The organism is Enterobacter sp. E1, from assembly GCF_016809815.1.
GTDB lineage: Bacteria > Pseudomonadota > Gammaproteobacteria > Enterobacterales > Enterobacteriaceae > Enterobacter > Enterobacter adelaidei.
The window spans coordinates 57,672-114,268 of the sequence record NZ_JAFBJM010000010.1 but is presented as its reverse complement, the minus strand read 5'-3'; the positions used below and the strand labels follow the sequence as shown (position 1 = coordinate 114,268).

General features: G+C 53.6%; 56 protein-coding genes and 1 pseudogene (2 of these 57 cut by a window edge). 28 read left to right on the top strand and 29 right to left on the bottom strand.

Annotated elements, in window-relative coordinates; genetic code table 11:
• Positions 1-514 carry the 5' portion of a YicC/YloC family endoribonuclease gene (locus JGF26_RS19615; protein WP_028017852.1) on the bottom strand. The gene continues 350 nt to the left of window position 1, outside the view, so 514 of the gene's 864 nt are visible here — the first part of the coding sequence; its start codon is at positions 512-514; its stop codon lies off the left edge, out of view.
• 125 nt (positions 515-639) lie between these two features.
• Between JGF26_RS19615 and rph the strand changes: the two genes are divergently transcribed.
• Complete coding sequence (gene rph / locus JGF26_RS19610) at positions 640-1,356, top strand: ribonuclease PH (protein ID WP_028017853.1); 717 nt, start codon at positions 640-642, stop codon at positions 1,354-1,356.
• Positions 1,357-1,423: 67 nt separating this feature from the next.
• A complete protein-coding gene (gene pyrE / locus JGF26_RS19605; RefSeq protein WP_028017854.1) occupies positions 1,424-2,065 on the top strand; it encodes an orotate phosphoribosyltransferase in 642 nt (213 codons plus the stop codon).
• Positions 2,066-2,106: 41 nt separating this feature from the next.
• Here the strand turns inward: pyrE and slmA are convergent, their stop codons facing one another.
• The 3 genes from slmA to coaBC all read right to left on the bottom strand — a co-directional run bounded on the left by slmA (position 2,107) and on the right by coaBC (position 4,471).
• Complete coding sequence (gene slmA, locus JGF26_RS19600) at positions 2,107-2,703, bottom strand: nucleoid occlusion factor SlmA (RefSeq protein WP_028017855.1); 597 nt, start codon at positions 2,701-2,703, stop codon at positions 2,107-2,109.
• A 120-nt stretch (positions 2,704-2,823) separates the two neighbouring features.
• Complete coding sequence (gene dut, locus JGF26_RS19595) at positions 2,824-3,282, bottom strand: dUTP diphosphatase (protein ID WP_015570042.1); 459 nt, start codon at positions 3,280-3,282, stop codon at positions 2,824-2,826.
• Complete coding sequence (gene coaBC / locus JGF26_RS19590) at positions 3,260-4,471, bottom strand: bifunctional phosphopantothenoylcysteine decarboxylase/phosphopantothenate--cysteine ligase CoaBC (RefSeq protein ID WP_028017856.1); 1,212 nt, start codon at positions 4,469-4,471, stop codon at positions 3,260-3,262. The genes dut and coaBC overlap by 23 nt, the downstream gene beginning before the upstream one ends.
• A gap of 170 nt (positions 4,472-4,641) precedes the next feature.
• Between coaBC and radC the strand changes: the two genes are divergently transcribed.
• The 4 genes from radC (at position 4,642) to mutM (ending at position 6,837) form a co-directional block, all read left to right on the top strand.
• The gene (gene radC, locus JGF26_RS19585; protein ID WP_028017857.1) at positions 4,642-5,310 is read left to right on the top strand and encodes a DNA repair protein RadC; all 669 of its coding nucleotides are present in this window, start codon (positions 4,642-4,644) and stop codon (positions 5,308-5,310) included.
• A 218-nt stretch (positions 5,311-5,528) separates the two neighbouring features.
• Complete coding sequence (rpmB, locus tag JGF26_RS19580) at positions 5,529-5,765, top strand: 50S ribosomal protein L28 (protein ID WP_002436699.1); 237 nt, start codon at positions 5,529-5,531, stop codon at positions 5,763-5,765.
• A gap of 22 nt (positions 5,766-5,787) precedes the next feature.
• Positions 5,788-5,955, top strand: coding sequence for a 50S ribosomal protein L33 (rpmG, locus tag JGF26_RS19575; RefSeq protein WP_003024094.1), 168 nt, complete (start codon positions 5,788-5,790; stop codon positions 5,953-5,955).
• Between the two features lie 72 nt (positions 5,956-6,027).
• Positions 6,028-6,837, top strand: a complete 810-nt coding sequence (gene mutM / locus JGF26_RS19570; RefSeq protein ID WP_134708585.1) for a bifunctional DNA-formamidopyrimidine glycosylase/DNA-(apurinic or apyrimidinic site) lyase — start codon at positions 6,028-6,030, stop codon at positions 6,835-6,837.
• Between the two features lie 2 nt (positions 6,838-6,839).
• Here mutM and coaD read toward each other — a convergent pair whose 3' ends face one another.
• From coaD to JGF26_RS19550, 4 genes are all read right to left on the bottom strand, one after another.
• Positions 6,840-7,319 carry a pantetheine-phosphate adenylyltransferase gene (coaD, locus tag JGF26_RS19565; RefSeq protein WP_049006993.1) on the bottom strand — a complete coding sequence of 160 codons (480 nt, stop codon included), beginning with the start codon at positions 7,317-7,319 and terminating at the stop codon, positions 6,840-6,842.
• A gap of 3 nt (positions 7,320-7,322) precedes the next feature.
• Entirely contained in the window at positions 7,323-8,093 is a 771-nt protein-coding gene (locus tag JGF26_RS19560; protein WP_134708584.1) for a glycosyltransferase family 2 protein, read from the bottom strand.
• Positions 8,093-9,367, bottom strand: a complete 1,275-nt coding sequence (waaA, locus tag JGF26_RS19555) for a lipid IV(A) 3-deoxy-D-manno-octulosonic acid transferase (RefSeq protein WP_134708583.1) — start codon at positions 9,365-9,367, stop codon at positions 8,093-8,095. Before waaA ends, JGF26_RS19560 begins: the two co-directional genes overlap by 1 nt.
• Before the next feature lie 66 nt (positions 9,368-9,433).
• Entirely contained in the window at positions 9,434-10,417 is a 984-nt protein-coding gene (locus JGF26_RS19550) for a glycosyltransferase (RefSeq protein WP_134708582.1), read from the bottom strand.
• Between the two features lie 157 nt (positions 10,418-10,574).
• Between JGF26_RS19550 and JGF26_RS19545 the strand changes: the two genes are divergently transcribed.
• Positions 10,575-11,678, top strand: coding sequence for a glycosyltransferase family 4 protein (locus JGF26_RS19545; RefSeq protein ID WP_049006988.1), 1,104 nt, complete (start codon positions 10,575-10,577; stop codon positions 11,676-11,678).
• Here the strand turns inward: JGF26_RS19545 and JGF26_RS19540 are convergent.
• From JGF26_RS19540 to rfaD, 5 genes are read right to left on the bottom strand one after another with little or no spacing between them, the layout of a single operon-like run.
• Positions 11,657-12,766: a glycosyltransferase family 4 protein gene (locus tag JGF26_RS19540; protein WP_134708581.1), complete on the bottom strand. Its 1,110-nt coding sequence runs from the start codon at positions 12,764-12,766 to the stop codon at positions 11,657-11,659. The genes JGF26_RS19545 and JGF26_RS19540 overlap by 22 nt on opposite strands.
• Positions 12,763-13,866, bottom strand: coding sequence for a putative lipopolysaccharide heptosyltransferase III (gene rfaQ, locus JGF26_RS19535; protein WP_134708580.1), 1,104 nt, complete (start codon positions 13,864-13,866; stop codon positions 12,763-12,765). Before rfaQ ends, JGF26_RS19540 begins: the two co-directional genes overlap by 4 nt.
• A complete protein-coding gene (gene rfaC / locus JGF26_RS19530) occupies positions 13,859-14,845 on the bottom strand; it encodes a lipopolysaccharide heptosyltransferase RfaC (protein ID WP_134708579.1) in 987 nt (328 codons plus the stop codon). The genes rfaQ and rfaC overlap by 8 nt, the downstream gene beginning before the upstream one ends.
• A gap of 3 nt (positions 14,846-14,848) precedes the next feature.
• Positions 14,849-15,895 carry an ADP-heptose--LPS heptosyltransferase RfaF gene (gene rfaF / locus JGF26_RS19525; protein ID WP_028017867.1) on the bottom strand — a complete coding sequence of 349 codons (1,047 nt, stop codon included), beginning with the start codon at positions 15,893-15,895 and terminating at the stop codon, positions 14,849-14,851.
• 9 nt (positions 15,896-15,904) lie between these two features.
• Positions 15,905-16,837: an ADP-glyceromanno-heptose 6-epimerase gene (gene rfaD, locus JGF26_RS19520; protein WP_008502707.1), complete on the bottom strand. Its 933-nt coding sequence runs from the start codon at positions 16,835-16,837 to the stop codon at positions 15,905-15,907.
• Positions 16,838-17,051: 214 nt separating this feature from the next.
• Between rfaD and kbl the strand changes: the two genes are divergently transcribed.
• From kbl to JGF26_RS19490, 6 genes are all read left to right on the top strand, one after another.
• On the top strand, positions 17,052-18,248 hold the full coding sequence (kbl, locus tag JGF26_RS19515) for a glycine C-acetyltransferase (protein ID WP_128348858.1): 1,197 nt from the start codon (positions 17,052-17,054) through the stop codon (positions 18,246-18,248).
• 9 nt (positions 18,249-18,257) lie between these two features.
• On the top strand, positions 18,258-19,283 hold the full coding sequence (gene tdh, locus JGF26_RS19510) for an L-threonine 3-dehydrogenase (protein WP_028017870.1): 1,026 nt from the start codon (positions 18,258-18,260) through the stop codon (positions 19,281-19,283).
• A 176-nt stretch (positions 19,284-19,459) separates the two neighbouring features.
• Positions 19,460-21,040: a phosphoethanolamine transferase gene (locus JGF26_RS19505; RefSeq protein WP_134708578.1), complete on the top strand. Its 1,581-nt coding sequence runs from the start codon at positions 19,460-19,462 to the stop codon at positions 21,038-21,040.
• A gap of 61 nt (positions 21,041-21,101) precedes the next feature.
• Entirely contained in the window at positions 21,102-22,364 is a 1,263-nt protein-coding gene (locus JGF26_RS19500; RefSeq protein ID WP_323673950.1) for an O-antigen ligase family protein, read from the top strand.
• 71 nt (positions 22,365-22,435) lie between these two features.
• Complete coding sequence (locus tag JGF26_RS19495; RefSeq protein WP_028017873.1) at positions 22,436-23,293, top strand: glycosyltransferase; 858 nt, start codon at positions 22,436-22,438, stop codon at positions 23,291-23,293.
• A 7-nt stretch (positions 23,294-23,300) separates the two neighbouring features.
• On the top strand, positions 23,301-24,212 hold the full coding sequence (locus JGF26_RS19490) for a capsular polysaccharide synthesis protein (RefSeq protein WP_238934312.1): 912 nt from the start codon (positions 23,301-23,303) through the stop codon (positions 24,210-24,212).
• Positions 24,213-24,248: 36 nt separating this feature from the next.
• On the opposite strand, the gene JGF26_RS19485 is transcribed toward JGF26_RS19490, so the two are convergent.
• The 3 genes from JGF26_RS19485 to gpmM are packed head-to-tail and all read right to left on the bottom strand — an operon-like array spanning position 24,249 to position 28,022.
• Positions 24,249-25,181, bottom strand: a complete 933-nt coding sequence (locus JGF26_RS19485) for a divergent polysaccharide deacetylase family protein (RefSeq protein WP_028017875.1) — start codon at positions 25,179-25,181, stop codon at positions 24,249-24,251.
• A 3-nt stretch (positions 25,182-25,184) separates the two neighbouring features.
• Positions 25,185-26,444 (bottom strand): murein hydrolase activator EnvC, encoded by a 1,260-nt coding sequence (gene envC, locus JGF26_RS19480; protein WP_240739585.1) that lies wholly within the window; start codon positions 26,442-26,444, stop codon positions 25,185-25,187.
• 33 nt (positions 26,445-26,477) lie between these two features.
• Complete coding sequence (gene gpmM, locus JGF26_RS19475) at positions 26,478-28,022, bottom strand: 2,3-bisphosphoglycerate-independent phosphoglycerate mutase (RefSeq protein WP_134708577.1); 1,545 nt, start codon at positions 28,020-28,022, stop codon at positions 26,478-26,480.
• Between the two features lie 248 nt (positions 28,023-28,270).
• On the opposite strand from gpmM, the gene JGF26_RS19470 reads away from it, so the two are divergent.
• The 5 genes from JGF26_RS19470 to cysE all read left to right on the top strand — a co-directional run bounded on the left by JGF26_RS19470 (position 28,271) and on the right by cysE (position 31,382).
• The gene (locus tag JGF26_RS19470) at positions 28,271-28,702 is read left to right on the top strand and encodes a rhodanese-like domain-containing protein (protein ID WP_028017878.1); all 432 of its coding nucleotides are present in this window, start codon (positions 28,271-28,273) and stop codon (positions 28,700-28,702) included.
• Positions 28,703-28,713: 11 nt separating this feature from the next.
• A complete protein-coding gene (gene grxC / locus JGF26_RS19465) occupies positions 28,714-28,965 on the top strand; it encodes a glutaredoxin 3 (RefSeq protein WP_014068373.1) in 252 nt (83 codons plus the stop codon).
• Positions 28,966-28,997: 32 nt separating this feature from the next.
• Entirely contained in the window at positions 28,998-29,465 is a 468-nt protein-coding gene (gene secB / locus JGF26_RS19460) for a protein-export chaperone SecB (RefSeq protein WP_003860835.1), read from the top strand.
• Positions 29,465-30,484 (top strand): NAD(P)H-dependent glycerol-3-phosphate dehydrogenase, encoded by a 1,020-nt coding sequence (gene gpsA / locus JGF26_RS19455; RefSeq protein WP_134708576.1) that lies wholly within the window; start codon positions 29,465-29,467, stop codon positions 30,482-30,484. Before secB ends, gpsA begins: the two co-directional genes overlap by 1 nt.
• A gap of 76 nt (positions 30,485-30,560) precedes the next feature.
• Positions 30,561-31,382 (top strand): serine O-acetyltransferase, encoded by an 822-nt coding sequence (gene cysE / locus JGF26_RS19450; RefSeq protein WP_008502718.1) that lies wholly within the window; start codon positions 30,561-30,563, stop codon positions 31,380-31,382.
• On the opposite strand, the gene trmL is transcribed toward cysE, so the two are convergent.
• From trmL to JGF26_RS19405, 9 genes are all read right to left on the bottom strand, one after another.
• Entirely contained in the window at positions 31,379-31,852 is a 474-nt protein-coding gene (gene trmL / locus JGF26_RS19445; RefSeq protein ID WP_028017880.1) for a tRNA (uridine(34)/cytosine(34)/5-carboxymethylaminomethyluridine(34)-2'-O)-methyltransferase TrmL, read from the bottom strand. The genes cysE and trmL overlap by 4 nt on opposite strands.
• 45 nt (positions 31,853-31,897) lie before the next feature.
• Complete coding sequence (locus JGF26_RS19440; protein WP_134708575.1) at positions 31,898-33,238, bottom strand: aromatic acid/H+ symport family MFS transporter; 1,341 nt, start codon at positions 33,236-33,238, stop codon at positions 31,898-31,900.
• A gap of 180 nt (positions 33,239-33,418) precedes the next feature.
• Positions 33,419-34,606 carry a quinone-dependent L-lactate dehydrogenase gene (gene lldD / locus JGF26_RS19435; RefSeq protein WP_028017882.1) on the bottom strand — a complete coding sequence of 396 codons (1,188 nt, stop codon included), beginning with the start codon at positions 34,604-34,606 and terminating at the stop codon, positions 33,419-33,421.
• Positions 34,603-35,376, bottom strand: coding sequence for a transcriptional regulator LldR (lldR, locus tag JGF26_RS19430; protein ID WP_028017883.1), 774 nt, complete (start codon positions 35,374-35,376; stop codon positions 34,603-34,605). Before lldR ends, lldD begins: the two co-directional genes overlap by 4 nt.
• Positions 35,373-37,028, bottom strand: a complete 1,656-nt coding sequence (gene lldP / locus JGF26_RS19425) for an L-lactate permease (protein WP_134708574.1) — start codon at positions 37,026-37,028, stop codon at positions 35,373-35,375. Before lldP ends, lldR begins: the two co-directional genes overlap by 4 nt.
• A 279-nt stretch (positions 37,029-37,307) precedes the next feature.
• Positions 37,308-37,670 (bottom strand): YibL family ribosome-associated protein, encoded by a 363-nt coding sequence (locus tag JGF26_RS19420; protein ID WP_024906604.1) that lies wholly within the window; start codon positions 37,668-37,670, stop codon positions 37,308-37,310.
• Between the two features lie 58 nt (positions 37,671-37,728).
• Positions 37,729-38,319 (bottom strand): mannitol operon repressor MtlR, encoded by a 591-nt coding sequence (gene mtlR, locus JGF26_RS19415; protein WP_128348976.1) that lies wholly within the window; start codon positions 38,317-38,319, stop codon positions 37,729-37,731.
• Positions 38,316-39,464 (bottom strand): mannitol-1-phosphate 5-dehydrogenase, encoded by a 1,149-nt coding sequence (gene mtlD / locus JGF26_RS19410; protein ID WP_129325170.1) that lies wholly within the window; start codon positions 39,462-39,464, stop codon positions 38,316-38,318. Before mtlD ends, mtlR begins: the two co-directional genes overlap by 4 nt.
• 109 nt (positions 39,465-39,573) lie before the next feature.
• Positions 39,574-41,481 (bottom strand): PTS mannitol transporter subunit IICBA, encoded by a 1,908-nt coding sequence (locus JGF26_RS19405; RefSeq protein WP_028018223.1) that lies wholly within the window; start codon positions 41,479-41,481, stop codon positions 39,574-39,576.
• Positions 41,482-42,138: 657 nt separating this feature from the next.
• On the opposite strand from JGF26_RS19405, the gene JGF26_RS19400 reads away from it, so the two are divergent.
• From JGF26_RS19400 to aldB, 7 genes are all read left to right on the top strand, one after another.
• On the top strand, positions 42,139-42,495 hold the full coding sequence (locus tag JGF26_RS19400; protein WP_028018224.1) for a DUF3302 domain-containing protein: 357 nt from the start codon (positions 42,139-42,141) through the stop codon (positions 42,493-42,495).
• 2 nt (positions 42,496-42,497) lie between these two features.
• Entirely contained in the window at positions 42,498-43,634 is a 1,137-nt protein-coding gene (locus JGF26_RS19395) for an HlyD family secretion protein (RefSeq protein WP_028018225.1), read from the top strand.
• 90 nt (positions 43,635-43,724) lie between these two features.
• Positions 43,725-44,333: a glutathione S-transferase gene (locus tag JGF26_RS19390; protein WP_134708573.1), complete on the top strand. Its 609-nt coding sequence runs from the start codon at positions 43,725-43,727 to the stop codon at positions 44,331-44,333.
• A gap of 103 nt (positions 44,334-44,436) precedes the next feature.
• Positions 44,437-45,822 carry an L-seryl-tRNA(Sec) selenium transferase gene (gene selA, locus JGF26_RS19385; RefSeq protein WP_134708572.1) on the top strand — a complete coding sequence of 462 codons (1,386 nt, stop codon included), beginning with the start codon at positions 44,437-44,439 and terminating at the stop codon, positions 45,820-45,822.
• The gene (gene selB / locus JGF26_RS19380) at positions 45,819-47,663 is read left to right on the top strand and encodes a selenocysteine-specific translation elongation factor (RefSeq protein WP_134708571.1); all 1,845 of its coding nucleotides are present in this window, start codon (positions 45,819-45,821) and stop codon (positions 47,661-47,663) included. Before selA ends, selB begins: the two co-directional genes overlap by 4 nt.
• A 179-nt stretch (positions 47,664-47,842) precedes the next feature.
• On the top strand, positions 47,843-48,994 hold the full coding sequence (yiaY, locus tag JGF26_RS19375; protein ID WP_028018229.1) for an L-threonine dehydrogenase: 1,152 nt from the start codon (positions 47,843-47,845) through the stop codon (positions 48,992-48,994).
• An 85-nt stretch (positions 48,995-49,079) separates the two neighbouring features.
• Positions 49,080-50,618, top strand: a complete 1,539-nt coding sequence (gene aldB / locus JGF26_RS19370; RefSeq protein ID WP_028018230.1) for an aldehyde dehydrogenase AldB — start codon at positions 49,080-49,082, stop codon at positions 50,616-50,618.
• On the opposite strand, the gene JGF26_RS19365 is transcribed toward aldB, so the two are convergent.
• Entirely contained in the window at positions 50,615-51,580 is a 966-nt protein-coding gene (locus JGF26_RS19365; protein ID WP_134708570.1) for a LysR family transcriptional regulator, read from the bottom strand. The genes aldB and JGF26_RS19365 overlap by 4 nt on opposite strands.
• 117 nt (positions 51,581-51,697) lie before the next feature.
• On the opposite strand from JGF26_RS19365, the gene JGF26_RS19360 reads away from it, so the two are divergent.
• The 3 genes from JGF26_RS19360 (at position 51,698) to JGF26_RS19350 (ending at position 53,256) form a co-directional block, all read left to right on the top strand.
• Entirely contained in the window at positions 51,698-52,438 is a 741-nt protein-coding gene (locus tag JGF26_RS19360; protein ID WP_108089339.1) for a MipA/OmpV family protein, read from the top strand.
• 210 nt (positions 52,439-52,648) lie between these two features.
• A complete protein-coding gene (locus tag JGF26_RS19355; protein ID WP_041911637.1) occupies positions 52,649-52,834 on the top strand; it encodes a type II toxin-antitoxin system HicA family toxin in 186 nt (61 codons plus the stop codon).
• A gap of 14 nt (positions 52,835-52,848) precedes the next feature.
• Complete coding sequence (locus JGF26_RS19350; protein WP_108089340.1) at positions 52,849-53,256, top strand: type II toxin-antitoxin system HicB family antitoxin; 408 nt, start codon at positions 52,849-52,851, stop codon at positions 53,254-53,256.
• A gap of 3 nt (positions 53,257-53,259) precedes the next feature.
• Here JGF26_RS19350 and JGF26_RS19345 read toward each other — a convergent pair.
• The 3 genes and pseudogenes from JGF26_RS19345 to JGF26_RS19335 form a co-directional block, all read right to left on the bottom strand.
• Positions 53,260-54,337: pseudogene (locus JGF26_RS19345) on the bottom strand (type I restriction endonuclease).
• Between the two features lie 205 nt (positions 54,338-54,542).
• Positions 54,543-56,492 carry a glycoside hydrolase family 127 protein gene (locus JGF26_RS19340; RefSeq protein WP_134708569.1) on the bottom strand — a complete coding sequence of 650 codons (1,950 nt, stop codon included), beginning with the start codon at positions 56,490-56,492 and terminating at the stop codon, positions 54,543-54,545.
• Positions 56,493-56,502: 10 nt separating this feature from the next.
• Positions 56,503-56,597 carry the 3' end of an MFS transporter gene (locus JGF26_RS19335; protein WP_108089342.1) on the bottom strand. It continues 1,306 nt past the right edge of the window, so the window shows 95 of its 1,401 coding nt (coding positions 1,307-1,401); its start codon lies beyond the right edge, outside the window — the gene reads right to left on this strand; the stop codon is at positions 56,503-56,505.

Below are 56,597 nucleotides of genomic sequence, written 5' to 3'. Positions count from 1 at the left end.
TGCGCACTTTCGCTACTTCAGTGCTAACGCCTTCAAGACGCTGCTCAATCATCGCCTTCAGTGCCTGACCTTCGGTTTCGCGGGCAACGATAAAGTCATCCAGGGTGCTGTCAAGGGCACTGAGAATTTCAGCGGCAATGGCATCCAGGTCCTGCTCACCGGCGGCCATGACGCCTGGCCAGCGCAGAATATCAACCGGGTTGATTTCGCCTTCATCGCTCTGCATTTTGACCCAGTTCGCTGCATTAACGAGCTGTTTTGCCAGTTTTTCGTTGAGGATCAGTTCGCCCTGCGCGCTGGCATCAGGCTCAAAACGCAGGTTACATTCCACTTTACCGCGCGTCAGACGCGTACGGATTCGCTCACGTACGACGGGCTCAAGGCTGCGGAACTGCTCCGGCATACGGAAATAGGTTTCCAGATAGCGCTGGTTTACCGAGCGCATTTCCCAGGTAGCGCTACCCCAGCTACCCTTGATTTCACGCCGGGCGTAGGCGGTCATACTGCGGATCATAGATATTCCCGTTTTTAAAGGAGAGATGGGGGGATTATAGCTTTCGGGGGCTTCTCAGGATAGGAATAAGCGTCCTTTATCCGTATAATGCGCAGCCACATTCGTTTCAAGCCGGAGAATTCATCATGCGTCCAGCAGGTCGTAGCGCCAATCAGGTGCGTCCCGTCACCCTGACCCGTAACTATACAAAACACGCTGAAGGCTCCGTGCTGGTTGAGTTTGGTGACACCAAAGTACTGTGTACTGCATCTATTGAAGAAGGTGTTCCGCGCTTTCTGAAAGGTCAGGGCCAGGGCTGGATCACGGCTGAATACGGCATGCTGCCGCGTGCGACCCATACCCGTAATGCCCGCGAAGCGGCAAAGGGTAAACAGGGTGGACGTACCATGGAGATTCAGCGTCTGATCGCGCGTGCGCTGCGCGCTGCCGTTGACCTGAAAACCCTCGGTGAATACACCATTACCCTTGACTGTGACGTGATTCAGGCAGACGGCGGTACGCGTACGGCGTCGATTACTGGCGCGTGTGTTGCGCTGGCCGATGCCCTGAATAAACTGGTTGCAGCCGGTAAGCTGAAAACCAATCCAATGAAAGGGATGGTTGCAGCCGTTTCCGTGGGTATCGTTAACGGTGAAGCGCTTTGCGATCTGGAATACGTGGAAGATTCCGCTGCCGAGACGGACATGAACGTGGTGATGACCGAAGACGGTCGCATCATTGAGGTGCAGGGCACTGCAGAAGGTGAGCCATTCACCCATGAAGAACTTCTTACCTTGCTGGCTCTGGCCCGAGGGGGAATCGAATCTATCGTAACGACGCAGAAGGCGGCGTTAGAAAATTGATTTTAAAGGCGACCAATGAGTCGCCTTTTTTTTGCCTGTAAGACAGAAAAACCAAAGGAGCAAATCCATGAAATCGTATCAGCGCCAGTTTATTGAGTTTGCGCTTAACAAGCAGGTACTTAAGTTTGGCGAATTTACGCTGAAATCCGGGCGTAAGAGCCCCTATTTCTTCAACGCCGGGCTGTTTAATACCGGGCGCGATCTGGCATTGTTAGGCCGTTTCTATGCCGAAGCGCTGGTGGATTCCGGGATTGATTTTGACCTGCTGTTTGGCCCGGCCTATAAAGGCATTCCGATTGCGACCACCACAGCGGTGGCGCTGGCAGAACATCACGACCGCGACGTGCCATACTGCTTTAACCGTAAAGAGGCCAAAACCCACGGTGAAGGTGGGAATCTGGTCGGCAGCGCGTTGCAGGGTCGCGTCATGCTGGTCGATGATGTGATCACTGCAGGCACAGCAATTCGTGAATCTATGGAAATTATCCAGGCCAATGGCGCGACGCTTGCAGGCGTGCTGATTTCTCTGGATCGTCAGGAACGTGGTCGCGGAGAGATCTCTGCCATTCAGGAGGTGGAGCGCGATTACAACTGTAAAGTGACGTCGATTATCACCCTGAAAGATCTGATTGCGTATCTGGAAGAGAAGCCTGAGATGGCGGACCATCTTGCAGCGGTACGCGCATATCGAGAAGAGTTTGGCGTGTAATGTTATTGCCCGGAAGCGCTACGCTTACCGGGCCTACGGCGTTACTGCAATTGGGCAGCCACTAACGGCCAGCGGGCGTCAAAATCGTCCGTTGGACGGTATTTGAATTCGCTACGCACAAAGCGGGAGAGCATCCCTTCACAAAATGCCAGAATCTGGCTTGCCAGCAGCGTCTCATCCGTGTTGTACCCTTCCCCTTCACGCATTTTCTTCTCACGCAGAACCTGGCGCAGTTGCGCTTCAATACGCTCGAAAAGCTGGTTAATGCGGCCCTGCAGTCTGTCCTGCTCAAACATCAGTGCGTGACCGGTCAGGATACGGGTTAAGCCCGGATTGCGTTCACCAAAGCCCAGGATTAACAGCACAATCAGACGCAGACGCGCGGTGGTGTCTTTTTCGTCTTTCAGAATCAGGTTGATGCGCGTGATCAGGCTGTCTTCGATAAACTCGATCAGGCTGTCGAACATCCGGGTTTTGCTGGGAAAATGACGATACAGCGCCGCCTCAGACACGCCTACAGAAGCGGCCAGTTTCGCGGTGGTGATGCGTTGACTGCCATCGCTGGATTCAAGCATCAGAGCCAGAGATTGAAGTATTTCTTCGCGACGATTCCTTTTCGCGGTTTGTTTTTCTGCCATGTTACAAAATACCCCTGAAAATAAGCACTTGCCAGGCTGGCATCCACACAGCGACCGCAAACTGAGGCTTGCGGTTTGTTATTGCATTATGGCGCTGTGGGACGCGTATTTATTGGGCGATTATTTACGCCCGGAATGGCCGAAGCCGCCTTCGCCACGGTCGGTGGCGTCAAAGTCTGCCACCAGGTTAAATTCTGCCTGTACCACCGGTACGAAGACCATCTGCGCAATACGCTCGCCAGGTTCAATGGTGAAGCTGTCCTGACCACGGTTCCAGACGGAGACCATCAGTTGACCCTGGTAGTCGGAGTCGATCAGGCCAACCAGGTTACCCAGCACAACGCCATGCTTATGGCCCAGGCCAGAACGTGGCAGGATCACTGCGGCGAGTGATGGGTCAGCAATGTGGATCGCCAGACCCGTCGGGATCAGAGTAGTGGCACCCGGAGCCAGTTCTACGGCGTCATCGAGACAGGCTCGCAGGTCAAGTCCGGCAGAGCCGGAGGTGGCATAGGTTGGCAGCGGAAATTGCTCGCCAACACGCGGGTCCAGAATCTTAACGTCGATTTTTTTCATCATAACGGGTAACGATCTCGTCCAGTAATTGTTGGCCCAGGAGTTCCTTGCGCTCAAGCGGTAAGACTTTATCTCCATCCTGCCAGAAAAGGTGCAGTGCGTTGCTGTCGCTGTTAAATCCTTGCGTGGCCAGCGATACGTCGTTCGCGCAAATCAAATCGAGGTTTTTGCGGGTACGTTTTTGCCGGGCATATTCTTCCACATTATTTGTTTCTGCGGCAAACCCAACAACGTAAGGTCGATGGCTTTTTAGTGCGGCGACACCGGCAACTATATCCGGGTTTTTCACCATTTTTATTGTTAATTCATCACCTTGCTTTTTGATTTTAGCCTCGGCGATGGTCTCGGCGCGATAATCTGCGACGGCCGCACAGCCGATAAAAATCTGTTGGTTTTGCGCATGTGCTTGTACTGCGGCTTCCATTTCCAGCGCGGTAGTCACATCAATGCGCTGAACAAACGGCGGTGTAGGTAATGAGACCGGGCCGCTCACCAGCGTAACGTTTGCACCGCGCTTTGCTGCCGCTGCCGCAATCGCAAAGCCCATTTTACCGGAGCTGTGGTTAGTGATGTAACGCACCGGATCCAGCGGTTCACGCGTTGGGCCCGCGGTAATCATGATATTGAGATGTTGCAGATCGTTGACAGGGGAAAAATGGGCTGCAGCCATATCAACGATAGTCAGCGGGTCGAGCATACGTCCTGGGCCGATATCACCACAGGCCTGACTGCCGCTATCCGGTCCCCAAATTAACAGGCCACGAGCGGCCAGCGTCTCCAGATTATGCTGGGTGGCGGCATTGCGATACATCTGCTGGTTCATCGCGGGTACGACGGCGACGGGGGCAGGCGTGGCCAGGCAAATGGTTGAGACCAGGTCATTTGCCATGCCGGCCGCCACACGAGCGATTAAATCTGCCGTGGCAGGGGCAAGAATAACCAGGTCAGCCCATTTCCCAAGCTCAATATGGCCCATCGCAGCTTCGGCTGCCGGATCAAGCAGGCTGTCAGATACCGGGTATCCTGAAACGGCCTGCAGGCTCAATGGAGTGATAAAGGCTTTACCGCCTTCGGTGATCGCGACCCGCACATCGGCTCCACGCTCACGCAGACGACGCACCAGTTCCGGCGCTTTATAAGCAGCAATACCGCCGCTCACACCAAGAACGATTTTTTTACCGGCCAGGCTCATCATGATTCTTTCCTGTTGGGGTTCACCAGAGAGCTGGCATTTTATCACAATCCCTAATATGGGGTGATTTTGTCCTTCGGACACTTTGCGAGGCGTTACGCAAGATTGCAACGTCGCCGTCGAGCGCCTGTCTGGCTTGTGGCAGCATGAGAGGAAAAGGGAGAAAGAGCATGGAAGAAGAGGATGAGCAGTTGCTGCCGCGCGAAAAACTGCTGCGTTATGGAGTAACCCTGTTAAAAGACGATGAGCTCCTGGCGCTCTTTTTACGTACCGGCACACCCGGAAAAACGGTATTTACGCTGGCAAAAGAGCTGATAGGGCATTTTGGTTCACTGTATGGCTTGTTAACTGCCGACCTGGCTCAGTTTAAGCACGTCGAGGGGATCGGCGTGGCGAAATATGCTCAATTGAGGGGCATTGCCGAACTTGCACGGCGTTTTTACAATGTCCGTCTGGAAGAAGAGGATCCAGTTCTGACCCCAGAAGGCGCGCGTGAATTCCTGCAAAGCCAGCTGGCGGATGCGGAGCGCGAGATCTTTATGGTGATCTTTCTCGACAACAGAAACCGGATACTAAAACATAGCCACCTCTTTTCGGGCACATTGAGCCACGTTGAGGTACATCCGCGTGAAATTGTGCGCGAAGCGATAAAAGTGAATGCAGCCGGCGTGATCCTCGCGCATAATCACCCCTCTGGCTGTGCACAACCGAGCAGAGCTGACAAAGAAATTACCGAACGCATTATCAAATGCTGTCAATTCATGGACATTCGTGTGCTGGACCATCTGATAATTGGCCGCGGAGAGTACATTTCTTTTGCAGAACATGGCTGGATTTAGGCTATTTCTCGCGATCCATCGGGATCTTTGTCTGTTCGGGACTTGAGCACACCGCCGAGTCAGCGTATACTACGCCACCTTTGAGAATCTCGGGTTTGGCATTTGGGCCTGGCAATCGAGAGTTCACTTAGAACTATGCGATGACCGGGCTGTAAAGCCTGACGAGGCGCCGATACCCCATACGAAGCTCGAGCTAATTTGATTTTTGGAGAATAGACATGTCCCGAGTCTGCCAAGTTACTGGCAAGCGTCCGGTGACCGGTAACAACCGTTCCCACGCACTGAACGCGACTAAACGCCGTTTCCTGCCGAACCTGCACTCTCACCGTTTCTGGGTTGAGAGCGAGAAGCGTTTTGTCACCCTGCGTGTATCTGCTAAAGGTATGCGTGTAATTGATAAGAAAGGCATCGATACAGTTCTGTCTGAACTGCGTGCCCGTGGCGAAAAGTACTAAGTACTTAAAGAGGAAATAAATCATGGCTAAAGGTATTCGCGAGAAAATCAAGCTGGTTTCTTCTGCTGGTACAGGTCACTTCTACACCACCACGAAGAACAAACGTACTAAGCCGGAAAAACTGGAACTGAAAAAATTCGATCCAGTTGTACGCCAGCACGTACTGTACAAAGAAGCTAAAATCAAATAATTTTAGTCTCCTTGTATTGAAAAACCCCGCAACTGCGGGGTTTTTTGCATTCTGTATCTCAACGGAGGAACCATGCCAGAATTACCAGAGGTAGAGACTAGCCGCCGCGGTATTGAGCCGCATCTGGTCGGTGCGACTATTCTTCATGCGGTTGTCCGTAATGGGCGTCTTCGCTGGCCGGTTTCCGATGAGATCCATGCGTTAAGCGACAAACCGATCCTCAGCGTTCAGCGCCGCGCCAAGTATCTGCTGCTGGAGCTGCCCGACGGCTGGATTATTATCCATCTGGGGATGTCCGGGAGCCTGCGTATCCTCACTGAAGAACTGCCAGCGGAAAAGCACGACCACGTCGATCTGGTCATGAGTAACGGCAAAGTGCTGCGTTACACCGACCCAAGACGCTTTGGTGCATGGTTATGGACTAAAGAGCTTGAAGGTCACAGCGTGCTGGCGCATTTGGGGCCAGAGCCGCTCTCAGAGGCGTTTAATGCGGAATACCTGAAAGAGAAGTGTGCGAAGAAGAAAAGCCCGATTAAGCCCTGGCTGATGGATAACAAGCTGGTGGTCGGCGTGGGGAATATCTATGCCAGTGAATCACTGTTTGCTGCCGGGATCCATCCCGATCGGCTGGCCTCTTCGCTGTCTGCGCAAGAGTGCGAGCTGCTGGTGAGGGTGATTAAAGCGGTGCTGCTGCGTTCCATTGAGCAGGGCGGAACAACGCTGAAGGACTTCCTGCAGAGTGACGGTAAGCCCGGTTATTTTGCTCAGGAGCTACAGGTATATGGCCGTAAAGGTGAGCCATGCCGCGTGTGCGGAACGCCGATTATCGCAACGAAGCATGCCCAGCGCGCCACGTTTTATTGCCGTCAGTGCCAGAAATAGGGCTACTTTAACTTTTCCATCAACGCCTGATGGACGTTAACCGGCAGGAAATGGGTCACATCGCCGTGATGCCGTGCAACTTCTTTCACCAGCGTGGAAGAGATAAATGACCACTCTTTGGAAGGCATCAGAAACACGCTCTCCAGCTCCGGCATCAGGTGGCGGTTCATGTGCGCCAATTGCATCTCGTACTCAAAATCTGCCACTGCGCGTAAGCCGCGGATCAGGATATTAGCCTGCTGGGCGCGGGCGAAATTAGCCATCAGGTCACTGAAGCCCACCACCTCAACGTTCGACAGATGTGAGATCGCATCGCTGGCGAGCTGTACGCGCTCGGGCAGATCGAACATCGGTTTCTTACTGGGGCTGGCGGCTATCGCCAGAATCACCTTGTCAAACATACTCGCCGCACGGGTGATAATATCAAGATGACCGTTAGTGATGGGATCGAAGGTACCCGGATAAATCGCTTTTGTGCTCATGGCTCACGTTTTCTCTGAGTAGCCGCGGCTAAGCGCCCACAGCTCGGTGTATTTGTTGAAAGTATACTGGGCATTCACCACCGCCAGTAACCAGCCCTGTTTACCATCCAGAACGCCGCCACGTAGCAGCAGCGTTTTCAGAAACGCGCCCAGCGTGTGGGTGAAGATACCGGTCAACGTGGCCTTCTTGCCGCGCTGATGACGTTCCTGCGCCCATGCGGTGGCATAGTTGAGCTGTTTACGCTGGAAGCTGGCGAAATCGCGGCAGGTCAGGTGCAGTAAATCACCGTTTAAGGCGACTACCGGGGCGGTATCGCAGGCCAGGGACTCATGCACCAGGTTATCGTTGTACTGATAACGCTCGCGCTCGTACAGGCGCATCACGCGGTCAGGATACCAGCCGCTGTGGCGCATAAACCGGCCGAGAAAGTAGTTACGACGCGCGATGCTGTACACCGCACCTGGCTGCGGCGCAGAGAGCACACTCTGAATCGCCTGCTGGAGTTCTGGCGTGATGCGCTCGTCGGTATCGAGCATCAGGACATAATCACCAGTGGCGTGTCCCTGCGCGCGCTGGCGCTGGATGCCATAGCCTTGCCAGTCTGTGTCGATAAAGACCTTTGCGCCCGCAGCACGGGCAACATCCACCGTGTTGTCCGTGCTGCCGGAATCAAGCACGATAATTTCGTCGGCCCAGGCGACAGAGGCCAGGCAATCGGGAAGCAGGTCGGCGGCGTTTTTGGCGATCATTACGACCGACAGACGCTGAGACATTAGTGGCTCCGCTGAGGCAGATAAGGTTGCAGAAGCTGCAGCAGACGGGTCAGTGCGCCCTGGTTCTGATGCAGCACTTCGACGGCATGGCGACCGTACCACAGACGGTAATCTTCGTCGGTCAGTAAGGTCGAAACCTCTTTGACCATTGAGTCCGCATCGGTCACGGTAATTAAACCATCGGCTTGCTGCAATTTAGCGCAGATATCTTTGAAATTAAATGTATGCGGCCCCATCAGCACCGGAATCGCATGCGCCGCTGGCTCCAGCGGGTTATGACCACCGCGCTCGACCAGGCTGCCGCCGACAAAGGCGAGGTCGGCAATGCCGTACAGCAGCATCAGTTCGCCCATCGTATCGCCAATCACCACCTGGGTGCTGCTGGACGGGATCTCGCCGCTGCTACGCAGGGTGAAACTGAAACCGCCTTTTTGCACCATCTCGCGGGCGTCTTTGAAACGTTCCGGGTGACGAGGCACCAGAATGAGCAATAAATCCGGGAATTTTTCCAGCAGCTTACGGTGTGCTTGCAGGATGATCGCTTCTTCGCCGTCGTGGGTACTGGTCGCAATCCAGACCTGACGACGCGGCGCCCACTGGCGGCGCAGTGTCACCGCTCGGGCAGCGAGTTCAGGTGTGACCGAAATATCGAATTTCAGACTGCCGGTTACCGCGAGCTGATTGCGCTTAAGACCAAGAGAGACAAAGCGTGCGGCATCTTCTTCATTTTGCGCGGCAATCAGCGTGATCTGGCTCAGCAGGCGGCGCATAAATTTGCCCAGCTTGCCGTACCCTTTCGCCGAGCGTTCTGACAGGCGCGCGTTGGCAATCACCAGCGGAATTTTACGGGCGTGCAGGGCGGAAATCATGTTTGGCCACAGCTCGGTTTCCATCACGATCACAAGCTTTGGGCGAACAGTTTCGAGGAAACGGTTCATGGCGCAGGGCAGGTCGTAGGGCAGATAGACGTGATGCACGTCTTTACCAAATGCGGACATCACGCGCTCAGAGCCGGTTGGGGTCATGGTGGTGACGGTGATCGGCAAAGAGGGATAACGATGGCGCAGGGCGCGTACCAGCGGAATAGCCGCCAGCGTTTCGCCAACGGAAACGGAATGCAGCAAAATACCGTCCGGCGCGACTTTATTGCGGCAAAAGCCATAGCGCTCAGCCCAGCGTTTACGATACGCAGGTGCTTTACGGCTACGAAGCAACAGTCTCAGCCACACCAGTGGCTGAATGATGTAGAGCAGGGCGGTATACAACAATTCCAAGCGATTATCCGTTTTTTTAGTTTCGGCGGGCAAATTCTAAGCATTTAAGCCAGGTAAAGCTATCTCTTATGCCAGATACCGCTTTAAACGGAAATAACGGCGACCCAGTCGCCAGTGCTGGCGAAGCCCACGGGCGTTTTTCCAGATAAGCGTCCAGATCCCGCGATCGAACAGTTCCTGAATAATTTCACGCTTTTTGGTGGCATCACCAATGTTGTTAATCGCGTGCAGAATACCCAGACCCTCTTTGGCGATTTGCCACTGGCAGGCGGGCACGCGGCGTACGGCATCCGGGTAGCGCTGGTTGATAACGTCCAGCATCTCAAGGATTTTCATATAGTGACGCGCGTTACGCATCCGCGTGTCATCCGTGCCTGGCGTGTGTGATACCGAGGCGGAATGGATGAGATAGTCGTAGAACGTTTCGTCGGTGTACTGAACGCGTTTTGCGGTAAGCAGCACTTCGGTCGTCCACGGGATATCCTGATGACGTAGTCCATGCTCAAACGTGAACCCCTGCGCTTTAATAAAGGCGTGGCGGTAAATATTCAGCCAGGTCACATGCAGGAATTTACGCGAAGCCAGCGCGCGCTGAAGCCAGGTTGGGCCGTCCAGCACGTCGGTAGATTGCAGTTTGTCGGACGGGAAGATTTTTTTCGACGGTCTGCCGTCATCGTAAATATAGGTGCCGTTACAGGTGGCAACGTCGAGATCGTTTTTCTTCGCCATCTCAAGCAGGCGTGGGTACATGCCCGGGTAGATCACATCGTCGATGTCCGGAAACGCGACATATTCGCCAGTTGCCTCTGCCAGACCGGTGTTACGGGCGGCAGAGACGCCCTGGTTGGCCTGTTCGATAACCTTGTAATACGGAAATTCACTGGCATATTGCGCAATGATGGCCGCAGAGTTATCACTTGACCCATCGTCCACAACGACCAGTTCCAGACTGTCCAGATGTTGAGCTTTGATGCTGTCGAAAAATGCACTCAGGAATTTTTCACCGTTATAGACGGCGACTACAAGGCTCAATAAAGGTGTGTCGGACATGCTTTCTCCGTTGTGTTCAGGGCAGGCCACCCATGTTGGTGGTACCATTCGTGCTGTATTATATCCGGTGGATACTAAAAACATATGCCTGGAGGGACAAAGATCCCCTCAGGCGGCAAATTAGCGTCATGCTGGCGAGATTCTTAACAGGAAATGTATGCATATTGTTCACACTGAAGCAGACGGCGGCAAAGGCGGACAGCCTCTGCGCATTATTAACGAATCGCTCGGGATGATTCAGCGTGGCCATCAGGTGACCCTTCTTTGCCCGGAAACTGCACCGCTGCATACGCTGGCGCGTGATGCTGGGTTGACGGTTGTCACGATGCCGTTGAAACGTAAGAACCTTAAAAACCTGCAGTTGCTGCGCCGCTGGCTGAAGGATAACCGCCAGTCTATTGATGTCATCAATAGCCATAACTCGGCGGATACCTGGCTGGTGGCACTGGCGAATCTGACGCTCTCTAATCCTGTGCCACTGGTCCGTACCCGCCATGCTTCAGGTGTACCGCGTAACAACTGGACGACGCGCTGGCTGTTCCGTAAAGCCTGTGCGCATATCGTCACGACCGGCGAAGCGCTGCGTCATCAGGTGGCGAATATTGGTGTCCCGATGTCCCAGAGTACGTCGGTGCCGAGCGGTGTGGATACGCAGCGTTTCCGCCCGGGAGATAAGCACGAAGCCCGTGCGCATTGTGGTTTGTCGCAGGAGGATTTCTGGCTGGGTGTGGTGTCGCATCTGCGTCCGAACAAAGGCCATAGCGTACTGCTGCGCGCCCTGGCGAAAATCGACAATCCGCAGATTAAGCTGGCGATCGTCGGTGAAGGTCCGCATAAAGCGACGCTGGAACAGGAAATTGTCGCGTTGGGATTACAGCAGCGTGTAGTGATGGCGGGGCATCAAAGCGATCCGGAGAGCTGGTTCCCGGCGTTTGATATTGCGCTGAGCCCTTCGCACGATATGGAAGGTGTACCCCAGGGCGTCCTGCAATCGCTGGCCTCTCGCATTGCCACTATCGCGACCGATGCCGGCGGGACGGGTGATGCGGTGATTGATGGCCAGACGGGGATTCTGGTCGCGCAGCGTGATGAAAATGCGCTGCACGATGCCATCGTTAAGCTGTATGACGACGCATCCCTTCGCGAGAAGCTGGCGCAGCAGGGTTATGATTACCTGAGCACCCACTTTACTCGCGAATGTATGCTGGACGCGATGGAGAAAGTCTTCTCTGAAGCGGCTCAGCGCAGCAGATCGCGATAAAGCGCCTGTAGCTCTTTTGCCATTCTGTCCAGGGTGTAGGGTTCAGCTGTTGCGCGCGCTGCCGCTGAATAATCAACGCCCTGGTCACGGCCTTTCAGCCACTGGGCGATAGCCTGCTGGTAGCCTTCACTGTCCAGCGCATCACGCACCCAGCCGTTCTGTCCTTCAGTTATCCACTCTGCCGCGCCGCAGCCGTGGCTGGTGAGCAGCGGCAGACCGCAGGCCAGCGCTTCCACGCAGACATTCGGGAACGGATCGTAGAGCGTCGGCAGAATAAGTGCGTCCGCCGTACCGTAAACTTCCCGCACATCCGCAACCGGCCCCAGGAAACGCACGCGTGATGCCACGCCGAGCGTCTGCGCCAGCTTTTCAAATTTGCGTGCGTGTTTATCGCGACCGGCAACCAGCAGCCAGACGTCAGAATGCGGGACAATGGCCCGTAGCGCGGTGGCCACGCCTTTACGGCTAAAGCCAGACCCGACATACGCCAGCACTGGCGCATCCTCTGGGATGCCGAGCGCAGTACGCTGCGATAACGAGCGGACATTCGGGCTGAAATGCGCCGTATCCACGCCGTTGTAGATAACGGTCAGTTTGTCATCCGTCAGCGCGAAGCGGCGGGCGATGTCATCGCGTACCATCTTTGAGTTACAGATCACCTTGCGCAGTTGCGGATGGGTAAACATCTGCGCTTCAGCCTGCAAAATATAGCGGTGGTAACGGCTGAATGACTGCGCCCAGCGCGCCAGCGGCGACAGAATGCGGCCATACTGCTCAAGCCAGGTGGCGTGTACGCCGTCGCCTGCGCGGAAAATAGTTGCCCCGGGAATACGCTCATGGCTTTGCACAATATCGAACTGAGCAAAATGCGAGGCCGCTTCCACCGCAAACCCGGATTCACGGGCGATACGGTTACGAAACGGCGGATTTACCGTCAGCGTTTTCCAGCCTGACGCATCTTCCCACTGGCGGGCAATCAACGTGACATCCAGGGTGGTGTCCTGGGCCAGCACGTTTAAGGCGCGGGAAACGAAACGCTCCGCACCGCCGTTGGGGTTGTAGGTCTGTCGGACGATCGCCAGCTTCATGCAGGATATTCCAGCAGCAGGGTATCAATGGCGCTCAGCACCTGTTGCGGGGTAATAGCGGTGATGCAGTCGGAAACGCCACCGTCACCGCAACCCGCTTTGCCGCAAGGCTGACAGGTAAATCCGGCGGTGATCACACGATAATTCACCCCCCACGGTGCCCACTTGATTGCCCCGGTTGGGCCAAAGATAGCCACAGTAGGGGTTCCCACGGCACTGGCGAGGTGCATTGGCATGGAGTCAACGCCGAAATAAATACGCGCGTGTTTCATCAGGGCGCCCAGCTCTTTCAGGTTCAGCTGACCGCTTAAATCAAACACCGGCTGGGTAAGCGCAGCGCGCAGCTCATCCATATACGCGGTTTCTTCTTTCGACGGCGCGGCTGAGAGGATAATCGGCAGGCCGCGAGCCGCCAGGTTATCGATGGTTGCCGCCAGCTTTTTGATATCCCAGGCTTTAAACATCCAGCGCGACGTCGGGTGCACCAGAATGTAGGATTTGCTCTCCAGGCCAAACCCGGCCAGTTTCTCAGCGACGGAGGTTTCCGCCGCATCGCCTGGTACAAACAGGGTATGTTTGTCTTCAGCAGACTGCGGGTGGATCCCGATCCGGCGCAGGGCGTCCAGGTTTACTTCCACCATATGACGGCTGTTGTCCTGAATTGCCGGGTAGAGCGTGGTGAAGGATTTCACCCAACGACGACGTGCCAGCCCACCGCGTTTATCCGGCTTAAAGCCGACGGAGACGCGTGGCTTCAGTCGACGCGCCAGACGCGCGCCGTGCCAGTGTTCGGTCAGGTTAATCAGCACATCGTACTGACGCCCTTTCAGCGTATTGATCAGGGCGCGATACAGACGGAATTGCTCGAACCAGCCCTTTTTGCGCCAGTTGCGACCAATGGTATGTACCTGATCGATATGCGGATGGCTGGTCAACATCGCCTGCGTGTCGTCGTAGACCAGCGCGTCGACTTCAACGTTTGGCCAGTTCTTTTTCAGTACGGTAAAGACCGGTGAGGTAAGCAGCACGTCACCGTGGTGACGCAGCTTAATGATCAGCACGCGCTTCGGTGGGCGCTCCGCTGAGAAAAAATCAGACATAGGCTCTCTCTGCTGCCAGCAAAGGCTCTAATTGTGCAAATACCGCAGCGGCACTAAGGTCGCTCAGCTGCGATGAATGTTCCGGGCGGCAGATATGTTGATTTTTTCCGTAGCCGCCGATAAGACCCGGGTCCGTTGGGCCGTAAAGCGTAATATTAGGTCTATCCAGCGCGGCCGTCAGGTGGCTCAGGCCAGTATCAACCGATACCACTGCCGTAGCACCCGCCAGCTCTTGTGCCACGCCGTCGAGCTTCATGCGTGGCAAGACGTCCACATAATCAAATCCTTCCGCCAGGCGTCTGGCGCGCGCTTCTTCATGCGGTGCCCCCCACGGCAGTTTGATGCGCAAACCTGCTGTGCCCAGTAAACCAATCAGCTCACGCCAGTGGGTTTCCGGCCAGTGTTTGTCATCCCAGGTAGTGGCATGGAGGAAAATGAGATAAGGGGAGCTATTTTGCCGTGAATTGTGAAGAAAATGCTGTGAAATGGCGTAATCACCCTGCACTTCAGGTTTTGTATAGCCCAGGCTTTTGGCAAACAGTTCACGGGTGCGTTCCACCGCGTGCTGCTGCTTAGCGATAGCGTGGCGACGGTTATAGAACAGGCTCGCCAGCGGTTCACGGGCGCTGTGCCAGTCCATGCCGTGCTTTACGCCGTGTGCCAGTCGTGTTACCAGCGCAGCGCTTTTGACCAGCCCTTGCGCGTCGATAATGGCATCGTACTGCTGAGCCTGCACCGCATCACGAAACGCTTTGCGTTCGGCTTTAATCGGTGCCGAGAACCACGCCTTACGCCAGCGGCGGATAGCCACCGGGATCACACGGTCGACCGCTTCATGCCAGGTGGGGATCTGCGCGAAGCCTTCTTCCACCACCCAGTCAAAACGAATGCCGGGAATGGCCTGCATGGCATCCGTCAGCGACGGCAGCGTATGCAGAACATCGCCCATCGAAGAGGTTTTAACGATCAATACCCGCATCCGTTATCCTTCTTCGCTCAACAGCAGTTCGTTGAGCTCTTCCAGCACGCGCTCTGGCGTAATGTCGATCAGGCTCTGGTGATAGCCTTCCGCCGCATCGCCTTTACGCACTTTGTGGTAGCCGGTGATCAGGCGAATAACACGCGCTTTGTGGGACAGCGGCGGGGTAAAGTCCGGGCTGCTTGGGCCATACAGCGCAACCAATGGGCGGTTTAGCGCCGCGGCGACGTGCATCAGACCGGAATCATTAGTGACCACGGCTTTACAGGCGGCAATCAGAATAACCGCTTGCTCCAGCTGGGTTTCCCCGGCCAGGTTGCGGCACCAGGCCTGCTGTTCTGTGCTCAGCGTGGCAAGGATTTCGTTACCGGCGTCGTGATCTTTTGCCGAACCGAACAGGACAATCTGATAGCCTTCGTCAATCAGCTGTTTTGCCAGCTCCGCATAGTGATAGTGCGGCCAGCGTTTTGCCGGGCCGAACTCTGCGCCAGGGCAGAAGCCGATCATCGGACGTTCGGCCGAAATGCCAAATGCGTTGCAGGTCTGGGATTTTTCGCCATCGTTAACCTGCAACTGCGGCCACAGCAGCGGCTGCGGCAGATCTTTCGCGCTGCGCATCACGCCTTTGTCGTAGGCCAGCGCGACATAGCGCTCTACCATCAGCGGCCAGGCCTCTTTATCCAGCACGCGGGCGTCGTTCAGCAGACCGTAACGCATTTCACCGCGCCAGCCTGTACGATGAGGCACGCCTGCAAAGAAAGGCACCAGGGCAGATTTGAAGGAGTTGGGCAGCACGTAAGCGCGATCGTAACGCTTCTCGCGCAGGCTGTGGCCGAGCTTGCGGCGTTCGCCGATTTCCAGCGCCCCGTGGCCGAGCGGCATTGGGATCGCCTCGTTAACTTCCGGCATACGCGATAACAACGGACGGCACCATGCAGGTGCCATCACGTCGATTATCGCCTGGGGATAGCGCGCCTTGAGCGTGCGATAGAGACTTTGCGACATCATCATGTCGCCCACCCATGACGGGCCGATCACCAGTATCTTCATGCTTGTTTCTTACGCGTCGCGGTTCAGCCAGGCCATATATTCCGTTACGCCTTCCGCAACGGTCTTGAACGGCTTGTCATAACCTGCTGCGCGCAGGTTGGTCAGATCAGCCTGAGTGAACGCCTGATAGCGGCCTTTCAGTTTATCCGGGAACGGAATGTACTCAATGCTGCCTTTTTTGTGGTACGCCAGGGTCGCGTCTGCAACAGCCTGGAAGGATTCCGCGCGGCCCGTACCCAGGTTAAAGATGCCAGACACGCCGTTTTCCCAGAACCACAGATTCACTGCGGCAACGTCGCCTACGTAGACGAAGTCACGCTTAAAGCCGTCGCTGCCTTCGAACAATTTCGGACTTTCACCATTATTCAGTTGGGTGTTCAGATGAAACGCGACGCTTGCCATGCTGCCTTTGTGCCCTTCGCGCGGCCCGTACACGTTGAAATAGCGGAAGCCCACAATCTGGGAATTCGCTTCAGGCAGAACCTGACGGACGTATTCGTCGAACAGGAACTTAGAGTAACCGTAGACGTTCAGCGGCTGCTCATATTCGCGGGATTCGATGAAGTCTGACGTACGACCGCCATAGGTTGCTGCTGAAGAGGCATACAGGAACGGAATTTCACGCTCCAGGCAGTAGTGAAGGATCTCTTTAGAGTACTGATAGTTGTTGTCCATCATGTACTTGCCGTCCCACTCGGTGGTGGAAGAGCATGCACCTTCGTGGAAGATTGCTTCGATTTCGCCGAACTCTTCACCTGCCATAATCTGGATAAGGAAGTCTTCTTTATCCATATAGTCAGCGATGTTCAGATCCACCAGGTTGACGAACTTGGTGCCATCTTTCAGGTTGTCAACCACCAGGATGTCGGTGATGCCTTTGTCGTTGAGAGCCTTAACAATATTGCTGCCGATAAAGCCTGCGCCGCCGGTAACGATGATCATAACTGTACCTTTGAAGTGTGGGGGCCGGGGACAATCCCGGACGCTTATGTGCTTATCATATCATTAGTATGGCTGCCCTTCAGCCATTCACCGACATAGCACAAGGGTACACGTGGTTTATGCTGCAAAAACGAGAAGAGATAATGTGTCATCTCGTCATGAACTATAGGTTTGGGTAATATGTCCCGAAATTTGCCGAGTCTGGAGAATTGCAATGCGTGGTGATTTTTACAAACAGTTAAATAGCGACCTCGAAACTGCACGTGCAGAAGGGTTGTTCAAGGAAGAGCGTATTATCACGTCTGCTCAGCAGGCGGACATCACCGTTGCCGATGGCAGCCATGTGATCAACTTTTGTGCGAACAACTACTTAGGTCTTGCGAATCACCCTGAGCTGATTGCCGCTGCGAAAAACGGCATGGACACCCACGGTTTCGGCATGGCTTCCGTCCGCTTTATCTGCGGTACCCAGGACAGCCATAAGCAGCTTGAGAAAAAGCTGGCGAGTTTCCTCGGAATGGAAGACGCCATTCTGTACTCCTCATGCTTCGACGCCAACGGCGGTCTGTTCGAGACCCTGCTCGGCGCAGAAGATGCGATTATCTCCGACGCACTGAACCATGCTTCCATTATTGACGGCGTTCGTCTGTGCAAAGCGAAGCGTTTCCGTTACGCCAACAACGACATGGTTGAGCTGGAAGCGCGCCTGAAAGAAGCGCGTGAAGCGGGCGCTCGCCACGTGCTGATCGCCACCGACGGCGTGTTCTCCATGGACGGCGTGATTGCCAACCTGAAAGGCGTGTGCGATCTGGCGGATAAATATGATGCGCTGGTGATGGTTGATGACTCTCACGCGGTCGGTTTTGTCGGCGAGAATGGTCGTGGTTCCCACGAATACTGTGACGTGATGGGGCGTGTGGACATCATCACCGGTACGCTCGGTAAAGCACTGGGCGGTGCGTCTGGTGGCTATACCGCTGCGCGTAAAGAGGTGGTTGAGTGGCTGCGTCAACGCTCCCGTCCGTATCTGTTCTCCAACTCCCTGGCACCAGCCATTGTTTCTGCCTCTATCAAGGTACTGGAGATGGTGGAGTCTGGGGCGGCGCTGCGTGACCGTCTGTGGTCCAACGCCCGTCTGTTCCGTGAAAAAATGAGTGCCGCAGGCTTTACCCTAGCCGGTGCTGACCACGCCATCATCCCGGTCATGCTGGGTGATGCGGTAGTCGCACAAAACTTTGCCCGCGAACTGCAAAAAGAAGGGATTTACGTCACCGGGTTCTTCTTCCCGGTGGTGCCAAAAGGTCAGGCGCGTATCCGCACCCAGATGTCTGCGGCGCATACGCCTGAACAAATTGAACGTGCGGTGGAAGCCTTTACCCGCATCGGAAAACAGCTGGGCGTAATTGCCTGAGGACGTGTGATGAAAGCGTTATCCAAACTGAAAGCGGAAGAAGGGATTTGGATGACCGACGTGCCGGAGCCGGAAGTCGGTCATAACGATCTGCTGATCAAAATTCGTAAAACGGCTATCTGCGGTACTGACGTTCACATCTACAACTGGGACCAGTGGTCGCAGAAAACCATTCCGGTACCGATGGTGGTGGGTCACGAATATGTCGGCGAAGTGGTGGGTATCGGCCAGGAAGTAAAAGGCTTCAAAATTGGCGACCGCGTCTCCGGTGAAGGCCATATTACCTGCGGTCACTGCCGTAACTGCCGCGGTGGGCGTACGCACCTGTGTCGTAATACCATTGGCGTGGGCGTAAACCGTCCGGGCTGCTTCGCGGAATACCTGGTGATCCCGGCGTTTAACGCGTTCAAAATCCCGGATAATATCTCTGACGATCTGGCCTCCATCTTCGACCCGTTCGGCAACGCGGTGCACACGGCGCTCTCCTTCGACCTGGTCGGTGAAGATGTGCTGGTTTCCGGCGCAGGCCCAATCGGGATTATGGCGGCAGCGGTGGCGAAGCACGTTGGTGCGCGAAATGTCGTGATTACCGACGTGAATGAATACCGTCTGTCACTGGCACGCAAAATGGGCGTGACCCGCGCGGTAGATGTCTCTAAAGAGAGCCTGAGCGACGTAATGGAAGAGCTGGGCATGACCGAAGGCTTCGACGTAGGCCTGGAGATGTCCGGCGCGCCACCGGCGTTTCGCACCATGCTGGATACCATGAACCACGGTGGTCGTATTGCCATGCTGGGTATTCCACCGTCAGACATGTCTATCGACTGGAACAAGGTTATCTTCAAAGGACTGTTCATCAAAGGCATCTATGGCCGTGAGATGTTTGAGACCTGGTACAAGATGGCTGCACTGATCCAGTCTGGCCTGGATCTGTCGCCAATTATCACTCATCGTTTCTCCATTGATGAATTCCAGCAGGGCTTTGACGCAATGCGTTCAGGCCAGTCCGGGAAAGTTATCCTGAGCTGGGATTAACCTGCTCTCAGGCACCCGTTTTTACGGGTGCCCTTACACTTTTTAGCGGTTTGACTTTCCAGGGGTTACTTGTTAACTTCTGGCGAATTTTTCTCCACAGAGTCTTCTCCGCGCGTTCATTCTTGCAGTCATAATGATTACGTCAGGAAAGATTTTGCCAGGCTAATCAGGCTATTATGTCCACATTGTTTTCGCAGAAGTTGGTTAACACCCCTCCACGGCTTGCCGCTTTTTTAACGGTGGTAATTTCGCTGCTAATAGTCATTGGCGTTAATATTATCCATGCCAAATATAATGCGGTGATTAACCGTACGCTGGTTTTTGCACTGATATTGCTGACACTGAAATGTATAAACAATAAATTAATCAGAAATGTACTGGCGATAATTTTATTAATTCCGGTTGCGGCAGATATTACTTTACAGTTATACGCATGGAATAATTTCAATTCAGCGTTTAGCTATGGGTTTGCGCTGAGCGTACTCAACACGACACCAGGTGAAGCAAGTTCGATGCTCGGCTTGTACTGGCGCGATTGTCTGACCTTTATTGCCCTGTCTGCATTATTTATTTATGCCGCCAATACCGGCATGTGGCCTGTCGCACCGCGTTTTCGTCGCTGGCCAGCCATCGTGCTTGTCGTCACGCTGCTGTCTTTTTATGGTCAGGCGTTACAGCACCAGCTCCGGAAAAGCAGTGTTGAAAGTCTGGCGCAGCGTGTGGTTCAGGCGACGCCTGTTAGCACGGCAAAAGTTTTCATGCAGGCGATTGAAGATAATGCAGTAGTCGCCAACATCGGTAACAACATCCCTGATTATAAGATCGCGCTAACCGAAACCGGCATCGAAAATTATGTGCTGATCATCGGCGAGTCCGAGCGTACGGCAAATATGGGTATCTATGGTTATCAACGAGATACTACACCGGAGCTGCAGAAGCAAAAATCGCAGCTTTTACTGTTCCGTAATGCTGTGACGCCAGCACCGGTTACAATTATGGCCGTGCCACTGGCGTTGACCGCTGATGCCGTGAATGCGCGCGATCCGAAAAAATATGGCGATAACGTCATCAATATCGCGAATAAGGCGGGATATGATACTTACTGGTTTAGTCGTCAGGGCAAGGGTGGGGCGCATAACAACGTCATCACCGGAATTGCCATGAACACCAGACAGCATGAATGGATTGACGGCGGCTACGATGAAGACCTCCTGCCTCTGTTGCAGAATGCGCTTAAAACACCGGGCAAAAAACTGGTCGTCCTGCATTTATATGGGAGCCACGAGCCTTCCTGTCGACGTTTCCCGGCCAGTGAGGCGGTGTTACACGGTGATAATGAAGCCGATGATTGTTATGACAACTCGGTGCGCTATACGGATAAGTTGATGGGCAAGGTGTTTAGCTTGCTGGAAAACTCGCGCTCTTCGGTCATGTATTTCTCCGATCATGGCCTGATACGCGATCCGAAGCGCGCTGTGGCTTACTCTCACGGCAACGTTAATCCTCCGCGAGAAGCTCTGCATATCCCGGCGTTTATCTGGTATGGACAACAGGTTGATTCGGATAAAAAGTATACCGGAGATTACAATACTGTTTGGTCTGCTGATGACGTTAATACGCTTGCTGAAATGTGGCTTGGGATCCACCGTCAGGGAGAGCCTGTTCAGACGGTACAGTCCTGGCTTGCGGGTTACAATAAGGATGTTACCGTGCTGGACACAACCGGGAAGTCCTATGACTGGCGTAATATTCGTTAACACTGGTGCGATAAACTTGTTTTTAGCGGTGTGCTAGCCTGCTTTACTTTTAGTAAATGGAATGATGATGATTAATGTAGAACGAGATAAGGTCCAGTTTGCATTGTTGCAATTACTCTTCGGACTGTGCGCGCTTGCTTTTGGTTGCGTCGTGGTTTCACCTAATTTATCCGCGAAAATTTTGGGGCTGGCGGGTATAACCGCATTAGTGATTTTCTTGTTGGATATTAAAAACTTCAGAAAGAATGATGCATTCTGGCTTTGTCTGGTTCTGCTGATCATCGGGGTTTGCGATCTGATCTGGTACCGGATGTATAAGGTTGATAGCGAAGCGATCAACTCGTATCGCGCTTACCTGGAAGTCGGGAAAATCTGCCTGTTTGGGGCTTTCTCCATTTTTGTGTTTGTAAACCGTAATCAGCTCAAAGTAGGCTGCAATAAGATCCATATGTTACTGGTCATCGCATTGCAATTGATGATCGTTGCCTACGCCGGGTACCAACATCTGTTTCTTGAAAACCAAAGGGTAACGCTCTCCCTTGCTGGTGGTGCGGATGCGACAGGGGCTGCTTATACCATTGCATTTATCTCGTTCTACACGATTCTGGTGCTACAACACAGTTCAAGCAGATGGAAAGAGCTGTTTATCCTTGGGCACTTTTTTATTACCTTCCTGGTACTGGTGGCGACAGAAACGCGTGCCGCCATTCTGACCTATCCGATTATTTTCTTCGGTTTGCTGGTGGTGAAGCTGTACAAGGAAAAGCATATCCCGTGGAAAGGGGTTTCTGTTTTCCTGATTGCATTGTTGGCTGGCGCATTTATGATGAAGGACAGCCTGATTCAGCGTTATCATGACTTTAATAGCGACATCGTTTCCTATGATAAAGCGAACAGTGCCACGTCTGTTGGTGCACGTTTCGCTATGTGGAAGGTGGGATTAGCGGCGTCTAAAAATAATTATTTATGGCAGTCTACTGATGAGCGAAACGTAAAGATTGTCGAAGAAGTTAATAAAGATCCAAGCCTGTCAGGCGCGCTGGATCACATCCGTGGTCATCTTCATAATGAAATCGTTGAAACACTCTCTGTAAAAGGCCCTTCTGGCGTTATTCTTTATATCCTGTTTGTAATATCGCTTGGCTGGTATGCACTGTGTAAACGTAAAAGTATTATTCTTTTCGCTTTCCTCGTTTCGATAGTTATGTTTGGAGTGGGCGGCGTAATGTTCTATTCTAAAACAACACCTGTAGCCTGGATGCTGACACTTATAATGTCGATCGTTTTCCTGGAACAAAACAAACATCGAACGGTCATTAAGTAATCATTTTGATTCTCCATCGGGAAAAAGGTATTCTCCCGATGGAGAAATATCTTTTACCAGACGAGCCCGCCATGAACGAACTGATTTCAGTAATCATCACTACTTACAACAGAGAGGAGTTGCTGGAACGCGCAATTCGTTCAGTTATTGCTCAGACATATCCTGCGGTAGAACTGGTTATTGTTGATGACTGTTCTAATGAAAAAACCGCGCAACTTATTGAGCGTATGCGCGCGGAGTGTGAGGCGCGCTTCGTGCATTTCACCTACGAACGTAATGAGAAGAACAGCGGTTCCAATTTCAGCCGCAACCGGGGTTACGCACTCTCGCACGGCGTGTTTGTCACCGGTCTGGATGACGACGACTATTTCCTCCCTGAGCGTTTATCAAAGCTGGTTTCGCGCTACGATGAAAACTATGCCTTTGTCACGGATACGCCTGCCCGACTGGACAAAACTCACCGCACCTATCCAGATACCAACGATAAAAGAATAATTGGTTTACAGGATATCCTCTGTGAAAACGTGGTGGGTAATCAGGTACTAACAACAAAAGAGAAACTGTCTGGTGTGGGTGGTTTTTCCCCTGAGATTAAACAACAGCAGGATCGCGATGTCTGGATTAAATTAATCCTGAAATATGGTCCTGGTATTAAATACAGTTTTAGCACTGCCATGGTGGATGCTGAGCACGGCAGTAACCGAATTACCTCGCAAATTAAAAAATATAATGCTTACCGGAAGCTCTATTTTAAATATCGTGAGCATATGTCCGATGAAACCAAAAGCAACAACCTGTTCCAGCTGATGTCTTTCCGTGGCTTTAAATCTTCTCGCATGAACTGTTTATTACGCGGGCGTAAAAAAGATGCCAAGCTGAGAATGAAACTGCTGCGCCGGACATTAAAAGAGATGTTCAGGGGCGCATAAGGGCGGAATGATGAATCTCAATCTAATCAATAAACTCATCAAAAAAACACGGCGCTGGCAGAAGAAAACCGGTTTATCTCTTTTCCAGCGTGCGGCTGAGCACTTTGAGCAGAAGAAGAAAGAAACGCTGTTTGACGTTATTGATGCGCTAAAAATTCAGCCGGAATCCGCGAGTAACACTGAACCTGAACAGTCGCGCATCATCTGGGTCTGCTGGTTTCAGGGGCTGGAAAGCGCGCCAGATCTGGTTAAACGTTGCATCGAATCCGTGCAACGTAATACGCCAGATGCTCAGGTTGTCATCCTGACGGATGACAATATTCCTGACTACCTCTCATTACCGGATCACATTAAAGTCAAATATCAGGCCGGGCTAATCAGCAAAGCGCAGTATTCCGATATTGTTCGCTGCTCTTTACTGTATCAGTATGGTGGGATCTGGATGGATGCCACCGTCTTTATGACGAAAGCCGTGCCTGAGTCTTTCTATGAAAATAGCTTCTCATCGCTGCGTTTTGACTCGGGTGAAAATGCGACAAGCCAGGGATTCTGGACGGCTTATTTTCTTGCCTCACAAAAGGGCAATACCCTGGTGAAACTGGTCAGGGATATCCTTTATCACTACTGGCAACATCACGATATCCTGCTCGAATATTTCTTAATTGATTACAGCTTCTTGTATGCACGCGAACGTTATCCTCAGTTTCGCGAGCTCATGAACGCACAGCCGGTGACGGGAAATAATCGCTTTTTGATTCGCCAGTTTATCTCTGCCGCACCTGATGCTGCGGCAGTAGAGATACTGAATCTCGATTCTGTGGGTATCTATAAACTCTCCCACAAGGAACAGTATCGTACTGCGGATAACGGTAAGCCGACGCTGTACAGCCAGATCCTCGACGATACCTTCCGTCTGTAATGACAAAAAGCCACCCTTACAGGTGGCTTTTTGTTATCAGGATTTCTTACCCCATCCCTGCCATTGCTGCTGAACGTATTTCACCAGCGTGCTTTCTCCAATGCTTTCGCCAATCACCGAGAAGAAGCGGGTCGCGTAGACCGGCGCTGGCGGCTGTTTTGGTTTGCAACTCTTCACGCCACGGAACGGATTACGTGGAGCTGTCGGAGCGGGCTGGGCCGAATTCGGTGTAGAGGTGTCCACCTGCGGTTCATTCAGCAGGTCGCTCGGGCGTACCAGCGTGATGTCAGACGGTAATGTCGGCAGCATCTGTTGCAGAACACGGACGGTAGACGGATGCGGGTGACCAATAGCAATAGCTGAACCATTGCGTCTGGCCAACTGTACGGCACGATTGAACTGCACGCGAATGTCCGCTTCGTTTTGCGTATCATCCAGGAATACCTTGCGCTTAATCACCTTCACACCCGTTCCCTGAGCGGCGCGCATCGCCTGGCTGTTACCAATCGTCATGCTATCGAGGAAGTAGAGGTTGTAGCGCTCCAGCGCCTGCATCACCTTGAGCATCCCATACAGGCTCGATGTCATCGCGCTGCCCATGTGGTTGTTCAGCCCTACGGCATACGGCACTTTGTTGTATGCGTCGCGGATGATGCGCTCGATCTCATCGCTGCTCATATCCGGGCGCAGGGTATCTTTTTCCAGTGGCTGCTTGCTGAGCGGTGCCATCGGCAGATGGATGAGAACCTGATGTCCACTGTTATGGGCTTTGGTCGCCATTTCGCGCGCGTGCGGCGCATTGGGCAGGACGGCAACAGAGATGGCTGACGGCATGGCCAGCACCTGGTTTTCAGTTTGCGGACGATAACCGAAGTCATCAATCACAATGGCGAGTTTACCGGCGTATACCGGTGCAGCCAGCGCCAGTACGCTGGCGACGGAGAAAACAATTCGACGAAATTGAAGCAAAACTTATCTTCCCAACCACGGCTGTGGATTGACCGCCTGACCCTGGCGACGAATTTCGAAATAGAGTGACGGGCGGCCCTGACCGCCACTGCTGCCCACAAGGGCGATGGGTTGGCCGGCGCGCACCTGCGTGCCGACGCTGACCAGTGCGCTCTGGTTGTAGCCGTAAAGACTCATATCACCTTTACCGTGTTCGACCACCACCACCAGCCCGTAACCCTGCAGCCAGTCGGCCAGAATCACGCGGCCATCGGCAATAGCTTTCACTTCGCTACCTTCAGACGCACCGATAACTATCCCTTTCCAACGTAGCTCACCCTGCAGCTGTTCGCCATAACGATGCAGAATTGAACCACGTACGGGCCAGTACGCCTGGCCGCGAGGAGAGCCCAAACCACCGGTTCGCGACATCAGGGAACGTTCGCTTTCGCTTGGTTTGTAGGTTGTCCCTTTGCGGGATGCTTCCTGCTGTTTGTCGCGAACGGCCTGCGCCTCGCGGGCCTCTTTGTCGGCGCGTGCTTTCGCTGCGGCTTCCGCACGGGCGATGCTGTTGCGCAGTTTTGATTCGTTGGCACGCATTTCGCTCAACTGGCTCTGCCCTTCCTGAATGGAGGACTCAAGGCCAGAAAGCGTTTTCTTACGCTCGTTACGTGCCTGCTCGAGTTTTGCCTGCTGGGCCTGCTGATCGTAGAGCAGCGTCTGCTGCTGGCTCTGCTTTTCTTCCAGCTCGGCTTTTTGCGTGGTGACCTCTTCGCGCGTCTGTTTCAGCTGCGCGATAGTCTCCTGACGCGCCTGGTTCAGGTAGCCAAAGTAAGCCTGCAGGCGCTGACCGCGCTGGCTCTCTTCGCCGCTGAGGATCAGCTGAAGGCCGGTGTGCTCACCCTGGCGGAATGCGGCATCAAGCTGCGCTGCAAGGTTGCGTTCCTGCGCATCACGCTGACGTTCCAGTTTGGCAATCGACGCGTTCATCTCGTCGATCTGTTTATTCAACTGGGCGAGGGTGTTTTGTGTTTCACGGAGTTTACGCGTGGCGGCGGAGATAGCCTCTTCCTGCTGTTTAAGCTGGGCGAGCAGTGCGGAGCGTTGCTGTTGTTGCTGACGTACCGCACGCTCTTTGGCGGCGATATCGGCCTGAATAGATTTGAGCTGGTCGCGGTCATCCGCGTGGGCGGATGCGGCGCACAGCAATACGCCAGCGCTGAGTGCGCTGGCGTAAAACAGAGGTCTGACTGATAACCTAAGCGGCTTCACGACCCATGTGATTGAAAAAATCGCCTTTCCCCTCATGGGGAGCGATTATTCCACGATGAACAGCGGCTTACCAGTCATCTCTTCAGGGATCGGCATACCCATCAGCGACAACATGGTTGGCGCGATGTCAGAAAGCTTGCCGCCTTCCACTGCTTTCAGGGCTTTATCACCGACATAAATCAGTGGAACAGGCAGGTTGGTATGGGCGGTGTGTGCCTGGCCGGTTGCCGGGTCACGCATCTGTTCAGCGTTACCGTGGTCAGCGGTGATCAGGAGCTGACCGCCAACAGATTCAACGGCTTTCGCGACCTGATCAACACAGTGATCCAGCGCTTCAACTGCTTTTACCGCCGCTTCCATGACCCCGGTATGGCCAACCATATCGCCATTTGGGTAGTTACAGATGATGGTGTCGTACTTGCCGCTTTCGATGGCCGCAACCAGTTTTTCGGTCAGTTCCGCAGAGCTCATTTCTGGCTGCAGATCGTAGGTGGCCACTTTCGGCGAGTTGATCAGAATACGGTCTTCGCCTTTGAACGGTTCTTCCACACCGCCGTTGAAGAAGAAGGTCACGTGTGCGTATTTTTCAGTTTCGGAAATACGCAGCTGCGTTTTATCGTTCTTCGCCATCCACTCACCAAAAGTATTGGCCAGCGAGGCTGGTGGATATGCACATGGGGCTTTGATGTCTGCCGCGTATTCAGTCAGCTGGATGAAATCGAGGTTGACCACTTTCTTACGGGCAAAACCGTCGAAATCGCTGTTAACGAACGCACGGGTGATTTCACGCGCGCGGTCAGCACGGAAGTTCATGAAGATCAGCGCGTCGCCATCTTCCATGGCGGCATCAGCCTGGCCTTCAGCACGAATGACGGTCGCTTTCACGAATTCGTCGTTTTCATCACGTGCATAAGCCGCTTCCAGGGCTTCAACGGCGGTGGCGAACTGGAATTCACCTTTTGCCAGGGTCATCAGGTCATAGGCCTGTTCAACGCGATCCCAGCGATTGTCGCGGTCCATCGCGTAGTAACGACCAATAATGGACGCCACACGGCCTTTGCCTAATGCGGCAAATTTGTCTTCGAAGGCTTTCAGCGAACCTTCAGCGCTGCGTGGTGGCGTATCGCGACCGTCCAGGAAGGCGTGCAGATAGATTTTTTCCGCACCGCGCTCAGCGGCCAGTTCAACCATCGCCATGATGTGATCTTCGTGGCTGTGAACGCCGCCAGCAGAGAGCAGGCCCATGACGTGAACGGCTTTGCCTGCAGCCACGGCTTTATCTACCGCGCCAGACAGAACAGGGTTGGAGAAGAAGGTACGTTCTTTGATTTCAACGTCCAGGCGGGTCAGATCCTGATACACGATACGGCCCGCGCCCAGGTTCACGTGACCCACTTCGGAGTTACCCATCTGGCGATCCGGCAGACCGACTTCCAGGCCGGATGCGTCAATCAGGGTATGGGGACGTTTTGCCCACAGTGCATCCATGACCGGGGTTTTGGCGTTGAAAATGGCGTTATCCTGTTGATCTTCACGGTAGCCATAGCCATCCAGAATCACCAGTACCATAGGTTTTTTAGAAACCGACATTGCGACAACCTCATGCTCAAGAGACGAAAAATTTGCGTAATTTTACTACAGCTGAATCGATCAAATAGCCGCAGAAGATCAAAGAATGCGTAGGGGTAAGGCGCTTCTCTGGTCATTTTGAGGCTTTTTTTTCGTGGCATGCCGCAGAAAATGGATTAGCTTAATGTCGCTGGCTGTATTTGCCACAACGCACAGGTATACTCCTGTCCTGGTTTTTTTAATCACTTAGTCGGGAGTTGTTACCCCCCATGCAAGAAATTATGCAATTTGTTAGCCGCCACCCGGTTCTGAGCATCGCGTGGATTGGCCTGCTGGCCGCTGTGCTGTTCACTACCTTTAAAGGGCTGACGTCTAAAATTAAGGTGATCACCCGTGGTGAAGCCACGCGCCTGATCAACAAAGAAGACGCTGTGGTTGTCGATCTCCGTCAGCGTGATGATTTCCGCAAAGGCCACATCGCAGGTTCTATCAACCTGCTGCCTGCTGAAATCAAAGCGAACAACGTTGGTGAGCTGGAAAAGCATAAAGCCCAGCCAATTATCGTCGTGGATGGTACTGGCATGCAGGCGCAGGAATCGGCTAACGCACTGCACAAAGCAGGTTTCGAAAACGTAACGGTACTGAAAGAAGGTATTTCCGGCTGGAGCGGGGAAAATCTTCCTTTGGTTCGCGGTAAATAAGGAGTTCAGTGATGGCCAATATTGAGATCTACACCAAAGCAACCTGTCCGTTCTGCCATCGTGCGAAAGCACTGCTTAACAGCAAAGGCGTCACGTTCCAGGAATTGCCAATCGATGGTGACGCGACAAAACGCGAAGAGATGATTCAACGTAGTGGTCGCACGACGGTTCCGCAGATTTTTATTGATGCGCAGCACATTGGCGGCTGTGATGACTTGTATGCGCTCGACGCACGTGGTGGACTCGATCCCCTGCTGCGCTAAGAGACTTTAGGACAATTAAAAAGGGTTTTTCCATGTCAGAACAAAACAACACCGAAATGACTTTCCAGATCCAGCGCATCTACACCAAGGATGTCTCTTTCGAAGCGCCAAATGCGCCACACGTTTTCCAGAAAGATTGGCAGCCAGAGGTTAAACTTGATCTGGATACTGCATCCACCCAACTGGCGGATGATGTGTATGAAGTCGTACTGCGTGTGACTGTTACCGCTTCTCTGGGCGAAGAAACGGCTTTCCTGTGTGAAGTACAGCAGGGCGGCATCTTCTCCATCGGCGGCATTGAAGGCAACCAGATGGCGCATTGCCTGGGTGCATACTGCCCGAACATCCTGTTCCCGTATGCGCGTGAATGCATCACCAGCCTGGTTTCTCGCGGTACATTCCCGCAACTGAACCTTGCGCCAGTAAACTTTGATGCGCTGTTCATGAACTATCTGCAGCAGCAAGCTGGCGAAGGTGCTGAACAACATCAGGATGCCTGATGAGCACTGTTAATGCGTCAATGACTGTGATCGGTGCCGGCTCATACGGCACCGCTCTTGCCATCACACTGGCAAGAAATGGTCACGATGTGGTCCTGTGGGGCCACGATCCAAAACATATCGCGACGTTGCAACATGACCGCTGCAACGTGGCGTTTCTCCCTGACGTTCCGTTCCCAGACACCCTGCACCTGGAAAGCGATCTTGCGACTGCACTGGCAGCCAGCCGCAACATTCTGATTGTGGTGCCAAGCCATGTCTTTGGCGAAGTGCTGCGCCAGATCAAGCCGCTGATGCGTCCGGATGCACGTATTGTATGGGCGACGAAAGGACTGGAAGCCGAAACCGGGCGTCTGCTGCAGGACGTTGCCCGCGAAGCGCTGGGTGATACTATCCCGCTGGCCGTCATCTCCGGGCCGACGTTTGCTAAAGAGCTGGCTGCTGGCCTGCCAACAGCGATTTCGCTGGCTTCAACCGATCAGGCCTTCTCCGACGATCTTCAACAGCTGCTGCACTGCGGCAAGAGCTTCCGCGTCTACAGCAACCCCGATTTTATCGGCGTGCAGCTGGGCGGTGCGGTGAAGAACGTGATTGCGATTGGTGCCGGGATGTCAGACGGCATTGGTTTTGGTGCCAACGCACGTACGGCGTTGATCACCCGTGGTTTGACAGAAATGTCCCGTCTGGGAGCGGCACTGGGTGCCGATCCGGAGACCTTTATGGGGATGGCAGGTCTGGGCGACCTGGTGCTGACCTGTACCGACAACCAGTCTCGTAACCGCCGCTTTGGCATGATGCTCGGACAGGGCAGCGATGTAAAAGGCGCGCAGGAGAAGATTGGTCAGGTGGTTGAAGGTTACCGCAATACCAAAGAAGTTCGCGAACTTGCCCATCGGTTTGGCGTTGAAATGCCAATAACCGAGGAAATTTATCAGGTATTGTATTGCGGAAAAAATGCGCGCGAGGCAGCATTGACCTTATTAGGTCGTGCGCGCAAGGACGAGCGCAGCAGCAACTAGTCGCAGGGAACCGTTGTCACCCAACGATACGGCCAGCAGAGACTGGCCGATCGTACTATTACGTCTGGAGTAAGCAATGCCGTGTGAAGAACTGGATATCGTCTGGAACAATATTAAAGCCGAAGCCCGGGCGTTGGCCGACTGCGAGCCTATGCTGGCCAGTTTCTACCACGCGACGCTACTCAAGCACGAAAACCTCGGCAGCGCCCTGAGCTATATGCTTGCCAACAAACTGGCCTCCTCAATTATGCCTGCCATCGCCATTCGCGAAGTGGTAGAAGAGGCCTACGCCGCAGATCCGGAAATGATCGCCTCTGCCGCCTGTGATATCCAGGCTGTGCGCACGCGTGACCCGGCTGTCGATAAATACTCTACACCGCTGCTGTACCTGAAAGGCTTCCATGCGCTTCAGGCCTACCGCATTGGTCACTGGCTGTGGAACGAAGGCCGCCGCGCGCTGGCCATCTTCCTGCAAAACCAGGTGTCTGTAACCTTTCAGGTTGATATCCACCCGGCGGCGAAAATTGGCCGTGGGATTATGCTCGACCATGCCACCGGCATTGTTGTCGGTGAAACGGCGGTAATTGAAGATGACGTCTCTATTCTGCAATCGGTCACGCTGGGCGGTACGGGCAAAACCAGCGGCGATCGTCACCCGAAGATCCGTGAAGGGGTGATGATTGGCGCAGGTGCCAAGATCCTCGGGAATATCGAAGTAGGGCGCGGGGCGAAGATTGGTGCGGGTTCAGTCGTGCTTCAGCCAGTTCCGCCGCACACCACCGCCGCTGGCGTACCGGCACGTATTGTCGGCAAGCCAGACAGCGATAAACCGTCGATGGATATGGATCAGCACTTCAACGGTATCCACCATACTTTCGAGTATGGGGACGGTATTTAACTTCTGAGAATGGCGCCCGGGTATCCCAACTGGCGCCATGCTTCATACACAACCACTGACACTGCATTTGACAGGTTCATGCTGCGACTGTCCGGCATCATTGGAATACGGATTTTTTGCTCTGCGGGCAGGGCGTCCAGGATGATTGCGGGCAGGCCACGGGTTTCCGGGCCAAACATCAGATAATCCCCTTCCTGATAGCTCACCGCGCTGTGTGCAGGCGTCCCTTTCGTGGTCAGGGCGAACATACGCTGTGGCTTTTCGCTTTCCAGAAACGCGGCGTAATCATGATGACGCACCACGGCAGTAAATTCATGATAATCCAGCCCCGCGCGCCGCAGACGTTTGTCGTCCCACGTAAAACCCATTGGTTCAATGATATGCAGGCGAAAACCGGTGTTCGCACACAAGCGGATGATGTTGCCGGTATTCGGCGGGATTTCTGGTTCGAATAAAACGATGTTAAGCATGCTGCCCCCTTAATTGCGGGGGCAGAATAGCAGAAAAGAGAGGAACTACGCGACGCCGGGTTCCTGCGAGCGGCTATACAGCATTTTGTAGACGGTTGCCGCAGCGGCCACCAGGGCGGGTACGCTGAGGATCATTAAAATACTGTCTGCCTGCCACTGCATGGAAAGAAGCTGGGCGCTGGTCATGGTTCCCGCCACGCCGCCAAAGCGGCCGATGCCCTGCATCCAGGCGATACCTGTCGCGCGGCACTCGGTAGGGTAAAAGGTAGCGGCCAGGGTCTGCATGCCCGATTGCGCACCGTTCATTGCGATCCCCATCAGGAAAATCAGTCCGCCAAACAGGGCGATATGGTTTTGCTCAAGGCCGAGTAACAGGATCAGTACCATTGTCAGGACAAATCCCCCTGCGACCACCTTGTGCGCTTCCCAGCGGTCCATCATCCAGCCCGCGAGCAGAATGCCTGCGGTACCGCCGAAGGTGAACAGCGAGGTGAGCCAGGCGGATTCCGCCAGAGCATAACCCATCCCCTGCATCAGCGTCGGCATCCAGCTCAGCAGGACGTAGTAAATGACCAGCCCCATAAAATAGGTCACCCACAGCATCAGGGTACCGGGCAGCCAGGGCATAGAAAACAACTGCGCCACGCTCCCTTTTTTAGACACGACTTTCTCCTCCGCCAGGAAAAAGCCCGTGGCACTCTCCAGCGTGCTGCGGGCGAACCGGCTGGCGATACGGCGGATCTGCATGACGTCTTTCCCGCGCTGTACCAGAAACTTCACTGACTCCGGTAAAAGCAGCGCCAGCAGCAGCGTTAAAATCAGCGGAGCAATCGCGCCGGTCAGTAGCACGCTTCGCCAGCCGTGGTGGGGGATAAGCCAGGAAGAGATCGCGCCGCCGCCTGCCGCACCCAGAGGGAAGCCGCAGTACATGGTGTTAATCGCCATGGCGCGGCAGCGCTGGGGGGCAAACTCGGAGATCAGCGTGATGGCGTTGGGCATTGCAGCGCCGAGGCCCAGACCCGTCAGAAAGCGCCACAGCGTGAGCGTATTCAGACTTTGCGCCCAGGCCGTTCCCAGGCTCGCGAGGCCGAAGAACAGACACGAAAAGACCAGTACGCGCTTGCGTCCCATCCGGTCCGATACCGGACCGGCGATAAGTGCCCCCAACGACAGCCCCAGCAGCGCTGCGCTCAGCACCGGCCCTAGATCCTGTTTGTGTATCCCCCATTCTGCCGACAGCGTAGGCGCGATGTAACCCATCGCCGCCGTATCAAAACCATCGATCGCCAGAACCAGAAAGCCCAGCACGATAAGAAGCCAGTGAAACCCTGAAAAGGGACTCTCATCGATCACCTGCTGAATATCCACCTTACCTGAATATGTCATACGCTCCCCTCTGATGTGATGTTGTTTTTGTGTTCTTGTATTTGCTTGTCTATACAATTGCGCGCGGCAGGTTGATGTCAAATTTTCTTATCCAATATGTTATCTGGATGTTATTTTTGGCATAAAAAAGCGCCCGAGGGGGAATCGGGCGCGTGAAAAAGAGGTGTTAATGGGGAAGACTCAGGCTGCGTTTCCCTGAGCAAGCGGAGCCAGCGCCGCCGGTAATTTGCTTAACTCCTGCACCAGGGAATCCTTGCTGATCTCACTAATCGTTTTCGCGCCAGTTAACGTCATCGCCACCTTCATCTCTTTTTCGATCAGGTTCAGCAGGTTTGCCACACCCGCCTGGCCCGCCGTCGCCAGCGCATACAGATACGCACGCCCCAGCAGTACGCTGTCAGCGCCCAGCGCGATCATACGCACCACGTCGAGCCCGCTGCGGATGCCGCTGTCGGCCAGGATAGCGATGTCGCCTTTCACTGCATCGGCAATGGCAGGCAGGGCTCGTGCGGAAGAGAGCACACCGTCAAGCTGGCGTCCGCCGTGGTTAGAAACCACAATCCCGTCAGCGCCAAAGCGTACTGCGTCGCGGGCGTCTTCCGGGTCGAGGATCCCTTTGATCACCATCGGGCCGTCCCAGAAATCGCGGATCCACTCCAGGTCTTTCCAGGAGATGGACGGGTCGAAGTTATTTGCCAGCCAGCCGATGTAATCTTCCAGTCCGGTAGGTTTACCAAGGTAAGCCGAGATGTTGCCCAGATCGTGTGGACGGCCGTTCAGACCGACATCCCAGGCCCATTGCGGATGCGTCACCGCCTGCCAGTAACGGCGCAGGGCGGCATTCGGGCCGCTCATGCCTGAGTGAGCATCACGGTAGCGTGCGCCGGGGGTTGGCATATCGACGGTAAAGACCAGCGTTGAGCAGCCCGCCGCTTTGGCACGCTCCAGCGCATTACGCATAAACCCGCGATCGCGCAGAACGTACAGCTGGAACCACATCGGGCGCTTGATGGTTGGAGCGACTTCTTCAATCGGGCAGACGGAAACGGTGGAGAGGGTAAACGGAATGCCTTTGGCATCTGCAGCCGCGGCCGCCTGTACTTCGCCACGACGGGCGTACATGCCGCACAGGCCTACGGGGGCGAGGGCGACCGGCATGGAGAGCGTTTCATTGAACAATTTCGTCTCAAGGCTCAGGTCAGACATATTCTTCAGCACGCGCTGGCGCAGAGCCACTTCCGACAGGTCTTCCACGTTGCGACGCAGGGTGTGCTCGGCATAGGCCCCGCCGTCGATATAGTGAAACAGGAAAGGTGGCAAAATGCGCTGCGCCGCGGCGCGATAGTCACTGGCTGCTGAAATAATCATGCTTTGTTCTCCCTGGAAATATCACTGTCGCCAGGCAGACGGGTAATACGCGCCTGTCGGGCCTGATCTTCATCGAATCGTTTAATGGTGGTGTGTACGAAGCCCAGATGCGCCATCATCGCTTTGCGCGCGGCCTCGGCATCACCGGCCAGAATGGCGTTGAGCACCGCCTCGTGTTGTTCGGTCAGCTGGGCAAACACCGGCGGAACCAGATACATACGCTGGCGGCTCTGCTTCACGGAGGATTGCAGCAAGTCGAAGAAACCGCGCATGGTCTGCAGCAGAACCACGTTGTGTGATGCCTCGGCAATCGCCAGGTGAAAGCGCACGTCCGCCTGGGAGGCGATATCCGGGTCACTGCTTTGCGTGGCCTCAAAACAGGCTCTTAGCTTCTCTTTATCGGCCTCGGTTGCCCGCATGGCTGCATGCCAGGCGGTACTGGTTTCGATGGCGTGACGCGCTTCAAGGATGTCGAAGCTGTAGTCCGGGTCGTTCTCCATCAGCGTTTTCAGTGGCTGAACGATGTTTTGCTCAGACCAGTCATCATGCTGCCAGCGGACAAACGTGCCACCACCGCGGCGGCTTACCAGTACCCCTTCGCTGACCAGTGTTGCCAGTGCCTCACGCAGCGAATTACGTGATACACCAAGCTGGGCGGCGAGCTGGCGTTCGGCGGGCAATTTCATGCCCGCTTCCAGCTGTTGTTCTTCAATCAGCGCCCGCACGCGAGAGGCTATCTCGTCGGACAGGCGTCTGGGCATCACTATCATGGAATCATCCAGGTTAAGACATAGGCCTGCAGGGTGGTGATCACCCCGACCATGCAGGTGAATATCAGGCTGTGTTTCACGGTAAAGCGGAACAGGTCCGACTCTCTACCCACCAGTCCCACCGCAGCACAGGCAATGGCGATAGATTGCGGGGAGATCATTTTCCCGGTCACGCCGCCAGTGGTGTTAGCTGCCACCAGAAGGACATCTGACACACCAATCTGTTGGGCCGCCGTTGCCTGCAGAGCAGCAAACAGGGCGTTAGACGAGGTATCTGAACCGGTCAGGAACACCCCCAGCCAGCCGAGGAACGGCGAGAAGAAGGTGAAGGCGTGGCTGGTATGGGCCAGCGCCAGCGCCAGCGTCGATGACAGGCCGGAGTAGTTCGAGATAAACGCGAACGCCAGCACCATGCCGATGGAGTAAATCGGCAGCATCAGCTCTTTAATGGTCGCCGCAAAGGTCTGTACTGCAGCGACAGGCTTCATGCGCAGCCAGACAACAGAAAGGATAGCGGCGAACAGAATCGCCGTACCGGTCGCGGAGAACCAGTCGAATTTGTATACCGCGGCATACGGCGTTGCGGTGTGGACCACTGGCGGCATACGGGCGACCATCTTGTCGAGGAACGGCACGGAGATGTTAATCACCATGTCGTACAGTGCGCCACCCGGTGCGAAGAGGGCTTTAAACGGTGGGATGCTCCACAGCGTCACCGTTGCGGTCAGGAACAGGAACGGCGACCAGGCACGGATCACCTGTCCTGCCGTATAGCCTGTACGCGCCAGGGTTTGATCGACCTGAGAGGCGCCCATATCGGCAAAACGGAAAATACGTACCGGCTGCCAGCGCTTCAGGAACAGCGTCAGACAAACCAGCGAAACCAGCGAAGAGATAATGTCCGGCAGTTCAGGGCCGAGGAAGTTGGAGCTGAGATACTGGGCGATGGCGAACGAACCACCTGCCACCATCACCGCAGGCCAGGTCTCCTTCACGCCGCGCCAGCCGTCCATAATCGCCATGATCCAGAACAGCACGATAATGGTCAGGAACGGCAGTTGGCGGCCCACCATCTGGCCAATCTCGAAGCTGTCCAGCCCGGTGACCTGTCCGGCCACCAGAATTGGAATGCCCATCGCACCAAACGCGACGGGGGCGGTGTTCACAATCAGGCACAGACCCGCGGCATACAGCGGGTTAAAGCCCAGACCGACCAGCAGCGCGGCGGTGATCGCCACCGGTGCGCCAAAACCTGCTGCCCCTTCCAGGAACGCCCCAAAGGAGAAGCCGACAATCAGCATCTGCAGGCGCTGGTCCGGCGTGATGGAGAGGATTGACGAGCGAATGATGTCGAACTGCCCGGTTTTCACCGAGATTTTATAGACAAAGACCGCGGCGATGATGATCCACGCAATCGGCCACAAGCCGTAGAAGAAACCGTAGACGACAGAGGCCAGTGCGCGATCGACCGGCATTTTATAGAAGAACAGCGCCACCATCAGCGCGATAGCAACGGTATACGTCGCGGCGAGGTAGCCCTTCAGCTTGAGCTTAATCAGCGCAAAGAAGAAGAACAGGATCGGAAGCGATGCGATCAGGCTCGACAGCCAGATATTTCCGGCCGGGTCGTAGTTTTGTTGCCAGAGGCTCATGCAGGTCTCCTGGGGACCAGACAGCCTGCGCTGCGGGTGAGTCTCCGCTCAACTCTGCGTCACAGGTTGTGTAAAAGTGGTCCTGCCAATGTTGTGTTGTAGGGTTAATGACAATGAATGGTTAACCAGATGTTATGAGCTGGCAATGGTTTTGTGAGCAGAAATGATGGATTTGTGAAGCGGGGAAGAAAGAAACAGGGGATTGGTTGGGCCAATTTGAAGCGGGGTGGAGCCTGATGCCCTCACCCCGAAGCTCTCCCACAGGGAGAGGGGGAATGATCAGAACGCGGTCTTACAAAAACCCGTCATCTCTTTCAGGCCCATTTCACGGCCCAGCTCGGTCATCGGGTGCACCACCACCAGACCACGAACGCTTTTCTTCAGCTTGCCCATGTCGGCCTGCTCTTTTTTGGTGATCGCACGGCGGTGCGGCATGTTCATCAGCTTCTGCGCTTCTTTGCTCAGCTTCTGACCTTTGACTTCGCGCAGGCGCTCGATTTCGGTTTCCAGCGTGGCGACCTCTTTTTCCAGCTCAGCGTACTTCTCGGCGGAATCGACCAGTGACAGGCCAGCCATCTGGTGGCGGATCAGATCCAGACGGTCGCTCAGGCGTTTAATTTCGTTCTTTTCGACTTCTTTCATGACAAATAACTCTGAAAACGGGGAATTTACAGGGAAGGATACACCAATGTGAGCAGGCTTACTTCTGAAACGCTTTTTTTAAGCTGATTCGGGAAATCAGCTCAGTCAGGGAGAGGACCATTGTGGAGCGAACAACCTGTTGATAACGCAGCTTTTGCATCGCGTATAGCTCAGGATCGCTGTTATCAAACTGAGGTGCCGGGGGAAGGGCGGTGACGCAATGCAACTCGCCGAAAGGTCCAAGGATCTCATCATCGGTAAAGGTGTACTCATTACCGTCATGATTTAACTCTTCGCGCAGCGCCATCAACAGCTCAGCGTCTTCATACTCTGGCCTGCTCAGCACACCAAGGCCATAAATCAGCTTCAGACGCACTGAGAGATCGCCCAGCGGGCCGTCTCCGTCCAGTAACGGTTCTACAGCATATTTTACCGCGTAGTCGTCTTTGCGAAACACCTGAAGCACCAGGATATTCACCGCCTCGGTTAGCAACTCGACGGCGGCAATCAGGAAACTTCGTACGGTTTTGCCAGCATTCAGACGCTCAAGCACACGATTTTCAAAGGCCTGGGTTTGTTCCATTATTGCCTGCATATCTGACAATCTGTAATCAGGGCGCAGGATTACCTGCGCCACACTCTGCATCATTTGGTTGCGTTATATGCGTTAACCGCCTCCACAACCACGTCGCTGTTGGCGTCCAGACCTGAAATCTGCGCCAGCGCAGCCTGCGCGCCTTTATCATTAATCAATTGAGCCAGTTCCTGCGCCTGAGGATCCTGCTCGCTGCGGTAGTGCATTGCGGCGGCAATCCCTTTCACCAGGTTGGCGTGCGGCAGACCGTATTCCAGCGTGCCCAGCAGCGGTTTAATCAGGCGATCGCCCGCGCTCAGCTTGCGCAGGGGCTGACGGCCAACGCGCTCAACGTCATCTTTCAGATACGGGTTTTCAAAACGACCGAGGATTTTCTGGATGTATGCTGCGTGTTTATCAGCATCAAAACCGTAGCGTTTGATCAGCACCGCGCCGCTCTCTTCCATTGCCCCTTTTACCACAGCGCGAATGTTCTCATCGAGAATCGCGTCACGGATGGTCTGATGACCGGCCAATTTTCCGAGGTACGCGGTTATAGCATGCCCGGTGTTCAGCGTGAAGAGTTTGCGTTCGACAAATGCCATCAGGTTATCAGTTAATTCCATCCCCGGGATGGTTGGCAGCGCGCCTTTAAACTGCGTTTTATCGACGATCCACTCGCTGAAGGTTTCAACGGTCACTTCCAGCGGGTCGTGGGTGGCGGATTCAGACGGTGGGACGATACGGTCAACGGCAGAATCAACAAACCCCACGTGCGCTTCAACCCAGGCTTTATCTTCGTCGGCAACAGCGGCGAGCACATGGCCTTTCAACTGCGTGGTGCCACGCACCATGTTTTCACAGGCGATGATGTTCAGCGGGGTATCAATGTTCTGCGCTTTACGTTTTGCGAGGCCTTTCGCCACTGCAGGAGCGATACGCTCAAGCACGACCGGACCCACGGCGGTGGTCACCAGGTCAACGCTGGCAATAAGGTCGATAACGTCGTCGCCAATGCTGCTTACGGCATTCACACCTGAAACCGTTTCAACCTGCTCGTTTTCTCCAACCACGTGTACCTGGTAGCTATGACGGGCATTCAGGGCGTCTAGCACCACCTGGTTCACATCGGCGAATGTCAGTGTAATGCCCGCGTCTGCCAGCAGTTTGCCGATAAAGCCACGACCGATATTACCTGCGCCAAAATGTAATGCTTTCATAGTGTTAACCTTCATCAATGTTTTTTACCCGAGAGGGCTGGGGTGAGGAACCGCATAACTTTCCCCTCACCCTAGCCCTCTCCCCAGTGGGGAGAGGGCGGAAATGGGCTTACTTGTTCAGCAGCGCCAGTACTTCTTCCACGCTGGTGGTGCTGGCCAGACGCTCAATGACAGACTCATCATCCAGGGCGTTAGTCAGGCTGGTAATCACCTGAATGTGCTCGTTATTGCGAGCGGCGATACCAATCACCAGACGGGCGATGTCGTCTTCTTCTTCACCGAAGCGCACACCCTGCGGATACTGACAGAATACGACGCCGGTTTTCAGCACGCGATCTTTCGCTTCAACCGTACCGTGCGGAACCGCGATAGATTCACCCAAGTATGTTGGCGTCAGTTTTTCACGTTCCAGCATCGCATCAACGTATTCAGGTTGAACGTAGCCACCTTTCACCAGTTGCTCACCGGCAAAGCGAATCGCCTCTTCTTTGGTAGCAGCAGTACGACCGAGGAAGATGTTCTCCGCACCCAGTTTGAACAGGTGGGCGTTGCTCTCGTCGAAACTGTCCTGCAGGCTGGAGCGCACTTTCACTTCGTTGTCTTCGTGACGCTGCGCGGCAACCAGACGCTCGGTCAGGCTGGTGTACAGGCCGCTGTCGAGGAAGTTGGTCAGCGAAATATGCTGTGCCTGCGGAACCTGACGCATGGCGCGTTCGGTCAGATCGCGGTGCGTGATAACCAGGTCCACATCCGGTGGCAGACTGTTGATGGCGCTGTTGGTCACAGAGATGTTAGTCAGACCCGCATCCTGCACTTTTTTACGCAGCACACCTGCACCCATTGCGCTGGAACCCATACCGGCGTCACAGGCAACGATGATTTTACGCACGTGGCTCAGGTCGTTAGAGACATCACCAGCCGCCAGCGGTGTAGCACCTTTGGATTCCGCTTTCATGTCGTGCATACGACGGGTAGCCGCTTCGATATCATCATCTTCTTTCACTTTGCTGGTTTTCAGCAGGATAGAAGAGACCACGAAGGAGACCGCCATTGCTGCACAGATAGCCGCGATGTTTGCGAAGTAAGCCCCTTTTGGCGTCATCGCCAGTACCGCCAGGATAGAACCCGGAGACGCCGGAGAAACCAGACCACCGCCCAGCACGCTCAGTGTGAACACACCGGTCATACCGCCGAGGATAACGGCCAGGATCAGACGCGGATTCATCAGCACGTACGGGAAGTAAATTTCGTGGATACCACCCAGGAAGTGAATGATAGCCGCACCGCCCGCAGACTGCTTCGCGCTACCGCGACCAAAGAACATGTACGCCAGCAGAACACCCATACCCGGGCCCGGGTTCGCTTCAATCAGGAAGAAGATGGATTTGCCAAGCTCATGAGACTGCTGAATACCCAGCGGTGAGAAGATACCGTGGTTGATGGCGTTGTTAAGGAACAGGATTTTCGCCGGCTCAACAAAGATAGACGCCAGCGGCAGCATGTCGTGAGCAACCATGAAGTTAACGCCTGCTGCCAGAATTTTGGACAGTACTTCAACCGCAGGGCCAATGCCGAGGAACGCCAGAATCGCCAGGATCATACCAATGATGCCTGCGGAGAAGTTGTTCACCAGCATTTCGAAGCCAGAGCGAATCTTACCGTCTACCCAGGAGTCAAAGTGTTTGATTGCCCAGCCGCCCAGAGGACCCGCAATCATTGCGCCCAGGAACATTGGCATATCCGCACCGACAATCACACCCATTGTGGTGATTGCACCCACTACACCGCCACGGTCACCGCCCACCAGACGACCACCGGTGAAACCGATGAGCAGCGGCAGCAGATAAGTAATCATTGGGCCAACAAGTTTCGCCAGCGTTTCGTTAGGCAACCACCCTGTCGGAATGAACAATGCGGTGATGATACCCCACGCGATAAACGCGCCGATATTTGGCATCACCATGTTGCTGAGGAAACGACCAAAGCTTTGTACTTTGATCTTGAAATCGGATGACATAAAACACCCCTTCTTCTGTTTACGCTTAGGCTTGCGGCCCGAGGTTTATTGTTAATGTGAGGCGGCAGAGGTAGCCGGGCCCTGTTCATGCTGTGAAATCTGGCACTGAATCGTTCAACTGTCCAGATGACGAAAATTTGTGTGATTTATGTCACGTAAATGTAGGGGGTGTGGATATCAATGTGGTGATCTGAATCACAAATTAAGTGGGCAAAAAAAATACGATGACGAAAAATAGAGCAGAAATGACCCTTTTTTGTGATTTTTGTCACATTTGATCCTGGCGGATTTGTCTCTGTATTGTGACTTATTTCACAAAATATTTTTATGCAGAATTCTCCGGCTGTGATCCTTAACAAATTCTGTCTTGCGATTTAGCGTCAGGATGGCATGGGGCGACACAGAAAGCTAAAAAACCACTTTTCAGATGTGGTATGGCGAAAAGTGTAAACGTGGATTACGCTCATATTGTAAGGTTAAGTCTATTATTATTCAGGTTATATTTTGACACGTTTATAAACTTGCATGGAGATATTATAAAAATCCATACTCCCCGGCTGCTGAAATAGCAAGTGATTACTGTTCCTATAAAAAATTAATTAGGTTGCGTACCGTTTTATTAATTTAATGAGTTGACGTTGTTTAAGTGAGGAGAATATGTTTCTCAACTATTTTGCGCTGGGCGTATTGATTTTCGTATTCCTGGTCCTTTTTTACGGCGTCATAGCCATTCATGACATCCCGTATAATATGGCCAAAAAACGTAACCATCCCCATGCCGATGCGATTCATACGGCAGGATGGATTAGCCTGTTTACGCTCCATGCTATATGGCCGTTCCTGTGGATCTGGGCCACGCTTTACCGTGAAGATCGCGGCTGGGGGATGCAGAACCACATCTCGAAGCCTGATGAGGTACCGGGCATGGATGCACTGACCAAACGCGTGGCGGAGCTTGAACAAAAGCTGGCAGCGGCACAACCCACAGCTGATAAGAACACGCTGGAGCGCTAATCATGGATCTGTTGATTGTTCTGACCTATGTGGCATTTGCCTGGGCCATCTTTAAAATATTCCGTATTCCCGTTAACCAGTGGACGCTCGCCACCGCGACATTAGGCGGGATATTTATTGTTGCCGGACTTATCCTGTTAATGAACTATAACCACCCGTATACCTTTACGGCTCAAAAGGCGGTTATTTCTATTCCGATTACGCCGCAGGTCACCGGGGTGGTCAGTGAAGTGACTGATAAAAATAATCAGCTCATTAAAAAAGGTGAAGTGTTATTTAAACTTGATCCAGGCCGTTACCAGGCGCGTGTAGACAGACTCCAGGCTGACCTGGTCACTGCGACGCACAACATCGACAACCTCAAGGCACAACTGTCAGAAGCGGTAGCCAACACCACGCGGGTGTCTGCGGAACGCGATCGTCTGTATAAAGATTATCAGCGCTACCTGAAAGGCAGTCAGGCAAAGGTTAACCCGTTCTCTGAAAGCGATATCGACAATGCGCGCCAGAACTATCTGGCACAAGACGCGCTGGTTAAAGGCTCTGTAGCCGAACAGACGCAAATTCAGACTCAGTTAGACAGCATGGTTAACGGTGAGCAATCTCAGGTTGCCTCTTTGCGCGCCCAGCTTGCCGAAGCCAAATACAACCTGGAACAGACCGTAGTGCGTGCGCCAAGCAATGGCTATATCACCCAGGTACTGATTCGTCCGGGGACGTATGCCGCCGCGCTGCCTCTGCGCCCGGTGATGGTCTTTATCCCGGAACAGAAACGTCAGATTGTGGCGCAGTTCCGTCAGAACTCGCTGCTGCGTCTGAAACCGGGCGATGAAGCTGAAGTGGTGTTCAACGCGCTGCCGGGTCAGGTCTTCTCCGGTAAGCTCACCAGCATTCTGCCGGTGGTGCCGGGTGGATCATATCAGGCTCAGGGTGCGCTGCAGTCTCTGACGGTGGTTCCGGGTACGGATGGCGTGCTGGGTACTATCGAGCTTGACCCGAATGCCGATGTCGATGCACTGCCAGACGGTATTTATGCTCAGGTGGCGGTTTATTCGGACCATTTCGCCCATGTTTCGGTGATGCGTAAGGTACTGCTGCGTATGACCAGCTGGATGCACTACCTCTACCTCGATCACTAATCCTTTCAGGGCAGGAATGCGACATGCAGACCTGCCCTTTTTTCGTCGCTTGATCCATACTGATTTTTTTCCGGCATCAAGGATCAGGCAATGAAACTCATCGGTAGCTACACCAGTCCCTTCGTGCGAAAAATCTCTATTCTCCTGCTGGAGAAAGGGATTGAATTTGAATTCGTCAATGAACAGCCTTACAACGCCGAAAACGGCGTCGCGCAGTACAACCCGCTAGGTAAAGTCCCGGCACTGGTGACGAACGAGGGTGAATACTGGTTTGATTCCCCGATTATTGCGGAGTACATCGAGCTGCTGGGCGTCGCCCCGGCAATGCTACCGGCTGACCCAAAAGCCGCGCTGGTTGTGAAGCAAATTGAAGCCCTGGCCGATGGCATTATGGATGCGGCGTTAACTTCCGTACGCGAGCAGGCAAGACCCGCCGCCCAACAGTCGGAAACAGAACTGCTACGCCAGCGTGAAAAAATCAGCCGCAGCCTGGATATGTGTGAGCAGCTCATCCAGGAGGGAAAAATCCAGCCTGACAGAGTGGATCTGGCGACAATAGCGATCGCCTGCGCCATCGGTTATCTCAACTTCCGTCATGTTTCCCCTGGCTGGTGTGTCGATCGCCCGTTGCTGGTAAAACTTGCCGAAACGCTGTTTAGCCGCGAGAGTTTTGCCCGCACCGAACCGCCAAAGGCTTGATGCGGGTTATAACACTTCGCTGCCGGAGGCGGTACAATCCCTCCACATGTTAACTCCCTCTCCCGTCGGGAGGGGGGATGATATTTACTCGCCAGGCGCTTTCATGACTACTCATCATTCGCTGTACAGCCAAATTCCCGCTACCGACCGTCTTCTTCGCGAGCCTCGCATTCATGCTGCTGTTGAGCGTTTCGGCCATACCGCGACGGTTGAGATGTTACGGTTGCTTCAGGATGAAGCCCGACACCACATTCAGGCAGAAAACACACTACCCGACTGGTGCACGGCGTGGGAGCAGGAAGTTGAAAAGCGGCTGGACGAGAAAACGCAAAGTGCACTTCGTCCGGTGATTAACCTGACGGGTACGGTACTGCACACCAACCTGGGGCGCGCGCAACAGGCGGAAGAGGCGGTTGCTGCGGTCGTGCAGGCCATGCGAATGCCTGTGACGCTGGAGTACGATCTGGACGGTGCAGGGCGCGGACATCGTGACCGGGCACTGGCGGACCTTCTCTGCCAGCTGACCGGCGCGGAAGATGCCTGCGTTGTGAATAACAACGCCGCCGCGGTGCTGCTGATGCTGGCGGCCACCGCTAGCGGCAGAGAGGTGGTGGTTTCCCGCGGTGAGCTGGTTGAGATTGGCGGCGCGTTTCGCATTCCGGACGTGATGCGTCAGGCGGGCTGTTCGCTGCATGAAGTGGGCACCACTAACCGCACTCATGCGAAAGATTATCGCGCGGCGGTGAATGAAAATACCGCCCTGCTGATGAAGGTTCATACCAGCAATTACCATATTGAAGGTTTCACCAAAACCGTTGAAGAAGCTGAGCTGGCAGCGATTGGGCGCGAGCTGAATATACCGGTGATTGCCGATCTCGGTAGTGGTTCCCTGGTCGATCTCAGCCAGTACGGTTTGCCAAAAGAGCCGATGCCACAAGAGATGATTGCGGCGGGTGTTAGCCTGGTGAGCTTTTCCGGCGACAAACTGCTGGGGGGGCCGCAGGCGGGGATAATAGTGGGTAAGCGTGAGCTGATTGCGCAGTTGCAGCAGCATCCGCTCAAGCGAGCCCTGCGCGCGGATAAAATGACGCTCGCGGCACTGGAAGCGACATTGCGGCTCTATCTGCATCCGGAGAAACTGGCTGACCGCCTGCCCACGCTGCGTTTGCTAACCCGGGATGCCGCTTCAATTCGTGCACAGGGTGAATTGCTGCTACCCCGAGTTGCCCCTCATTACCCTGATTTTGACGTTCGCATTGAACCCTGCCAGTCGCAGATTGGCAGCGGTTCACTGCCAGTGGACAGACTGCCGAGTGAAGCGCTCACGTTCACGCCGCGTGACGGGCGCGGTAGCCACCTTGAAACCCTGTCGTCGCGCTGGCGCGCGTTGCCGACGCCGGTTATCGGGCGGATTTACGACGGCAGAATGTGGCTGGATCTACGCTGCCTTGAAGATGAAGAGCGATTTCTGGAGATGTTGTTGAAATGATTATTGCCACCGCCGGTCATGTCGACCACGGAAAAACCACGTTATTGCAGGCGATTACGGGCGTAAATGCCGATCGTCTTCCGGAAGAGAAAAAGCGCGGCATGACCATCGATCTGGGCTATGCCTACTGGCCACAGCCTGATGGTCGCGTGCTGGGCTTTATTGATGTTCCGGGGCATGAAAAGTTTCTGTCCAACATGCTGGCGGGCGTGGGGGGGATCGATCATGCCCTGCTGGTGGTGGCCTGCGATGACGGCGTGATGGCGCAAACGCGCGAGCATCTGGCGATCCTGCAGCTGACGGGCAACCCGCAGCTAACCGTTGCGCTGACCAAAGCCGATCGCGTGGATGAGGCGCGCATCAGTGAGGTGCGCGAAACGGTACAGGCGACCTTACGTGAATATGGTTTTGCCGATGCGCCGCTTTTTGTCACCGTAGCGACTGAAGGTCGCGGTATCGACGCAATTCGCCACCACTTACAGCATCTCTCTTCGCGCGAGCACGCCAGCCATCATCGTTTCCGTCTGGCGATTGATCGGGCGTTTACCGTTAAAGGTGCGGGTCTGGTCGTCACGGGTACGGCGCTAAGCGGCGAAGTGAGAGTGGGTGACAGTTTATGGCTGACGGGCGTTAACAAACCGATGCGCGTGCGCGGTTTACATGCGCAAAACCAGCCCGTAGAGCATGCTCATGCCGGGCAGCGAATCGCACTCAATATTGCCGGTGATGCGGAAAAAGACCAGCTTAACCGTGGTGACTGGCTGTTGGCTGATACCCCTCCAGAACCGTCTGAGCGCGTGATCGTCTCCCTGCAGACGCACATGCCGCTGACTCAATGGCAACCGCTGCATATTCATCACGCGGCCAGCCATATTACCGGACGCATCTCGCTGCTGGAAAACGACCTTGCCGAGCTGGTTTTTGATTCACCACTCTGGCTTGCGGATAATGACCGTCTTGTTCTGCGCGATATTTCAGCGCGGGAAACGCTGGCCGGGGCGCGAGTGGTGACACTTCACTCACCGCGACGTGGCAAGCGTAAACCTGAGTATCTGCAATGGCTGTCTGCTCTGGCGCAGGCGACGGATGATAAAACAGCGCTGCTGGTTCATCTCGAGCGCGGTGCGGTGAATCTTGCTGACTTTGCATGGGCTCGCCAGTTGAGTGAGGAAGGTTTACGTCAGCTGACCCAGGAGCCGGGCTTTATTCAGGCTGGCAACAGCCTGCTGAATGCCCCGGTGGCGGCGCACTGGCAGCGTAAAATATTGAACACGCTTGCGACTTACCATGAACAGCATCAGGATGAACCGGGCCCCGGCCGCGAGCGTCTGCGCCGCATGGCGCTGCCGATGGAAGACGATGCTCTGGTGCTGCTGTTGATTGAAAATATGCGCGAAACGGGGGCGATTAAAAGTCACCACGGTTGGCTGCATCTGCCGGATCACAAAGCCGGGTTTACCGCTGAGCAAGAGGCAGTATGGCAAAAAGTGGCATCACTGTTTGGCGATGAGCCATGGTGGGTTCGCGATCTGGCCCGCCAAACGAATACTGACGAGCAAGTGATGCGCCAGGTATTGCGCCATGCGGCGCAGCAGGGGCTTATCGTCGCGATCGTGAAAGATCGTTATTACCGTAACGATCGCATTGTTGCGTTTGCCAACCTGATCCGTGAGCTGGATCAGGAACGAGGCTCTACCTGTGCAGCCGATTTCCGCGACCGTTTGAATGTTGGCCGCAAGCTGGCGATCCAGATCCTGGAATATTTCAACCGTATCGGGTTTACCCGCCGTCGCGGAAATGATCATTTATTACGCGATTCACTATTATTTCCGCAAACATAAAACAGGAATTAATACAAAAATAGAATAGATAGAAAGAGATTTAAATATTAATTCACACCTTCGCAGGGTTAAATTTATTCAACCTGCGAAGGTCTTCGCAAAATCATATTTTTGATCATGTTTTTTGAGTAATCTTTACCTTATGCTGCAGACAATTTTTATCTCTTTGAGGAAATATCATGGCTGCATCTGTATTTTATATTCCTTCCGTGAATATTATTGGTTCTGATTCATTAAACACCGCAATGGATACCATGCGCGACTACGGCTGGCGCCGCGCGCTGATTGTCACCGATACCATGCTGAGCAAGCTGGGTATGGTCTCCAGTATTCAACATGCTCTGAAAGAACGTGATATTTCCAGCGTTGTGTATGACGGCACGCACCCTAATCCGACGACAGCAAATGTGGCGGCAGGTCTGGAAATATTAAAAGCAAATCAGTGTGACTGTATTATTTCACTGGGTGGTGGTTCACCTCACGATTGTGCAAAAGGTATTGCGCTGGTGGCAGTGAACGGCGGTGATATTCGTGATTATGAAGGTGTCGATCGCTCTGCAAAGCCCCAATTGCCGATGATTGCGATTAATACTACCGCGGGTACGGCTTCGGAAATGACGCGTTTCTGTATTATTACTGATGAGACGCGTCATATTAAAATGGCGATAGTGGATAAGCACGTTACGCCAGTACTGTCCGTTAACGATTCCTCGCTCATGTCAGGAATGCCACCCTCACTGACAGCGGCAACCGGTATGGATGCCCTGACGCATGCGATTGAAGCGTATGTGTCTGTGGCGGCCACACCTATTACCGATGCCTGCGCGCTGAAAGCGGTGACGATGATTAGTGAAAACCTGGTACATGCCGTTGAAGATGGCAGTAACGCTCAGGCGCGTGAAGCGATGGCCTATGCACAATTCCTCGCTGGAATGGCGTTTAACAATGCTTCACTAGGCTATGTACACGCGATGGCGCATCAGTTGGGTGGCTTCTACGATCTGCCGCATGGCGTCTGTAATGCTGTACTGCTTCCACACGTTCAGGTGTTTAACAGCAAGGCTGCGGCGGGGCGTCTGCGCGACTGTGCAAAAGCCATGGGCGTGAATGTGAGTGAGATGACCGACATGCAGGGAGCCCAGGCCTGCATCGTTGAGATCCGTGCGCTGGCCCGCAAGGTCAATATCCCGGCGGGCCTTCGCGAACTGAACGTCAAAGAGGAAGATATTCCGGTCCTGGCAACCAATGCGCTGAAGGATGCCTGTGGGTTCACCAACCCGGTTCAGGCGACCCATGAAGAGATAATGGAAATTTACCGCGCCGCGATGTGACCCTTGTCGTAAACCCGTCACCGGCTGGCGAGAAAATCGTCAGTCGGGACTACCCTTGTTGTACACCAACAGCAAGGAGACGGTCATGACAAACAATCCTCCCTCATCGCGTATCCAGCCTGGCGAGTATGGTTTTCCCCTCAAGCTGAAACCCCGTTATGACAACTTTATTGGCGGTGCCTGGGTGGCTCCCGTCGACGGCGAATACTATTCCAACCTGACCCCCGTCACCGGTCAGCCGCTTTGTGAGATAGCCAGCTCCGGCAAGCGTGATATCGATCTGGCGCTGGATGCGGCGCATAAAGCGAAAGATAAATGGGGCCATACTTCCGTCCAGGACCGTGCGGCCATATTGTTCAAGATTGCCGACCGGATGGAGCAAAATCTGGAGCTGCTGGCGACGGCGGAAACCTGGGATAACGGCAAGCCTATCCGGGAAACAATGGCGGCAGATGTGCCGCTGGCCATTGACCACTTCCGCTATTTTGCTTCCTGTATTCGTGCTCAGGAAGGCGGAATCAGTGAGGTCGACAGCGATACCGTGGCGTATCACTTCCACGAACCTTTGGGCGTGGTGGGGCAAATCATTCCGTGGAACTTCCCGCTGCTGATGGCGAGCTGGAAAATGGCACCTGCGCTGGCAGCAGGGAACTGTATTGTCCTCAAACCGGCGCGCCTGACCCCGCTGTCGGTCCTGTTGTTGATGGAAGTGATTGGCGATCTGCTGCCACCGGGGGTGGTCAACGTGGTGAACGGTGCCGGAGGTGAAATTGGTGAATATCTGGCGACCTCAAAACGTATCGCCAAGGTGGCATTTACCGGGTCGACGGAAGTGGGTCAGCAGATCATGCAGTACGCGACGCAGAACATCATTCCGGTAACGCTGGAACTGGGCGGTAAGTCTCCGAATATTTTCTTTGCCGATGTGATGGATGAAGAAGATGCCTTCTTCGATAAAGCCCTGGAAGGGTTTGCTCTGTTTGCCTTCAATCAGGGGGAAGTGTGCACTTGCCCGAGCCGGGCGCTGGTTCAGGAGTCAATTTACGAGCGCTTTATGGAGCGCGCGATCCGTCGTGTGGAGTCTATCCGCAGCGGTAACCCGCTTGATAGTGTCACCCAGATGGGGGCGCAGGTTTCTCATGGACAACTGGAAACGATCCTCAACTATATTGATATCGGCAAGAAAGAAGGGGCAGATATCCTGACCGGTGGCCGCCGTAAAGTGCTCGGTGGGGATCTGCAGGAAGGGTATTATCTTGAGCCGACGATCCTGTTCGGTAAGAACAATATGCGAGTCTTCCAGGAGGAAATTTTCGGACCGGTGCTGGCAGTGACGACCTTCAAAACGATGGAGGAGGCACTGGAAATTGCGAATGACACACCGTATGGCCTGGGGGCGGGTGTCTGGAGCCGCAACGGTAATCTGGCTTATAAGATGGGAAGAGGCATTCAGGCCGGTCGTGTATGGACTAACTGTTACCATGCCTATCCGGCGCATGCGGCATTTGGTGGTTATAAGCAATCGGGCATCGGGCGTGAAACGCACAAGATGATGCTGGAGCATTACCAGCAGACAAAATGTCTACTGGTCAGTTATTCCGATAAACCTCTGGGACTGTTCTAATCACTCCGCTCAGGCCGTCCATTGACGGCCTGAGCAATTTGCTGGCGCAGGCAGTTTAGTACGCCATCCAGGACGTATTGCACACGCCAGGGTTGATATTCGCGCTTGCGGAATATGGTCGTCAGGTCGAGCCACCACTCCTCCTGATGCGGGAAGCAAGGGACCAACATTCCCTGAGTTAATTCTTTTTTCAGGCTCTCTTTGGGAGCAAAAACAATTCCAAGGTTATTTCTTGCCAGTTCCAGGGCCGTCTGCGTATTGTCGCAAATATAGTTCCCGGTCACTCTATAATCATGGATCTCATCGCTGCCATGCACGCGGAAACGCCAGATGTTTGCATCATCAACCAGCATGGAGTCTATAAGAATACAGGAGTGGTTAATTAAATCTTCAGGTCCCGTTAAGGGGTGTTTATTTAAATACTCTTTGGTTGCAAATGCTGTGACCGAATATTTTGTTAAAACACTCGCAACCAGACTTTCGTCTTTCGGTTGCGCATAGGTGATTAAAATATCGCAGTCATCAGGAAAGGAAACACCTTCTGAATATTCATTCCGATCCAGGTTGTACGTTTTCAGGGAGATGCGGATATCACCGATGTCCTCTATCTTGTGGATCACGTGTCGCGCGAGGTAGGTCACAATGCCCGTAGGGGCATAGATTGTCACTTTTCCACGTTTTTCGTGCTTATAATCAGCAATGAAATTAACAAGTTGGCTGTTTTTGTCCAGCGAGGCGTTAATGTAAGGGAGTAATGCTTCACCGAACTGGGTCAGGGCCAGCTGGCGCGTGGTGCGCTCAAAAACCTTAAGTCCAACCCGTGTTTCAAAATCAGAGAGATATTTACTGACGTTGGCCTGCGCCATGCTCAGCAGGGCGGCGGCATCGCCAATACTGTGGGTTGCTGCGATGACGGATATAATTTTTAATTCGCGTGGCTTTAGTTGTAATTTACTCATCATGCACACCAATCTATATGATTTTATATATAATATTATATAAAGCGCAGCGTTGCATTGACAAATTTGTAACCATTATTATTCGCCTCGCTTGTTTGGCGTTTAAATGGATTACATGTAATGACTATTAAATACAATTTACTCATCGCTGCCACGTTATTTGCAACATCATCTGCAATGGCCGGTGACTTTTCACTTGGAGCGGGGGCTGTATTTAATGAGTCTCCTTACAAAGGATATAATGAAAATACAACGGCAGTACCGTTAATTAGCTACGAAGGCGATCGTTTCTATGTGCGCCAGACCACAGGAGGGTGGATCCTGTGGAAAGATGCCAAAAATGAATTCAGCCTGACCGCATCCTGGATGCCGCTCCATTTTGATCCTGATGACAACGACGACCATCAGATGAAAAAGCTTGATGAGCGAAAAGCCTCTGCCTTCCTCGGTGGCGCATACTACCGCCATGAAAACTGGGGTTCGCTGAAAGTGGCGGTCTCTGGTGATGCCACGGATGAAAGCGGCGGTGTGATCGGTGAGGTATCCTACTTCCATCCAATCCGTATGGAACGCCTGACTCTGACGCCATCTGTCGGTATTTTCTATAGCGATGAGAGCTATAACGACTACTACTACGGTGTATCCGGCAGTGAGTCTCGTCGCTCAGGCCTGGACGAATACACCGCAGGTGACAGCTGGACGCCATACGTTGGTCTGGCGGCTAAATATCAGTTAACCCAGAAACTGTTCCTTAACGCCAGTGCGGTTTATACCGTGTTACCTGATGACGTGAAGAACAGCCCGATGATCGACCGTGACGACAGCTTCGCGCTGATGACCGGCCTGACCTGGCGTTTCTGATGCGGTAAAGCCGGGTGGCGGCTTCGCCTTACCCGGCTTACGATAGCCCCTGCATTTTTATCTGCAATCGACTGTAATCCCCTTTTCTTTTCCCGATACTTCTTCCCGTTCCGACAAAAGCGGCTGCACTGGTGTTTCTCAATACGCTAATGTGATTCGACCCGGTAGTGATGGTGTGTGTCATGTGTATAATCATGGAAGGATTGGGATGTGAAAAGTGCGGATGTGATTACTGTTCTGATCGGTCATGGCTGGAAATGTGTCAGAACGAAAGGAAGCCATCATCAGTTTCGCCATCCCGAACAGAAAGGGCTTGTTACTGTCCCACATCCTAAGAAGGATATTAAACCGGGCACTCTCGCGCAGATCTGGCGGCAGGCGGGGATTAAACACTGATATCAGGAGTAGTTATGTTTTATCCGGCTTACATTCATTCTGACTCAGACGGAAGTGCCAGCGGTTTTTTCCCTGACGTTCCAGGTTGTTTTTTTGCAGGTGTTTCCCTGGATGAGGCTTTTCAGGATGCTCGTGATGCTCTCACTGCACACTTCGAAGCGCTGTTTGAAGTAGAGGAAACATTGCCTCTTCCGGGTAATGTTGAAACACATCTGGAAAGTCGTCCTGATGACTTCATTGGTGGGCAATGGCTGCTGGTGGACATTGATATGAAACAGTTTGATGGCAGGGCAGAGCGTATCAACATCACCATGCCCCGTCGTTTACTGGTAAAGATTGATTCCTTTGTCAGTGAGCATCCTCAGTTTAGCAACCGAAGCGCATTTCTGGCTGAGGCAGCACGTCGCGTGCTGCCCCGGTAAAAATTAATTATACAGAGCTGCTGTTGCTTTCAGGATATCTGCAAAGGAATAGATATCATCGACTGTCGTTATTGGGTGACGCGTTTCGTTTTTTTCTATGTCGAAAAGTCCGATGTATTTTTGCGTGCGATTAAAATGCAATCGGCAAAGGGGTTTGCGGTTGTTATCATCCACAAGGATACCAAAGTAGCTTTTGGTATCTCTGTGAGTGATACGAGGTGCCTCCAGTACCGCTCTGGTGATTGCTTTAACAATATGATATCCCTCGAGCTCCTCTAGCGTTGTTACCACATCGCTTTCGTCTTTATGTTCGTCTTCCTCAATATGCGATGACTCATTTGGAGTTTCGATGATCGCTGGGGTTATGCCTGTAATGGCTGACTTGAGGCGCTCATTTACCTGATCATTTATGTACTGGCTTGCAGCTTTTTTAGTCAAATTTAAAAAAGACTCTCTGACTTTTTGGGTGAGAATCCCATCATAAACTCGGGATGCAAAAAATTTCACAAAGTCATCTTCAGGGTTATTTAGCTGAGAATGCAGGATTTTTTTGATTTGGCTGACATATTTTAATTCACCAGCAGCATTGATAATTGATTCCAAATCAAACGAAGATTTAGTTAATTTTTTTTAACTCAGGTATTATATTTTCGTCAATATCAAGAAGATCTACCTCCAAAAAAGGTTTTTCATCCATTTTATTAGGAGCATCCAGATCGGTAAAGAATTTATAATTTTGTCCATTGGTGAGGATTGAGATTCTGGCATTTGTTACATGAAAATACCTGAATAACTGCGAGGTATGATTTATATTCAATGGTTCGCCAATTTTTTTACATTCAATAAGTATCTGTACATCATTGTTTTTCATTATAGCATAATCGATTTTCTCACCTTTTTTTGTACCGATGTCACAGACAAACTCAGGTGTCACCTCTGAAGGATCAAAAACATCATAGCCCAGGACATTATGAATGAACGGCATTACAAATGCAGTTTTTGTTGCTTCTTCAGTATTAATTACATCAAGTTGTTGTTTTATTTTATTTGATAAGGCATTTAACCTTTCAGTGAATTCCATGGGATATCCTTATTTTGAGCTGTGTGTCTTTATGGAATAACACTAAAATGCATGTCAGACAATGGTATGTCTGAGTTGAACGGCTGCAAAAAAACAATACCGAGGGTTAGATCACATTGTCTTTCAATCTATGATAATCAGTGAGCTCGGCATCACCGAGCTCGATAAAAATATTATATATTAATAAAGGTGATATTATTCTTGTTTATGCTTCATCCACCCAAATCCGCATTTCTCCTTCTCCCCGGTTAGCCCAACTAAACCAGGGAATAAAGGTCAGCGTCTGGGGCTGACGTTGTACCGGCGAGCGGTCATACTGCCACAGCGCATCCTTGTCCTTCACGTGACAGCCAATCCCCTCTGCCTGTATCAGCATCTTGTGCGCGAAAATCCCTTTCCCTTCAAAGACCCGGAACTCGCTGTCTTGCGGCAAGGAAAGGTTATGCAGATTGGCACCGTTATCCGCTTCTTCCAGGCAGTAAACCAGCGGTCCGCGCTGTAGCGCGACTTTCCCTGCCTGCTGGCGTACCTGCGGGTTTCCATACACCCGGCGAACGGGCATCGGTAGCGTCAGCGTGACGACATCTCCTTCTTGCCAGTTTCGGGTCAGGTAGAGATATCCCCGTGAAATTTCTCCTGTAGTGTCTTCACCGTTCAACGATACGCCAGGCGCCGCGCACCAGTCCGGCAGCCGCAGGGCTAGCGTATTCGTGACGGGAACAGGTGAGGTAATTTCGATTTTCACCTGTTCATGCCACGGGTAGTTACCGCTAATCCGCAGCGTCAGAGTTTCATCGCCAACCGGAATGACGACATCGTTGCCGACGTAGAGATTAATAAAAAGCGCATCGTGGCGAACGGTATAAATGTAATGCCCCAGCGACGTCAGCACGCGGGCGATATTCGGCGGGCAACAGGCGCAGCCAAACCAGCGCTGGCGGACGGGTTTCACGTGATCGTAGATATGGTTGAACGTCAGGGTTTTCGGATGTACTTCCAGCGGGTTTACATAGAAGAAGTGCTTACCGTCCAGCGCCATGCCGCCGAGTACCGTGTTATATAGCGCGCGCTCCATCACGTCGGCGTAGTGACCGTCGGCCTCCATTTCCAGCATCCGGCGGGCAAACATCATCAGACCGATGGAGGCGCAGCTTTCGGCATATACCGTATCGTTGGGCAGATCGTAATCGCTGCTAAAGGCTTCCCCGCTGCTTTGCGACCCAATCCCGCCGGTAATGTACAGCTGGCGCTGGACCATGTTGTTCCACAGCCGCAGGCAGTCCTGGCGTTTTCCTTCGTCATGACTCAGGCGCGCCAGATGCGCCATGCCCGCCATCAGGTAGACAAAACGCACCGCGTGGCCGATGGCCGTTTGTTGTTCAGCAAGTGGCTGATGTGCCTGGCTGTAGGCTTTGTCCTTGACCATCCAGGCGGGCCCGTAGGTGTTCCAGTATGATGTTCTGCCGCGCTTCTCGTATTCGATATCATAGAAGTGAGGCTGGACACCGCGTTGTTCGATGAAATATTTCACCAGTGCCAGGTAGCGTGGCTCCTGCGTGATGTCGTACAACCGCATCAGCGCCAGCTCTATTTCCGGGTGACCCGGATAACCGTGTAGCTGGTTCTCGCCGGGGCCAAACACGCTGTCGATGTGATCGGCCAGTTTGCACACCACCTCCAGCAGACGGCGTTTTCCGGTTCCCTGAAAATATGCCACGCCAGCCTCAATCATGTGTCCGGCACAATACAGCTCGTGGCATTCAGCCAGATTCGTCCAGCGCGCTTCAGGGGCTTTCACCGTGAAATAGGTGTTGAGATAACCGTCTTCGCATTGTGCCGCCGCAACCAGCTCAATTACCTCATCAGCAGTTTTTTCCAGGTCTGAGTCAGGTTTCTGACACAGGGACCACGCTACGGCTTCCAGCCATTTTGCTACGTCACTGTCCTGAAACACCATGCCGTAGAATTCGCCTTTCTCCAGACCCGCCGCAATACGGAAGTTGGTGATGGCGTGGCTGGGTTCGGCTTCCGTCACGCGATCGTTCAGCGCATCCCACTGGTAGGGGATCACCACATCGCGTACCAGCCGTTGATATTGCCCGAGAAACGGGTCGTTAATTTTCAGTTTATGCAGGTCGGCTTCCATTATGGACATCTTGTTCTCCTCAGGACTGTACGTGACGCTGGCGCAGGTCGGTGGCAATGCGCGACATCATTGGATTGTTGAGTCTGCACCAGCGAATTGAGACAGCCAGCAGCA

What these genes read in the sequence shown, in the direction of transcription:
- trmL (WP_028017880.1), bottom strand. Translation starts at nt 31,852, where the DNA reads ATGCTTAACATCGTTTTATTCGAACCAGAAATCCCGCCGAATACCGGC.
- coaD (WP_049006993.1), bottom strand. Translation starts at nt 7,319, where the DNA reads ATGAGCACAAAAGCGATTTATCCGGGTACCTTCGATCCCATCACTAAC.
- JGF26_RS19390 (WP_134708573.1), top strand. Translation starts at nt 43,725, where the DNA reads ATGAAACTCATCGGTAGCTACACCAGTCCCTTCGTGCGAAAAATCTCT.
- rpmG (WP_003024094.1), top strand. Translation starts at nt 5,788, where the DNA reads ATGGCTAAAGGTATTCGCGAGAAAATCAAGCTGGTTTCTTCTGCTGGT.
- mtlR (WP_128348976.1), bottom strand. Translation starts at nt 38,319, where the DNA reads ATGATGCAGAGTGTGGCGCAGGTAATCCTGCGCCCTGATTACAGATTG.
- lldP (WP_134708574.1), bottom strand. Translation starts at nt 37,028, where the DNA reads ATGAGCCTCTGGCAACAAAACTACGACCCGGCCGGAAATATCTGGCTG.
- gpsA (WP_134708576.1), top strand. Translation starts at nt 29,465, where the DNA reads ATGAGCACTGTTAATGCGTCAATGACTGTGATCGGTGCCGGCTCATAC.
- secB (WP_003860835.1), top strand. Translation starts at nt 28,998, where the DNA reads ATGTCAGAACAAAACAACACCGAAATGACTTTCCAGATCCAGCGCATC.
- rfaC (WP_134708579.1), bottom strand. Translation starts at nt 14,845, where the DNA reads ATGCGGGTATTGATCGTTAAAACCTCTTCGATGGGCGATGTTCTGCAT.
- JGF26_RS19505 (WP_134708578.1), top strand. Translation starts at nt 19,460, where the DNA reads ATGTCCACATTGTTTTCGCAGAAGTTGGTTAACACCCCTCCACGGCTT.
- JGF26_RS19405 (WP_028018223.1), bottom strand. Translation starts at nt 41,481, where the DNA reads ATGTCATCCGATTTCAAGATCAAAGTACAAAGCTTTGGTCGTTTCCTC.
- JGF26_RS19495 (WP_028017873.1), top strand. Translation starts at nt 22,436, where the DNA reads ATGAACGAACTGATTTCAGTAATCATCACTACTTACAACAGAGAGGAG.
- selA (WP_134708572.1), top strand. Translation starts at nt 44,437, where the DNA reads ATGACTACTCATCATTCGCTGTACAGCCAAATTCCCGCTACCGACCGT.
- kbl (WP_128348858.1), top strand. Translation starts at nt 17,052, where the DNA reads ATGCGTGGTGATTTTTACAAACAGTTAAATAGCGACCTCGAAACTGCA.
- JGF26_RS19545 (WP_049006988.1), top strand. Translation starts at nt 10,575, where the DNA reads ATGCATATTGTTCACACTGAAGCAGACGGCGGCAAAGGCGGACAGCCT.
- JGF26_RS19365 (WP_134708570.1), bottom strand. Translation starts at nt 51,580, where the DNA reads ATGATGAGTAAATTACAACTAAAGCCACGCGAATTAAAAATTATATCC.
- rpmB (WP_002436699.1), top strand. Translation starts at nt 5,529, where the DNA reads ATGTCCCGAGTCTGCCAAGTTACTGGCAAGCGTCCGGTGACCGGTAAC.
- JGF26_RS19440 (WP_134708575.1), bottom strand. Translation starts at nt 33,238, where the DNA reads ATGACATATTCAGGTAAGGTGGATATTCAGCAGGTGATCGATGAGAGT.
- tdh (WP_028017870.1), top strand. Translation starts at nt 18,258, where the DNA reads ATGAAAGCGTTATCCAAACTGAAAGCGGAAGAAGGGATTTGGATGACC.
- rfaF (WP_028017867.1), bottom strand. Translation starts at nt 15,895, where the DNA reads ATGAAGATACTGGTGATCGGCCCGTCATGGGTGGGCGACATGATGATG.
- JGF26_RS19340 (WP_134708569.1), bottom strand. Translation starts at nt 56,492, where the DNA reads ATGTCCATAATGGAAGCCGACCTGCATAAACTGAAAATTAACGACCCG.
- aldB (WP_028018230.1), top strand. Translation starts at nt 49,080, where the DNA reads ATGACAAACAATCCTCCCTCATCGCGTATCCAGCCTGGCGAGTATGGT.
- JGF26_RS19420 (WP_024906604.1), bottom strand. Translation starts at nt 37,670, where the DNA reads ATGAAAGAAGTCGAAAAGAACGAAATTAAACGCCTGAGCGACCGTCTG.
- rph (WP_028017853.1), top strand. Translation starts at nt 640, where the DNA reads ATGCGTCCAGCAGGTCGTAGCGCCAATCAGGTGCGTCCCGTCACCCTG.
- cysE (WP_008502718.1), top strand. Translation starts at nt 30,561, where the DNA reads ATGCCGTGTGAAGAACTGGATATCGTCTGGAACAATATTAAAGCCGAA.
- JGF26_RS19350 (WP_108089340.1), top strand. Translation starts at nt 52,849, where the DNA reads ATGTTTTATCCGGCTTACATTCATTCTGACTCAGACGGAAGTGCCAGC.
- JGF26_RS19470 (WP_028017878.1), top strand. Translation starts at nt 28,271, where the DNA reads ATGCAAGAAATTATGCAATTTGTTAGCCGCCACCCGGTTCTGAGCATC.
- JGF26_RS19400 (WP_028018224.1), top strand. Translation starts at nt 42,139, where the DNA reads ATGTTTCTCAACTATTTTGCGCTGGGCGTATTGATTTTCGTATTCCTG.
- gpmM (WP_134708577.1), bottom strand. Translation starts at nt 28,022, where the DNA reads ATGTCGGTTTCTAAAAAACCTATGGTACTGGTGATTCTGGATGGCTAT.
- lldD (WP_028017882.1), bottom strand. Translation starts at nt 34,606, where the DNA reads ATGATTATTTCAGCAGCCAGTGACTATCGCGCCGCGGCGCAGCGCATT.
- rfaQ (WP_134708580.1), bottom strand. Translation starts at nt 13,866, where the DNA reads ATGTCTGATTTTTTCTCAGCGGAGCGCCCACCGAAGCGCGTGCTGATC.
- JGF26_RS19360 (WP_108089339.1), top strand. Translation starts at nt 51,698, where the DNA reads ATGACTATTAAATACAATTTACTCATCGCTGCCACGTTATTTGCAACA.
- grxC (WP_014068373.1), top strand. Translation starts at nt 28,714, where the DNA reads ATGGCCAATATTGAGATCTACACCAAAGCAACCTGTCCGTTCTGCCAT.
- JGF26_RS19395 (WP_028018225.1), top strand. Translation starts at nt 42,498, where the DNA reads ATGGATCTGTTGATTGTTCTGACCTATGTGGCATTTGCCTGGGCCATC.
- radC (WP_028017857.1), top strand. Translation starts at nt 4,642, where the DNA reads ATGGAAGAAGAGGATGAGCAGTTGCTGCCGCGCGAAAAACTGCTGCGT.
- JGF26_RS19560 (WP_134708584.1), bottom strand. Translation starts at nt 8,093, where the DNA reads ATGTCTCAGCGTCTGTCGGTCGTAATGATCGCCAAAAACGCCGCCGAC.
- rfaD (WP_008502707.1), bottom strand. Translation starts at nt 16,837, where the DNA reads ATGATCATCGTTACCGGCGGCGCAGGCTTTATCGGCAGCAATATTGTT.
- dut (WP_015570042.1), bottom strand. Translation starts at nt 3,282, where the DNA reads ATGATGAAAAAAATCGACGTTAAGATTCTGGACCCGCGTGTTGGCGAG.
- pyrE (WP_028017854.1), top strand. Translation starts at nt 1,424, where the DNA reads ATGAAATCGTATCAGCGCCAGTTTATTGAGTTTGCGCTTAACAAGCAG.
- JGF26_RS19500 (WP_323673950.1), top strand. Translation starts at nt 21,102, where the DNA reads ATGATGATGATTAATGTAGAACGAGATAAGGTCCAGTTTGCATTGTTG.
- mtlD (WP_129325170.1), bottom strand. Translation starts at nt 39,464, where the DNA reads ATGAAAGCATTACATTTTGGCGCAGGTAATATCGGTCGTGGCTTTATC.
- mutM (WP_134708585.1), top strand. Translation starts at nt 6,028, where the DNA reads ATGCCAGAATTACCAGAGGTAGAGACTAGCCGCCGCGGTATTGAGCCG.
- JGF26_RS19550 (WP_134708582.1), bottom strand. Translation starts at nt 10,417, where the DNA reads ATGTCCGACACACCTTTATTGAGCCTTGTAGTCGCCGTCTATAACGGT.
- yiaY (WP_028018229.1), top strand. Translation starts at nt 47,843, where the DNA reads ATGGCTGCATCTGTATTTTATATTCCTTCCGTGAATATTATTGGTTCT.
- JGF26_RS19540 (WP_134708581.1), bottom strand. Translation starts at nt 12,766, where the DNA reads ATGAAGCTGGCGATCGTCCGACAGACCTACAACCCCAACGGCGGTGCG.
- JGF26_RS19490 (WP_238934312.1), top strand. Translation starts at nt 23,301, where the DNA reads ATGATGAATCTCAATCTAATCAATAAACTCATCAAAAAAACACGGCGC.
- coaBC (WP_028017856.1), bottom strand. Translation starts at nt 4,471, where the DNA reads ATGAGCCTGGCCGGTAAAAAAATCGTTCTTGGTGTGAGCGGCGGTATT.
- lldR (WP_028017883.1), bottom strand. Translation starts at nt 35,376, where the DNA reads ATGATAGTGATGCCCAGACGCCTGTCCGACGAGATAGCCTCTCGCGTG.
- selB (WP_134708571.1), top strand. Translation starts at nt 45,819, where the DNA reads ATGATTATTGCCACCGCCGGTCATGTCGACCACGGAAAAACCACGTTA.
- slmA (WP_028017855.1), bottom strand. Translation starts at nt 2,703, where the DNA reads ATGGCAGAAAAACAAACCGCGAAAAGGAATCGTCGCGAAGAAATACTT.